The sequence below is a fragment of the Lysinibacillus sp. FN11 genome, from assembly GCF_024628845.1.
In the GTDB taxonomy this organism is placed as follows: domain Bacteria; phylum Bacillota; class Bacilli; order Bacillales_A; family Planococcaceae; genus Lysinibacillus; species Lysinibacillus capsici.
In genome coordinates this window covers 403,700-461,370 of the sequence record NZ_CP102383.1, presented here as the reverse complement: position 1 = coordinate 461,370, position 57,671 = coordinate 403,700, and the positions used below count along the sequence as shown (strand labels likewise).

The 57,671-nt window shown below is 37.7% G+C and carries 51 protein-coding genes, 2 pseudogenes and 1 other annotated feature (2 of these 54 running past the window's edge); of the genes and pseudogenes, 11 read left to right on the top strand and 42 right to left on the bottom strand.

The window, feature by feature from the left end; translation table 11 throughout:
• Positions 1-744, bottom strand: partial view of a dimethylarginine dimethylaminohydrolase family protein gene (locus tag NP781_RS02120; protein WP_257521288.1) — the 5' portion only. Its footprint begins 18 nt before the window's first position; the window shows 744 of its 762 coding nt (coding positions 1-744); its start codon is at positions 742-744; its stop codon lies off the left edge, out of view.
• Positions 745-758: 14 nt separating this feature from the next.
• Positions 759-1,631: a dimethylarginine dimethylaminohydrolase family protein gene (locus NP781_RS02115; RefSeq protein ID WP_257521287.1), complete on the bottom strand. Its 873-nt coding sequence runs from the start codon at positions 1,629-1,631 to the stop codon at positions 759-761.
• A gap of 308 nt (positions 1,632-1,939) precedes the next feature.
• Here NP781_RS02115 and NP781_RS02110 point away from each other — a divergent pair, with 308 nt between their 5' ends.
• Together NP781_RS02110 and rpmB are read left to right on the top strand one after the other, a co-directional pair.
• A complete protein-coding gene (locus NP781_RS02110; RefSeq protein ID WP_221679796.1) occupies positions 1,940-2,683 on the top strand; it encodes an IclR family transcriptional regulator in 744 nt (247 codons plus the stop codon).
• Between the two features lie 186 nt (positions 2,684-2,869).
• Positions 2,870-3,058 carry a 50S ribosomal protein L28 gene (gene rpmB, locus NP781_RS02105; protein ID WP_004227417.1) on the top strand — a complete coding sequence of 63 codons (189 nt, stop codon included), beginning with the start codon at positions 2,870-2,872 and terminating at the stop codon, positions 3,056-3,058.
• A 91-nt stretch (positions 3,059-3,149) separates the two neighbouring features.
• Here the strand turns inward: rpmB and NP781_RS02100 are convergent, their stop codons facing one another.
• From NP781_RS02100 to NP781_RS02030, 15 genes are all read right to left on the bottom strand, one after another.
• Positions 3,150-3,218, bottom strand: coding sequence for a hypothetical protein (locus NP781_RS02100; RefSeq protein ID WP_230874924.1), 69 nt, complete (start codon positions 3,216-3,218; stop codon positions 3,150-3,152).
• 51 nt (positions 3,219-3,269) lie between these two features.
• Entirely contained in the window at positions 3,270-3,923 is a 654-nt protein-coding gene (locus NP781_RS02095) for a thiamine diphosphokinase (protein ID WP_221679794.1), read from the bottom strand.
• Complete coding sequence (gene rpe, locus NP781_RS02090) at positions 3,920-4,588, bottom strand: ribulose-phosphate 3-epimerase (RefSeq protein ID WP_257522489.1); 669 nt, start codon at positions 4,586-4,588, stop codon at positions 3,920-3,922. Before rpe ends, NP781_RS02095 begins: the two co-directional genes overlap by 4 nt.
• Positions 4,589-4,590: 2 nt before the next feature.
• A complete protein-coding gene (gene rsgA / locus NP781_RS02085) occupies positions 4,591-5,475 on the bottom strand; it encodes a ribosome small subunit-dependent GTPase A (RefSeq protein WP_202342356.1) in 885 nt (294 codons plus the stop codon).
• 11 nt (positions 5,476-5,486) lie between these two features.
• Positions 5,487-7,475, bottom strand: a complete 1,989-nt coding sequence (pknB, locus tag NP781_RS02080; RefSeq protein ID WP_257521286.1) for a Stk1 family PASTA domain-containing Ser/Thr kinase — start codon at positions 7,473-7,475, stop codon at positions 5,487-5,489.
• A gap of 2 nt (positions 7,476-7,477) precedes the next feature.
• Positions 7,478-8,227 (bottom strand): Stp1/IreP family PP2C-type Ser/Thr phosphatase, encoded by a 750-nt coding sequence (locus tag NP781_RS02075; protein WP_131521593.1) that lies wholly within the window; start codon positions 8,225-8,227, stop codon positions 7,478-7,480.
• Positions 8,228-8,233: 6 nt separating this feature from the next.
• On the bottom strand, positions 8,234-9,376 hold the full coding sequence (gene rlmN, locus NP781_RS02070) for a dual-specificity RNA methyltransferase RlmN (RefSeq protein WP_202342358.1): 1,143 nt from the start codon (positions 9,374-9,376) through the stop codon (positions 8,234-8,236).
• On the bottom strand, positions 9,376-10,737 hold the full coding sequence (gene rsmB, locus NP781_RS02065) for a 16S rRNA (cytosine(967)-C(5))-methyltransferase RsmB (protein ID WP_257521285.1): 1,362 nt from the start codon (positions 10,735-10,737) through the stop codon (positions 9,376-9,378). Before rsmB ends, rlmN begins: the two co-directional genes overlap by 1 nt.
• Positions 10,734-11,675 carry a methionyl-tRNA formyltransferase gene (gene fmt / locus NP781_RS02060; RefSeq protein ID WP_066037831.1) on the bottom strand — a complete coding sequence of 314 codons (942 nt, stop codon included), beginning with the start codon at positions 11,673-11,675 and terminating at the stop codon, positions 10,734-10,736. The genes rsmB and fmt overlap by 4 nt, the downstream gene beginning before the upstream one ends.
• Before the next feature lies 1 nt (position 11,676).
• Entirely contained in the window at positions 11,677-12,171 is a 495-nt protein-coding gene (gene def, locus NP781_RS02055; RefSeq protein WP_004227388.1) for a peptide deformylase, read from the bottom strand.
• Positions 12,172-12,255: 84 nt separating this feature from the next.
• Complete coding sequence (priA, locus tag NP781_RS02050; RefSeq protein WP_257521284.1) at positions 12,256-14,667, bottom strand: primosomal protein N'; 2,412 nt, start codon at positions 14,665-14,667, stop codon at positions 12,256-12,258.
• A complete protein-coding gene (gene coaBC / locus NP781_RS02045) occupies positions 14,664-15,668 on the bottom strand; it encodes a bifunctional phosphopantothenoylcysteine decarboxylase/phosphopantothenate--cysteine ligase CoaBC (RefSeq protein ID WP_221679788.1) in 1,005 nt (334 codons plus the stop codon). Before coaBC ends, priA begins: the two co-directional genes overlap by 4 nt.
• Before the next feature lie 134 nt (positions 15,669-15,802).
• Positions 15,803-16,030 (bottom strand): DNA-directed RNA polymerase subunit omega, encoded by a 228-nt coding sequence (gene rpoZ, locus NP781_RS02040; protein WP_004227380.1) that lies wholly within the window; start codon positions 16,028-16,030, stop codon positions 15,803-15,805.
• 4 nt (positions 16,031-16,034) lie between these two features.
• On the bottom strand, positions 16,035-16,652 hold the full coding sequence (gene gmk, locus NP781_RS02035; protein WP_004227379.1) for a guanylate kinase: 618 nt from the start codon (positions 16,650-16,652) through the stop codon (positions 16,035-16,037).
• Between the two features lie 43 nt (positions 16,653-16,695).
• Positions 16,696-17,571: a YicC/YloC family endoribonuclease gene (locus tag NP781_RS02030; protein ID WP_004227378.1), complete on the bottom strand. Its 876-nt coding sequence runs from the start codon at positions 17,569-17,571 to the stop codon at positions 16,696-16,698.
• 261 nt (positions 17,572-17,832) lie between these two features.
• Here NP781_RS02030 and NP781_RS02025 point away from each other — a divergent pair, with 261 nt between their 5' ends.
• The 8 genes from NP781_RS02025 to NP781_RS01990 all read left to right on the top strand — a co-directional run bounded on the left by NP781_RS02025 (position 17,833) and on the right by NP781_RS01990 (position 28,013).
• The gene (locus NP781_RS02025; protein ID WP_257521283.1) at positions 17,833-19,530 is read left to right on the top strand and encodes an Rqc2 family fibronectin-binding protein; all 1,698 of its coding nucleotides are present in this window, start codon (positions 17,833-17,835) and stop codon (positions 19,528-19,530) included.
• Positions 19,531-19,783: 253 nt separating this feature from the next.
• Complete coding sequence (locus NP781_RS02020) at positions 19,784-20,500, top strand: MCP four helix bundle domain-containing protein (RefSeq protein WP_257521282.1); 717 nt, start codon at positions 19,784-19,786, stop codon at positions 20,498-20,500.
• A 21-nt stretch (positions 20,501-20,521) separates the two neighbouring features.
• Positions 20,522-21,469 (top strand): methyl-accepting chemotaxis protein, encoded by a 948-nt coding sequence (locus NP781_RS02015; RefSeq protein WP_257521281.1) that lies wholly within the window; start codon positions 20,522-20,524, stop codon positions 21,467-21,469.
• A gap of 909 nt (positions 21,470-22,378) precedes the next feature.
• Positions 22,379-24,043, top strand: a complete 1,665-nt coding sequence (locus NP781_RS02010) for a peptide ABC transporter substrate-binding protein (protein WP_004227373.1) — start codon at positions 22,379-22,381, stop codon at positions 24,041-24,043.
• Between the two features lie 132 nt (positions 24,044-24,175).
• On the top strand, positions 24,176-25,105 hold the full coding sequence (locus NP781_RS02005) for an ABC transporter permease (protein ID WP_004227372.1): 930 nt from the start codon (positions 24,176-24,178) through the stop codon (positions 25,103-25,105).
• Positions 25,105-26,025 carry an ABC transporter permease gene (locus NP781_RS02000; RefSeq protein ID WP_004227369.1) on the top strand — a complete coding sequence of 307 codons (921 nt, stop codon included), beginning with the start codon at positions 25,105-25,107 and terminating at the stop codon, positions 26,023-26,025. The genes NP781_RS02005 and NP781_RS02000 overlap by 1 nt, the downstream gene beginning before the upstream one ends.
• Positions 26,026-26,038: 13 nt before the next feature.
• Positions 26,039-27,094 (top strand): ABC transporter ATP-binding protein, encoded by a 1,056-nt coding sequence (locus NP781_RS01995; protein ID WP_221679782.1) that lies wholly within the window; start codon positions 26,039-26,041, stop codon positions 27,092-27,094.
• Positions 27,087-28,013: an ABC transporter ATP-binding protein gene (locus tag NP781_RS01990; RefSeq protein WP_221679779.1), complete on the top strand. Its 927-nt coding sequence runs from the start codon at positions 27,087-27,089 to the stop codon at positions 28,011-28,013. The genes NP781_RS01995 and NP781_RS01990 overlap by 8 nt, the downstream gene beginning before the upstream one ends.
• Before the next feature lie 550 nt (positions 28,014-28,563).
• Here the strand turns inward: NP781_RS01990 and opp4C are convergent.
• The 19 genes from opp4C to NP781_RS01895 form a co-directional block, all read right to left on the bottom strand.
• On the bottom strand, positions 28,564-29,472 hold the full coding sequence (gene opp4C / locus NP781_RS01985; protein ID WP_048395389.1) for an oligopeptide ABC transporter permease: 909 nt from the start codon (positions 29,470-29,472) through the stop codon (positions 28,564-28,566).
• A gap of 12 nt (positions 29,473-29,484) precedes the next feature.
• Positions 29,485-30,450 carry an oligopeptide ABC transporter permease gene (gene opp4B / locus NP781_RS01980; RefSeq protein WP_016994271.1) on the bottom strand — a complete coding sequence of 322 codons (966 nt, stop codon included), beginning with the start codon at positions 30,448-30,450 and terminating at the stop codon, positions 29,485-29,487.
• Between the two features lie 82 nt (positions 30,451-30,532).
• Positions 30,533-32,266: an oligopeptide ABC transporter substrate-binding protein gene (gene opp4A, locus NP781_RS01975; protein ID WP_221679777.1), complete on the bottom strand. Its 1,734-nt coding sequence runs from the start codon at positions 32,264-32,266 to the stop codon at positions 30,533-30,535.
• A gap of 54 nt (positions 32,267-32,320) precedes the next feature.
• On the bottom strand, positions 32,321-33,310 hold the full coding sequence (locus NP781_RS01970; protein ID WP_048395393.1) for an ABC transporter ATP-binding protein: 990 nt from the start codon (positions 33,308-33,310) through the stop codon (positions 32,321-32,323).
• Positions 33,311-33,314: 4 nt separating this feature from the next.
• Positions 33,315-34,310 (bottom strand): ABC transporter ATP-binding protein, encoded by a 996-nt coding sequence (locus NP781_RS01965; protein WP_048395394.1) that lies wholly within the window; start codon positions 34,308-34,310, stop codon positions 33,315-33,317.
• 879 nt (positions 34,311-35,189) lie between these two features.
• Positions 35,190-35,819, bottom strand: coding sequence for an orotate phosphoribosyltransferase (pyrE, locus tag NP781_RS01960; RefSeq protein ID WP_048394623.1), 630 nt, complete (start codon positions 35,817-35,819; stop codon positions 35,190-35,192).
• A gap of 3 nt (positions 35,820-35,822) precedes the next feature.
• Complete coding sequence (gene pyrF, locus NP781_RS01955; protein ID WP_221679775.1) at positions 35,823-36,527, bottom strand: orotidine-5'-phosphate decarboxylase; 705 nt, start codon at positions 36,525-36,527, stop codon at positions 35,823-35,825.
• Positions 36,527-37,438, bottom strand: coding sequence for a dihydroorotate dehydrogenase (locus NP781_RS01950; RefSeq protein ID WP_048394627.1), 912 nt, complete (start codon positions 37,436-37,438; stop codon positions 36,527-36,529). Before NP781_RS01950 ends, pyrF begins: the two co-directional genes overlap by 1 nt.
• Complete coding sequence (locus NP781_RS01945; protein WP_004227355.1) at positions 37,435-38,208, bottom strand: dihydroorotate dehydrogenase electron transfer subunit; 774 nt, start codon at positions 38,206-38,208, stop codon at positions 37,435-37,437. The genes NP781_RS01950 and NP781_RS01945 overlap by 4 nt, the downstream gene beginning before the upstream one ends.
• Before the next feature lies 1 nt (position 38,209).
• Positions 38,210-41,407 (bottom strand): carbamoyl-phosphate synthase large subunit, encoded by a 3,198-nt coding sequence (gene carB, locus NP781_RS01940; RefSeq protein ID WP_221679773.1) that lies wholly within the window; start codon positions 41,405-41,407, stop codon positions 38,210-38,212.
• Complete coding sequence (carA, locus tag NP781_RS01935) at positions 41,400-42,500, bottom strand: glutamine-hydrolyzing carbamoyl-phosphate synthase small subunit (RefSeq protein WP_221679772.1); 1,101 nt, start codon at positions 42,498-42,500, stop codon at positions 41,400-41,402. Before carA ends, carB begins: the two co-directional genes overlap by 8 nt.
• Positions 42,500-43,777: a dihydroorotase gene (locus NP781_RS01930; protein ID WP_257521280.1), complete on the bottom strand. Its 1,278-nt coding sequence runs from the start codon at positions 43,775-43,777 to the stop codon at positions 42,500-42,502. Before NP781_RS01930 ends, carA begins: the two co-directional genes overlap by 1 nt.
• Before the next feature lies 1 nt (position 43,778).
• The gene (locus NP781_RS01925; protein WP_257521279.1) at positions 43,779-44,657 is read right to left on the bottom strand and encodes an aspartate carbamoyltransferase catalytic subunit; all 879 of its coding nucleotides are present in this window, start codon (positions 44,655-44,657) and stop codon (positions 43,779-43,781) included.
• Between the two features lie 194 nt (positions 44,658-44,851).
• Positions 44,852-46,162: a uracil-xanthine permease family protein gene (locus tag NP781_RS01920; protein ID WP_221679768.1), complete on the bottom strand. Its 1,311-nt coding sequence runs from the start codon at positions 46,160-46,162 to the stop codon at positions 44,852-44,854.
• 14 nt (positions 46,163-46,176) lie between these two features.
• The gene (gene pyrR / locus NP781_RS01915) at positions 46,177-46,725 is read right to left on the bottom strand and encodes a bifunctional pyr operon transcriptional regulator/uracil phosphoribosyltransferase PyrR (protein ID WP_004227349.1); all 549 of its coding nucleotides are present in this window, start codon (positions 46,723-46,725) and stop codon (positions 46,177-46,179) included.
• Positions 46,726-46,965: 240 nt separating this feature from the next.
• Positions 46,966-47,877: an RluA family pseudouridine synthase gene (locus NP781_RS01910; protein WP_004227348.1), complete on the bottom strand. Its 912-nt coding sequence runs from the start codon at positions 47,875-47,877 to the stop codon at positions 46,966-46,968.
• Positions 47,874-48,353: a signal peptidase II gene (gene lspA, locus NP781_RS01905; RefSeq protein WP_004227346.1), complete on the bottom strand. Its 480-nt coding sequence runs from the start codon at positions 48,351-48,353 to the stop codon at positions 47,874-47,876. Before lspA ends, NP781_RS01910 begins: the two co-directional genes overlap by 4 nt.
• A gap of 164 nt (positions 48,354-48,517) precedes the next feature.
• Entirely contained in the window at positions 48,518-50,086 is a 1,569-nt protein-coding gene (locus NP781_RS01900) for a sodium/solute symporter (protein ID WP_004227344.1), read from the bottom strand.
• Positions 50,087-50,110: 24 nt separating this feature from the next.
• The gene (locus NP781_RS01895) at positions 50,111-50,446 is read right to left on the bottom strand and encodes a DUF485 domain-containing protein (protein WP_004227342.1); all 336 of its coding nucleotides are present in this window, start codon (positions 50,444-50,446) and stop codon (positions 50,111-50,113) included.
• 202 nt (positions 50,447-50,648) lie between these two features.
• Here NP781_RS01895 and NP781_RS01890 point away from each other — a divergent pair, with 202 nt between their 5' ends.
• On the top strand, positions 50,649-51,854 hold the full coding sequence (locus tag NP781_RS01890; RefSeq protein WP_221679763.1) for an AraC family transcriptional regulator: 1,206 nt from the start codon (positions 50,649-50,651) through the stop codon (positions 51,852-51,854).
• 99 nt (positions 51,855-51,953) lie between these two features.
• Here NP781_RS01890 and ileS read toward each other — a convergent pair.
• From ileS to NP781_RS01860, 6 genes and pseudogenes are all read right to left on the bottom strand, one after another.
• Positions 51,954-54,721: pseudogene (ileS, locus tag NP781_RS01885) on the bottom strand (isoleucine--tRNA ligase).
• A 112-nt stretch (positions 54,722-54,833) separates the two neighbouring features.
• Positions 54,834-55,057 (bottom strand) — a binding site (T-box leader).
• A 96-nt stretch (positions 55,058-55,153) separates the two neighbouring features.
• Positions 55,154-55,677 (bottom strand): annotated as a pseudogene (locus NP781_RS01880) (DivIVA domain-containing protein).
• Positions 55,678-55,772: 95 nt separating this feature from the next.
• A complete protein-coding gene (locus NP781_RS01875; protein ID WP_257521278.1) occupies positions 55,773-56,561 on the bottom strand; it encodes a YlmH family RNA-binding protein in 789 nt (262 codons plus the stop codon).
• Positions 56,562-56,731: 170 nt separating this feature from the next.
• The gene (locus tag NP781_RS01870) at positions 56,732-57,013 is read right to left on the bottom strand and encodes a YggT family protein (protein ID WP_221679756.1); all 282 of its coding nucleotides are present in this window, start codon (positions 57,011-57,013) and stop codon (positions 56,732-56,734) included.
• Positions 57,014-57,033: 20 nt separating this feature from the next.
• Complete coding sequence (locus NP781_RS01865; protein WP_004227319.1) at positions 57,034-57,531, bottom strand: cell division protein SepF; 498 nt, start codon at positions 57,529-57,531, stop codon at positions 57,034-57,036.
• On the bottom strand, positions 57,515-57,671 hold the final stretch of the coding sequence (locus NP781_RS01860; protein WP_306829647.1) for a YggS family pyridoxal phosphate-dependent enzyme. Its footprint extends 548 nt past the window's final position; 157 of the gene's 705 nt are visible here — the last part of the coding sequence; its start codon lies beyond the right edge, outside the window — the gene reads right to left on this strand; it ends in the stop codon at positions 57,515-57,517. Before NP781_RS01860 ends, NP781_RS01865 begins: the two co-directional genes overlap by 17 nt.

Sequence of the window (57,671 nt, the reverse complement as noted above, 5' to 3'; positions counted from 1 at the left end):
ACAGCTTAAACCACCATCATGTTTTCTAAATTCAGACATATCAAGTTCAATTGTTTGATAGCCAAGGTCCAGTAATTTACGATTTGTTTCTGGATAGCCAGCTGGAATAATAATATAATCATTTACTTGAATACAATTAGCTGAATATTCATCCTCTGTAGGAATCACGATTTTTTCGTAAGATTCAAATGCAGGATGATCGACAAATTCACCAGCTAGCACCATACGATTTTCCCCAACATAGGCAATTCCAGTTTTTAAGTGGAAGAATTCTTTTAATGGAATAATAGTTGTTTCATAACCTTCTTGTTCAACAATCTCTTTAAATTGCTGAGCGCCTTCTTCATTTGTGCGCTCTGAGATCCCTACGTAAAACTTTTTCTCTGCTTGTAATACATCTCCACCATCAAGTGTTCCAGAACCTTTAATATAGTAAATTTTTTCATAGAATTGCTTTACGGCTGGTTCGATTTCTTCAATTTCGCGGTTACGAGCTGCTGCTCCAGGATTCGATATAATAGCAAATTCAGGCGTTAATACAGCTGTATCCTCTACAAATGTTGAATCAGGGAATGCTTCATTTGCTGGTAATTGTGTTACTTCTACACCGCATTTTTTTAAAGCCTCTACATAGTGTTCATGTTGTTCAAATAATTTATCTAAAATGGGCTTTCCTAAATCACTAGTTGTTAAACCGTTTACAAAACTATTTCCTGGATTTTTAACAATAACATTTTTAAACATTTTCATCTTCTCCTTTATCCTCTTACTACTGGGCAAGTTAGGCACGTCGGCCCACCTGTTCCTTTAACAGTAATTTCATCGCCTTTATATTCGTACACAGTTGCTCCAGCATCAAGTAGCTGTTGCTTTGTTTTTTTGTTGCCTTGAGGAATCACACATACCCTTGGTGCAAGCGCTAACACATTACAGCCTAACGAATCATATTCATCTTTAGGTACTTCTACTAGCTGGATGCCACGCTCAATTAGCAGTTGTCTGAAAAATACTGGCATTAAACGCGAATGCACAACAGCTAAATCTCGATCTACCATACTTATGAAAGACATTAAATGTAAACATTCAGCTTCACCAAGATCATGTGGTAGTTGTACAACTATAAATTCATCTACCATATCGGCTGTCATTTCCTTTAACTGACGAATGGCTTCATCGTTTGTTCGATAACCTCTACCCACAACGAGCGTTCGATTATCTAGCCAAACAATATCTCCACCGTCTGAAACTGCCTCTCCAGTAAGTTCACCAATTACTGGAATACCTTTTTGCTGTAAAAAGTCCTTGTATACTGCTGCCTCTGGTTGTCTTAATTTTTTGCCTGATTTCAGTATAATGGCACCATTTGGTGTGAATTTAACTGGATCATGTGCATAGACAGAATCTAATCCTACTTCATCTGCTACAGGCAGATATTCAATAGTCTCCACATATTTTTCAAGAATCCCAATAAATTCAGCGTATTCCCTTAGAGCTTCTTCATAATTAGGCTCAGATAAGTAGTTAAATGTTTTCCATTCCTCACTAAGATGTGCTTGGCTTTGGAAAGCATCTTTCGGATCTTTTACAATAACGTGTTTCAAAGGCGCATACATTGATGAACAATAATGCATTCCTTTCACCTCATTTCCGTGTAGTGGAAAACGTTTCCGTTAAGAGGAAAGTTTATATGAAGAATATATTCGTTTTATGCTATACTGTCAATATATTTAGAAAACTTTTATTTTTCTTTCAATCTGGATTGCCTTCACCCTTGGAAAAAAAGCTGTATTAACATTTATTCAATAAGCCTTAAAGGATCTTTTTGTAGCTTTCGTGTATTAAATAAAGCATTTGTTTAGACTTCTGATTTGTACGGGAATATTGGAACTAGACGTAGGTGGAGAATAAAAATAAAATAGGATGAAGGGAGGTGGGACAAATGCAATTATTAGAGCGGGCAATGACAATTGCCAAGGTTTTAGCTGCTGATGCAAACGACAGTAGCTTGTCCATTTCAGAGCTTTCTACAAAATGCGATTTACCGCTAAGTACTTTACATAGAATTTTAAAAGCCATGATTAAACAAGGGATGATTGAACAAGATGAACAGACAAAATATTATCGGCTTGGAACCATATGGATGGAACTTGGCTTACAAGTGTATGATACGATGGATTATATTAGCAAAATTAGACCTGAGTTAGAACGATTAGCCAGGGAGGTTGAAGAAAGCGTTTATTTAAGTAAACCAGCTGGATTAGATACGATTATTATAGAACGGATAGACAGTGCAGCAAATCCGATTCGTATTTATGATCAATTGGGTATCCGCATACCTATGCATATCGGAGCGGCCAATAAGGCCATACTTGCCTCAATGTCCGCGATACAATCCAAAGAAATTCTAGAGCAACTAGTAACTAAAGATGAAATGGCCGAATTAGAGGAGCAGCTTCACCAAATTCGGCAACAAGGCTATGCAATAAGTCACGGAGAACGAACTGCAGGTACTTCTTCCATTGCTGTCTCTATTTTAGATGGTTTTGGTGAAGTGATAGGAGCAGTTAGTATTGGTTTTGTAAACTTTAATGTCTCTCAAGATCATATTAATACATTAATTGAGCGATTAGTTGATACTGGTAGACGTGTATCGCTAAAACTTGGTTATCGAGGAAAAGGATAGGAGAACTATTCTCCATTAAACTTCTCTACTTTTCATAAACGTTTTATGTCTGTAAAGGTTTTTTTCTTGAAAGGTTATGTGAAAACTGTTGCACTGAACGCCATCGTATGTTAAATTATTATGGTATGTGAAATACCGAACTGAAATAATAATCTTTCAGCATCAACAGTAAGGAGGGAATACAACATGCCAAAACAATGTGTAATCACTGGACGTAAAGCTCGTACTGGTAACAACCGTTCCCACGCTATGAACGCTAACAAACGTACTTGGGGTGCTAACCTTCAAAAAGTTCGTATCTTAGTTGACGGTAAACCAAAACGTGTATGGGTTTCTGCTCGTGCATTAAAATCAGGTAAAATCGAGCGCGTTTAATCGCTGCTTCTAAAAAATCGATTTCGCATTGAGCGCAATCGATTTTTTTCTTGATTAGTATTCTATAAGAAAGTAAAAAATCCGACTAACACTAGTCGGATTTTTTTACTTTCTTATCTTTTTTAAATAGGTTAATACACGTACGCGTGATACTACTCACGAATTTCGGCAATTGGAACGTATATACTTTCAGGACTCTCTCCCCCTTACGCTAATCTATGCTTCTTATCATTAAACATATGCCTTGCGAGAAAGATATAGACCCTGAAGTTCCTATTATTTCATTACTTGTAAATCGAGATGTTCCTAAGGAAATTTCCTCATTCGTTGTTTCATATTTTACTTGTCTTAATGTTACACCTTGAATAGGCTCCTCGTGAGCAAAAAAAGACAAGTAACGGTATCGATCATCTGCATAAATTGTATGTGTGCCTGGTAGTAAAAATTGCAACATATTAGTATGATTGATTATCTTTAACTCAATTTGAGGATGCTCTTTTTGTAACCGATAAATAGAACGGACAGCTGCCTCGTAATGATCTAAACGCCCACCCGTCACACCTGTCAAAATAATTTCTTGTGGTTCAAACGTATAGGCTTTCAGCAATGCTAAATCCGTGTCTGTTTCATTTTTCTCTTCTTGGAAACGTTGTTGATCATTGGTTTGTGCCATCACTTGTCGATATTCTTGATCTGTTAAAGAATCAAAATCACCTACAATGGCATGGGGCGTAATTCCCTGCTCAATTAAATATAAGGCGCCACGATCAGCCCCGATAAACACAACATCCTGTTGTTGCTGAAACGATGAAAATGAACAAAGCTCATTTTTTGGACCACCTGCACAAACAACGACTGTCGTCATCCTTTAATCGCTGCCTCGCCAGCTAATAAAATCTCTTGAAGAGCAGCTGTTCGATCTTCTTTACTATAGATGGCTGACCCAGCTACAAAAATTGTCGCTCCAGCCTGTGCACATGGCACAATTGTTTCAGCAGTAATACCACCATCAATTTCAATGGCAATATCTAAGCCCCGCTCCTTAATTATTGTTGATAATGCTTCAATTTTAGGTACAACAGAATGGATAAATTTTTGTCCACCGAATCCAGGATTAACAGTCATTAATAATACCATATCAATATCTTCTAAAATGTGTTGAATTGATTCTATCGGTGTATGTGGATTTAATACAACACCCGCTTTTACACCAAAAGAACGGATTAATTGAATTGTTCGATGTAAATGACGGCATGCTTCTACATGTACCGTAATATAATCTGCTCCAGCTTTTGCGAACTGTTCGATATACTGATCTGGATTTTCTATCATTAAATGCACATCTAATGGTAACTTCGTTAATGGACGGATAGCATCCAATACAATGGAACCAAATGAGATATTCGGTACAAAGTGACCATCCATTACATCAATATGAATAAGTTGTGCACCTGCTTGCTCTACTTCCTTTACTTCTTCACCTAAATTTGCAAAATTTGCTGCTAAAATTGATGGTGCTATTTGTATCATCATTAATACCTCGGCTTTCGATCCATAATTTCTTGCATAAATTGTTCATAATGCTTGTAGCGGTAGTCTCGAATTTCCCCTGCTTCTACCGCTGCCTTTACTGCACATTTTGGCTCTTTCAAGTGTAAGCAACCTCTAAATTTACAATCATCCGCCACTCTAGCCATCTCAGGAAAACATACACCCAATTCTTCTTTCTCAATTTCGTCAAAATCAAAGGAACTAAACCCAGGCGTATCTGCCAATAAACCATCACAGACCTCTATCAGTTCAACATGACGAGTGGTATGTTTCCCCCGTCCTAAGCTTTGGGAGATAATACCCGTTTTTAAGTTCAACTCAGGAATGAGCGTATTAAGTAAAGTTGATTTCCCAACGCCCGATTGGCCAGCTAAAACAGTGGTTTTCCCCTTTAAAATAGGACGTAATCGTTCAACTAATTCTTCTTCATCTTTATATGTTTGCAAAACTGTATAGCCCATGCTTTCATAATCTGCTATATAATTTTGTAATTCCTCACGTTCATCATTTTCTAGCAAATCCATTTTTGTTAAACAAATAATCGGGTGTACATGGAAGGATTCTAACACAACTAAAAAACGATCCAGTAAAATGGTATTGAAATTCGGTTCTTTTACAGAAAACACCAAAATGCCTTGATCAATATTCGCAATTGGCGGACGTACTAATTCATTTTGACGCTCTAAAATCTTTTGTATAGTCCCATCAGAGCCTTCAGTTTCCATTGTATACTCTACAATATCGCCAACAAGTGGGGATTCGCCACGATTACGAAATACCCCGCGTCCTCGACATTGAATCAGTTGATGTCCATCAAATACATAATAATAACCACTTAATGCTTTTCTTATTTGGCCTTGCGCCATCCAATTCCTCCTTAATCGACATCATTATAATTAACTTTGCCTTCTAAAATTATTTCTGAGTCACGAATTATTCTATAACTTGCATCTTTGCCATCTTCAATTGTAAGCTGAATATTGTATGGCGTATCACTTAGAATTTCAAATACTTCAACAGGTTCAGACAATGTATGATTTTTATCCTGAATTTCGATTCGAATATTTTGAGCTATTCCCTCTTCTGTAGGTTTATACTCAATGACTACAGGTATGAGACGTAGTTTATCAGGCTGTTTTGCTGGCCCTTTACTAATTACAACCGATATCATAGAACCTTCTTCTACCAAAGTACCCGCTTTTGTCAATTGCGAAATTACACTGCCAGCTGGGATGGTTTCATGATGTTCTTCACGAGATATACGCCAATTGAGACCTGCTCTTTTCACATAGTCATCCATATCAGCTTTCGTATAATTTACAACGTTTTCAACCCTTACCATTCTAACTCCTTGGCTAACTTTAAACGTGATTGTTTCTTCTTTCGCTACTACCTCAGAATTTGGTGGTATGCTTTGCTCAATGATTCTTCCTTCTGGCTCATTAGAAGGGACATCCTCTTTTATTACGTCTTTATACTTTCCTTTTATTAAAGCTTCAACTTGACTATAATTTTGTCCTACATAATTATCAACTGTCGTCATCTCTACACCTAAACTAACGATTAAGTCTACCTCTGAGCCTTTTTCACGTAATGAATTTTTTGATGGGTCCGTTTCAATAACCTTCCCCTTCTCTATTTCCTCATGATTTCGCTCCTGATGCTCTTCACCAACAACAAATCCATCTGCTTCTAATTTTTTTGTCGCTTCCTCTATTGTTAAATTTGCTACATCTGGTATAGCCACTTTTTTCGGGCTAAATAAATCTTTTGCAAAAATAAAGAATAAGAAAATGACAATCGCTGCAATGAATAGTCCTGCAACATATTTGGGCCAATTTTTCTTCTTTGCCTTAACAGGAACTGGCTTTTCTACAGGCTTTTTAGGTTGTGGTTGAGATGGAGCTTTAGCTTCCATAATTGGTTCAATAACTCTTGTTTTAGTTAAATCTTCGTCTTTTTTATGCATCTGCTCTTTAATGATAGGAATAGCCTTCGTTACATCATTATCCACAGGTATGACAAATTTGGGATCATTGATTCTAGATGGTGATAGTACGGTTTCCAAATCTTCATACATTTCTTCCACTGTCGTATAACGATGGGATGCATCTTTGGCAGTAGCCTTTAATACTACATTTTCCAAGCTTTGGGGAATCGTTGCATCAAAAGCTCGGACAGAAGGTGTTTCGGCTTGTAAGTGCTTAAGTGCTATTGAAACAGCTGATTCACCAGAAAATGGAAGTTCACCTGTTAATAATTCATATAACACAATACCGAGTGCGTAAATATCTGATTTGTTTGTAGCTGTACCGCCACGAGCTTGCTCTGGTGATAAATAATGCACTGTACCAAGCACAGAATTTGTTTGAGTAAATGATGTAGCACTTAACGTCATGGCAATACCAAAATCCGTAACTTTCACATTACCTTCCGCATCCATTAAAATATTTTGCGGTTTAATATCACGGTGGATAATATGGTTTTCATGGGCATTGGCAATGGCAGACGTTAATTGCTTCATAATATGCACACTTCTAGCAGGAGAAATTGGTGCAATTTCTTGTATGTACTGCTTTAATGTTTTTCCTTGAACATATTCCATCACAATATAGTGTAGATCTCCATCGTCACCTACATCATAAACACTAACAATATTCGGATGTGTAAGACTTGTAGCAGACAGTGCCTCACGTTGAAAACGTCGATGTAATTCATCCTCATTGGAAAAATCATAGCGTAATATTTTAATGGCTACATCACGATTTAAGATCATATCGTGTGCTAAATAAACATTGGACATACCTCCGCCACCAATGAGTTCTAAAATTTTATAACGGTCACTAATTCTTTTACCTACAAGCATTCTTACACCTCCTCATCCCTTTTTGTTAATAGCACGAGGGAGATATTGTCTTCTCCCCCGCTGGCATTTGCTAATTCTACAAGTTTACGTCCCTTTTCCTTAATGGAGTCTGGATACGTAATTATCGATGCCATTTCATAAACAGTTAGTTTATTGCTTAAGCCATCTGAACAAATGAGTAAATACGATTCTGATGCTAAATCTACTTCATAAAAGTCTGGTTCGATTGTGTCCTCTGTCCCAACCGCTTTTAAGATGAAATTTTTCTTTGGATGTGTCAAAGCCTCTTCTTCGCTTATCTCACCATTTTCGACCAAGACGTTCACATATGAATGATCTCTTGTTATTTGTTGTGCACCATCTTCAAAGAAATAATACACACGACTGTCACCCACATGTGCAATGAAGCAATGTTGTTCTTCGATTAACACTGCAATAAATGTCGTGCCCATTCCTTTACAGTCTTCATGTGATAAAGAATAGTCATATATTGTTTTATTCAATTGCTTAACTGTTTGTAATAACCATTCTTTTTTTGATGTTGTGGATACAAAATGATGTGTGTCTGCCTGTAAAAAAAAGGATTCCATTTGTTGAATTGCCATATCACTTGCTACATCACCAGCATTATGACCACCCATGCCATCCGCTACAAGTGCTAGTGCAAGCCCATCTGGACGTTTAAAGAATGCAGCACGGTCCTCATTAATGGATCGTTTTAAACCAATATCACTTTCGACTGTGTATTCCAATACTGGTCACCTCGTTTCTTCAGATCTCTCTTGTGCACGTAATTGACCACACGCAGCAGCGATATCTGAACCTTGCTCTCGGCGGATCGTTACGTTAATACCATTTTTCTTTAATGTTTTTTCAAAAGCAAAAATTTGACTACGAGATGTACGAACATAATCACGTTCCGGTACATAGTTTACAGGAATTAAGTTGACATGACATTTAATTCCTTTAATTAAAGCAGATAGTTCCTCTGCTATTTCTACTGAATCATTTTCACCAGACATCAGCCCATACTCAAAACTCACTCGTCGACCTGTTTTTTTTGTATAGTATCGCACAGCATCCATTAATTCTTCCAATTTATAAGCACGGGCAATTGGCATTAGCTTTTGACGTGCTTCTTGGTTTGGCGCATGCAGAGAAACAGCAAAGTTAATTTGTAATTGTTCATCCGCAAATTGGTAAATTTTAGGCACAATACCCGATGTTGAAACCGTGATATGACGTGCTCCGATATTTAAACCTTTTTCATGATTGATCACTTTTAAGAAATTCATCATTGCATCATAGTTATCGAAAGGTTCACCAATACCCATAATGACAATATGAGATACTCGCTCGCCCAATTCATCTAATGTTTGCTGTACTTTGACAACTTGCTCCACAATTTCTCCTGCTAATAAATGTCGCTTCAAACCACCTAAAGTGGATGCACAAAACGTACAGCCAATTCGGCAGCCTACTTGTGTTGTTACACAGACAGAATTTCCATATTCATGGCGCATTAACACAGTTTCTATTGAATAGCCATCTTGTAATTGGAATAAAAATTTAATGGTACCATCTTTAGATTCTTGTTTAATAATGGTTGATAGTGTGGATAATGCAAAATTTGCAGTTAGTTTTTCGCGTAATCCCTTTGAAAGGTTTGACATTTCTTCAAATGTCTTTACACGTTTATTATACAGCCAGTCAAAAATTTGAGCAGCACGGAAAGGCTTTTCGCCATTTTCCTTTAGCCATTCTTCTAATTGATGAGGTTGTAACGAATAAATGGATTCTTTTAAATTTGGCTTTTCTTTTTTCACACGTCGAACGGGCTTTTCTTCTGCTTCTTCGACTAAATCGTTAATACGTTCATTAAATTTCTCTTGATCCACCATTAGTTGGATTCTCCTTTTTTACGAAAGGCGGCGACAAAGAAACCGTCACTGCCAAAGTCTTGTGGAAAGACTTGAAGCATGCCATTAGCTTGCTTTTCCGCTAATTTTGTTGGTAAAGATTCTAGTTGTATAGCTTCCATTTCTGGATGTGCTGTTAAAAAGGCTTTCACAGTGCCTTCGTTTTCTTGTATGTCTACTGTACACGTACTGTATACAAGCTTACCATCTGTTTTCAAAACTTTCGTTGCTGCATCAAGTAAAGCTAATTGGATTTTTTGAAGACTTTCTAAATCCTCTTCTCGCTTTGTATATTTAATATCTGGCTTACGTCGCATAACGCCTAGTCCACTACATGGTGCATCGACTAAGATAGCATCAAAAGACGCTGATTGTAAAAATTCTGGTGCTTTCCGTCCATCTATTGGGGCTGTTTCAACAATATCAAGCCCTAGACGCTCTGTATTATGGTCGATTAAATCTAATTTATGTGGATGAAGGTCTGTTGCTAAAATAGACCCTTCATTTTTCATTATTTCGGCAATATGTGTTGTTTTTCCACCAGGTGCCGCGCACATATCCAAGACACGCATACCTGGTGATGGATTTAGCACATTAGCAGGTATCATTGAACTTTCATCCTGAATAGTAATCAAACCTTCTTTGAAGGCTTTTGTACGAGCTGGTTGACCGTTTGTAATGTATAAGCACTCTGGTATAACATCGCTTTGAATAGCCGTTAATCCTTCTGCCTCTAACTCGGCAATTGCTTGTTGTACAGTTGCTTTTGTTGTATTTACACGCACAGTCTGCACAGGCGGTCTATTATTTTCATGCAACATTTCAGTCGCTACTTCAAGACCGTAGTTATCAACAAATCTTTGAACTAACCACATTGGATGACTTGTTTCTATAGAAAGACGCTCAATTGGATCTGCTATGTCATCTGTTGAAGGGACTCCACTGCGTAACACGGATCTTAATATGCCATTGACCATAGAAGCGATTCCACGATGCCCTCGACGCTTGGCAATTTCTACTGCTTCGTTTACTGCAGCGTGTGGAGGGATACGTGTTAAATAATGGATTTGATACAACGAGATTCTTAATAACCAGCGAACCCAATGATCAATTGAACCGCGAATAAATGGCTCTAAGTAATAATCAAGTGTCATTTTATACTGTAAAGTTCCATACGTTATTTCAGTCAATAAAGCACGATCTTTTGCTTCAATTTTATGCCGTTTAATCGTTTCATTTAGCAATAAGTTGCTATAAGCCTGATTTTTATCAACTGCTAATAGAATTGACAATGCGGCATCTCGTACATTGCCATCCCAAATCACTACACTTTTTTTACTCATTTGAATTGGTCCCCAATCTGTAATTTAGAACCTGTCCCACGTAAATATTCCTCTGCGGTCATGCGCTTTTTACCAGCTGGTTGCACATCATATAATGCTAAAGTTGTCCCGTTGCCAGCTGCTACCTCAAAATGATCTTTATCAATGGCAACAACTGTACCTGGATTCGCCTCATGCTTACTTTTGCCAATCGTTGCCCACCAAATTTTAAAATTACCATCCTCAAAAGTGGTATAAGCAACAGGCCACGGATGAAGACCGCGCACTTGATTGTATAAAGTAATAGCATCATTTGTCCAATCGATCCGTTCTTGTTCCCTTGAAATATTACTTGCAAAGGTAACTTGTGCTTCATCTTGAACTGTACGATTATTTGTACCATTTATAATAGAAGGAAGTGTCTCCTTAAGTAATTCACAGCCAACCATACTTAGCTTATCAAAAAGTCCACCAGTATGATCATCTTCTTCAATAGGGATTGCTTTTTGAGAGATAATATCTCCCGCATCAAGCTTTTCTGCCATATACATGATCGTTACTCCTGTTTCTTTTTCACCATCCATGACGGCTTGGTGAATTGGAGCACCTCCACGATATTTTGGTAATAGTGATGCATGGACATTAATGCAGCCTAGAGCTGGTGCATCTAATAATTCTTTGGGTAGTATCTGTCCAAATGCTGCTGTTATCACTAGATCAGGCTGTAAAGCAAGAATCTGCTGTAACTCCTCGGAGCCACGCAATTTTTCGGGTTGAATAATTGGCAAGCCAAGTTCCAACGCTGTTGCCTTTACTGGCGGCGGTGTTAGTACTCGTTTACGCCCAACTGGACGATCTGGTTGTGTTACAACTGCTTTAATAGCATATCCTTCATCATGTAGCATACGCAAAATAGGTGCGGAGAAGTCAGGTGTCCCCATAAAAACGATAGATGTCATTTTATTCCTCCTCTTCGGCGTACATTTCTTCTAGTTCTTCTGCTGTGACAATACGCTTGATTTTTGAATCGAAAAGCACACCATCTAAATGATCAATTTCATGTAAGATCGCACGTGCATCAAAGCCACCTGCCTCTAATTCATAAACACGTCCTTCACGATCACATGCTTCAATTTTGACATAACTAGGACGTTCTACTTCTCCATATAAACCTGGAAAGCTCAGGCATCCTTCAATATCTACTTCTGCTCCGTCCGTTTCAACGACAGTTGGATTAATCATTTCTAAAATATCACGTTCTTCACCTAGTTCAACAATTGCTACCCGTAACCCTACGTCTATTTGTGGTGCCGCAATTCCAACGCCATCATATTCCACCATTGTGTCATATAAATCATCAAGTAACGTAATTATTTCATCATTTATTTCTGTCACTTCAGCACACGGTGTTGATAGTACCTTTGCAGGGTTTTCAATTACTTTTTTTATAGCCATTATTATTTCCTCATTTCTGCTTTAAAGCTAGTGCACTAGCTAATTGATACTTTTATTAGAAATCGTGCTACTATTACATGCTAACTATATAGTAGATGGATCTAAATCTACCGTCATTAATATTCCTTGCTTAATCCACTCTGCTCTATACATGGCAAGTAGACGTTGTAACACAGGAATTAGATTTGGTTCAATTTTATATTTTATCAAACATTGATAACGATATCTATTTTGGAGACGAGCAATACTCGCAGTTGTTGGTCCTATTATTGCGACTTGATTCGATAAGTTTCCTCGTAACCAATCAGCCACTCGACCAGCATATTCAGCAGCCATCATGACATCTTCATGGGATAATTGAATAAGAGCTACAAAATAATAAGGTGGATAGTTGGATCTGCGACGTAAAAACATCTCACGTTCATAAAATGGTTCATACTCTTGGGTTTTAGCTAATTCAATTGCGTAATGCTCAGGTGTATACGTTTGAATGATGACTTCCCCTAGCTTGTCATGTCTCCCAGCCCGGCCACTTACCTGTGTTAATAGCTGAAATGTTCGCTCTGCTGCGCGGTAATCAGGTAAATGTAAGGATGTATCGGCACTAAGTACACCGACTAGCGTAATATTTGGAAAATCTAGACCCTTTGCAATCATTTGAGTACCCAGCAAAATATCTGCTTGCCCTGCCCCAAATGTCTCCAATATTTCTTCATGTGCCCCCTTATGCTTCGTAGTATCTACATCCATACGTAATACTCTTGCCTCAGGAAACAACTTATACAGTTCCTCTTCCACCTTTTGTGTACCTGTACCAAAATAACGAATATGATCACTTTGACATTGCGGACATATTTGTGGAACATGTTCCTCGTAACCACAATAATGACATTTCAATTTTTCAGTTGTTCGATGATAGGTTAATGAAATATCACAATTTGGACATTGGACAACTGTTCCACAATCTCGGCAGAGTACAAATGATGAATAGCCACGACGGTTTAAAAACAGCACTATTTGCTCTTTTTTCTCAAGTCTTAAACGGATTGCTTCAATCAGTGATTGGGAAAACATCGAACGATTACCTTGTCTCAACTCTTCACGCATATCTGCAATAAAAACAGTCGGCAAAGCCTGATGTAAAGCACGGTGTTTTAATGAGAGTAGCTTATATATTCCCTTTTTAGCTCTTGCAAATGATTCTAATGCTGGTGTTGCACTCCCTAAAATAATAGGACATTTATAAAATTCGCTACGCCAGATGGCTACATCTCTTGCATGATAACGCGGTGAATCTTCTTGCTTATAAGTTGATTCATGTTCCTCATCCAATATAATAAGCCCTATATTCGTAAAGGGAGCAAAAATAGCTGAACGAGCTCCAACTACGACCTTCACTTTGCCTTGTTGAATTTTACGCCATTCATCATATTTCTCCCCTACAGATAATCCACTATGCATCACAGCAACCATCTCACCAAAGCGACTGCGGAATCGTTCAGTCATTTGTGGCGTTAAAGAGATTTCAGGTACCAACATAATAGCTTCTTTTCCTTCTTCTAATACCTTTTGGATAGCCTGCAAATAAACCTCTGTTTTGCCACTCCCGGTCACACCATGTAATAAAAAGGTTTGCGCCATTTGCTGGTCCATAGCTGTAGTAATAGCTTGGAGAGCAACCTGCTGCTCATCCGTTAATTGTAAGGCTTGTGTACGTGAAACTTCCTTCGTAAATGGATCACGAAATACTTCCTCTTGAATAAATTGAGCAGCTCCTTTGTCAATTACTGCCTCTAATACTGATATAGAGACCCCTGCTTCGTCACAAATTCGTTGGGGAGTAAAAACCTCTCCTAAGTGTTGGCACATCCATTGCAATAATAGCCGTTGTTTAACTGCCCTGGATGACTGCTCTAAGGCACGTTCAATAAGTTGTTGGTCTGCTGTTATTTGAACCATTCGAATTTCTTTCACATTTCCCTGTTGCTTCACAACATATTCGATTGTAACAATGTTATCTGCAACCAATTGTTTCAATAGGGGTAGTAAACCTGCTCGCTCAAATTCTTTAAAATTTGCTCGTTGACGCTTCCCGAATATAGCCTGTACCTCTAGTGGCAATTGTTGACCTTGTTGTAGCTTAATCATTTTTTCATACTTGGCTCGAAGTGCAGATGGTAACATCACTTGCAAGGCATCTATTTCATAGCAAATCGTATCGTTCTTCAACCACTTCGCCATTCGCAACATTTCTTCTGTCAGGACTGGCTCCATATCTAAAATTTGATTGATTGCCTTTAGTTTATTTAACGGTACATCTGTTTCTTTCTTCAATCCAACAACAAAACCCAGGACATTTCTTGGACCAAATGGCACTTTAACACGACTTCCTAATTCGATAACACTAATCCATTCTACAGGTACTTGATAATCAAATGGACGATCTACATGGTAAGTAGAGACATCTACAATGACCTCTGCTATCAAAAAGCTCATTGTTCCTCACCCTTTATAATATAAGACCATAATGTCTGAGCAAAAAGTTGTGGGTTAATTGTAGCCAAAAACTGTCCGTTAAGCTGCGCTTTTTCACTAAAATCAATCCATCTCTCAGAAAGTATATTAAGCATTGGTGTTCCTTGCACTTTTTGTCCGAAAGTGATCGCTTTTATGCCTTCTACTGAAATGATGGGGGTTTCCTTTATAGTCGGCACATTTGCTGCATGGATCAATATTGCTTGAGGATATTGGATTTTATAAGCTTCCAATTGCTGAATAGCATCAAACAAATTTGCATTTTCTATTTCAATCACATGTGCGCCTAGCATTCTTGCTTCATGTGCTAAAGCTCGTCCTATGGCTCCATTTGCCTGTGAACTAATTACATGCTGTTCATCCAATGGTACATGCAGGGCACCTGCTGTCACTATGACTGTTTTACCTGTTAGTGGTTTTGTTTTTCCCGAAAAAAAATCTTGAACAAGTGCAGTGATTTTTTCTGGCTCCTCTAGACGGCCCTTCCCGACATAGCCACATGCTAAAAATCCTTCGGAAGGCTCAATAAATTTGTAGCCATCAGCTGATAGCCTATCCAAATTCCGTTTTACCGCAGGATGGTCGTACATGTGTACATTCATAGCTGGTGCAATCCATACGGGTGCTGTCGTAGCAAGCAGGGTTGTTGTGATCATATCATCTGCTATACCATTGGCCATTTTGCCTATTATATTTGCTGTAGCTGGCGCTACTAAAATTAAATCAGCCCAGTCTGCTAAGTCTATATGAGCAATCACACTTGAATCTTTTTCATCAAATGTGTCAAAATAAACATCATTTTTGGACATCACTTGAAAACTTAATGGATTTACAAACTGTCTAGCAGAGGCTGTCATGATGACTTTTACATTGGCTCCTGCTTGTGATAGCTTGCTTACGAGTGCCACAGCCTTATATACGGCAATCCCGCCTGAAACACAAAGTAAAATATTTTTATTCATGCTAGGTGTCGTCCTTTCAAATGATAAGCTCCCAAAGAAGGATTCCCTGGGAGCTTTCGGCATTCTGTATAATCAAAATCTACTGCTAACTAGACTAGCATGCATGTAAACATAGTAAAGCACTTTACATGATGTTAGATTTCGTCCTCATACACAGTTGACTCATCCTGTGATACTTTCGTAAGTACACCTGCCGCTACTTCTTCAAGTGCTTTCCCTACATATTTATGGGAAACATACTTGTGTAAGCGTTCTGTGTCTTGCTCTTCTTGCATTTGGCGAGCACGTTTAGAAGCAAGGCTCACTAATGAATATTTTGAATCGATTTCTTTTTTTAAAGCATCTACTGATGGGTATAGCATTGTTTTATTCTCCTCTCAACATTGACAAATATCTTTTTTCAACACGTTCTCTACGACAATGCTCGGCTTTAATAATCGCATTTATACGATCACAGGCATTCGTCACTTCATCATTTTCCACAACATAATCATACAAGCTCATCATTTCAAGCTCTTCACTTGCAGTAGCGATTCGTTTGGCAATGATATCCTCCGTTTCTGTCCCACGTCCAACTAAACGATCTTTTAATTCCGTTAAACTTGGAGGGGCTAAGAAAATAAATAAGGCATCTGGTGCTTTTTTACGAATTTGTGCTGCACCCTGCACTTCGATCTCTAAAAATACATCACGACCTGCATCAAGTGTTTCATTTACATAAGCTAATGGTGTTCCATAATAGTTACCGACAAATTCAGCGTGCTCTAATAAGCCACCTTGTTCAATTAACACTTCAAATTCATGACGCGTCTTGAAAAAATAGTCTACACCATCTACTTCACCTTCGCGAGGATTTCGTGTTGTCATCGAGATGGAATACTCATAATTCGTATTCGGCTGAGAAAATAATTCTTTTCGCACTGTCCCTTTACCTACACCAGAGGGGCCAGACAGAACAATTAATAATCCACGTTCTTTTATCATTTATTCTCTATATCTCCCTTAATTTATAACAGACACGTGCAAGTTATTCGATGTTTTGCACTTGCTCACGCATCTTTTCTAAAATTGTTTTCGCCTGAACAACAGCAACCGCTGCTTCTGTAGATTGATTTTTTGAACCAATCGTATTAATCTCGCGATGTATTTCCTGCATTAAAAAGTCCAATTTACGCCCAACCGAAATCTTTTCAAGTAATGTTTCCTTCAGTTGATTGAAGTGACTATCTAATCTGTCTAATTCTTCGGAGATGTCTACTCGTTCTGCAAAAATTGCTACTTCCGCTAGTAAACGATCTTCTAGCAATGTGCCATTTGCAACTTCATTAATTCGCTCTATTAATCGTGTACGATATTTTTCAACAGCAAGCGAAGAACACAAACGAATCTGATTGACTTGCTCCATTAACTGTTCTTTATATTGTACAACAACCTCTTGTAATTCTTGCCCTTCACGCTCACGCATTTGAACGAGCTGTTCAATCGCTTGTGAAATCGCTTGTTCAACAGCACTGAGCAAATCCTCTGGTGTAAGCTGGGGTTTTTGCTGTACAAGTGCCTGCTCTAACGATAAAAGTTCTTGCATCGTCCATTTTTCTTCAAGTGGTACTTTACTTGCTAATTGCTCTTTTGCCTTACGATACGCTTCAATTAATGACCAATTAATCTCAATAGATTGCTCTACGTTCTCTAAGTCCTTCACATATACCATCACATCAATTTTGCCGCGTGACAAAGCTTGAGAAATTAGTTTCTTTGCAAAAATTTCAGCTTCAAGCCATTCTTTCGGAAATTTTGCATTAATTTCTAAAAAACGATGGTTGACCGAGCGCATTTCCACGGTTAATTGAAAGTCTCTAGTTGTTGTGACACCTCTGCCAAAACCAGTCATACTACGCACCAAGGTTCGTCACACCTTTCTTTGCATACTGGGATTATTATAACATAAGCTTTGTCGATTATGACGACTCTCCAAAAAAATTTGGATAAAGTAAAAGCTAATTCTACCACAATTGAAGCTATATTTTAATATTCACCTAAAAAATGCTATGATAAACATACCAAAAGAGTATTTGCAGAAGCTTAAAAATAGTGAATGCAGATACATTAAGAAAAAAATACGAAAGTACCAAGATGCTTGATATCGTTGGAAAGAGGAATTCATATGGCATTTGATGGCTTATTTACTTATTCAATAACTGCCGACCTACAACAGCTAGTCACTGGTCGGATTACCAAAATACACCAACCTAATGCACAAGAGGTTATTTTACATGTGCGAGCGAACGGAAAGAATCATAAATTACTGTTTTCCATCCACTCTTCTTATGCACGTGTACACCTTACAGAACAAGTGATTGAAAATCCAGCAGAGCCGCCAATGTTTTGTATGCTTTTGCGTAAGCATATAGAGGGTGGTTTTATTGCTTCTATAAAACAGCGTGATTTTGATCGCATTATAATAGTAGAAATTGAAAGTAAAAATGAAATTGGAGATCCAATTGTAAGAGAAATACATGCTGAAATTATGGGTAGACATAGTAATCTACTGTTGATTGATCAAGAGCAGGGAAAAATTATTGACAGCCTAAAACATCTACCGCCTTCAGTCAATAGCTTCCGGACTGTACTACCAGGGCAACCGTATATTGCGCCACCCACACAAAACAAATGGAATCCTTTAACAGTGACAGATGAAGAGCTAACAGCATTTTTTGTTGAAGCAAAAACCTCTAAAGAGATAGTGCAACAATTAGCTGGTTTTTCACCTCTCCACGCAGAAGAATTATTGTATCGAATGAAGACGACTTCAAATACGCTAGCATGTTTCAAGGATTTTATGACCTCCTTTGCGAACGGTGGAATGAAGCCTATGTACGTACTCTTCAAACAGAAAGTATACTTTTCCCCTATCGAATTAACGCACTTGCATGACGGGGATATAACAATCTATCCTAATGTCCATGAGCTTCTTGATCGTGTATTCTTTGCACGTGCAGAGCGAGATCGTGTAAAACAACAAGCAGGCGATTTAGAGCGCTGGCTACAAAATGAGATTGACAAACTAGCTTTAAAAACAAAAAAGTTAACGAAGGATTATGAACGTGCCTCTAAGCTCGATCAATTCCAACTATATGGTGAGCTATTAATGGCTAATATCTATGCCTTTGAAAAAGGAGTCAAGGAAGTTACTGTCACAAATTACTATAGTGAAACTGGCGAAGAAATAACGATTCCAGTAAGCGAACGTAAAACACCGATTGAAAATGCCCAAAGCTATTATACAAAGTACACAAAGGCAAAAAATGCCTTGGTCATGGTTCAAGAGCAGCTAGAAAAAACGACTGATGAAATTTCTTACTTCGAAATGCTAGCACAGCAAGTTCAGCAGGCTTCTCCTGGAGATATTGAGGAAATTCGTGAAGAGCTAGCAGAGCAAGGTTACTTAAAACTACGTCATGCGAAGAAAAAGAAAAAACAAGCGAAACCTGAACCAGAACGCTATGTTTCTTCTACAGGTGTAATAATCTCTGTTGGAAAAAACAATAAACAAAATGACATGCTGACATTTAAACTAGCAAAGCGGACTGATATTTGGTTACACACAAAAGATATTCCTGGATCACATGTTGTCATTCATTCAAGTGAACCAGATGAAACGACGTTGCGAGAAGCTGCCACACTAGCCGCCTATTTTTCTAAGGCCAGAGAATCCTCTTCCGTGCCTGTAGATTATACCGAAATAAGACAGGTTAAAAAACCAAATGGTGCCAAACCTGGTTTTGTCATCTATTTTGAACAAAAGACACTGTATATTGACCCTGATGAGACAGTCATTTTACAGTTAAAGAAACAGTCATAAAGGAAGAAACCGATACAAATTGTATCGGTTTCTTCTTTTTTATAACGAGTACACGTAATCCGTACTATAAAACGATGAAAACAACCTTATCTTGATTGATTTTTACAGACAATCTTCCTTATTATAATAACAATTTAAAAACACATGAATAATCTGCACTGTTTCCTTCAACGAATATTGACTTCTACTACTGAGAAACGCTAAATTAAAGTATAAAAATTTTTATAGAGCATTTAGGAAAGGGCGTATCTATATGTCTGTAGGTAAAAAATTAAGCTTTGGTTTCTTTGCAATTATTCTCACATTAATCATTTCTTTGTTCATTATGTTTCTGTTATTTTCAAACATTGAAAAAAAGATTGAAAATGCATTAGAAGGACATGTTGCCCTTGTAGAATTAGCAGATGATATTCAATACGAAATGGCTATGCAAGGTCTTTTCATTCGTGCCATTATCATCGAAGACAAACCTGCTAACAAAGAGAGTTTCTCAAAATATGCAAGTATGCTCGACACACATGTAGAAGAAATCATAGAAAAATCAAATTCAGCTGAAATGGAAACATATGCACAGGAATTAAAAATTTATAATGATACTTTTAACAAGGCAGCAACCGAAGCAATAGCTCTATTTGAAGCTGGTAATCTAGAAGGTGCTTTGCAAAAGGTAAATGGTGAAGTACAACAAGCGAATAAAGGTATACAAGATGTATCCGATAAAATTGGAAACTATCAAAAGGAACAACTAGATATTGTGACAAAAGAATCTAAACAGGCCGTATTCAATTCCCAACTTATTTCCATTATCGCAATCATTATTGGTATCGCTCTAGGTATTTTCCTTATTTTCTATATACAACGGACAATCTCACGCCCTTTAAAATCTGTCGTTCTGGCAGCCAACCATGTAGCTAATGGTGAATTAATTCATCCAGATATTACCTATCAATCAAAAGATGAAATTGGTTAGCTTTCAACAGCTTTTAATGCCATGAAGGGTAATCTGAAAAATTTATTAACGCATATACAGGACAATGCAGAGCATTTAACAGCTTCAGTAGAGGAACTTTCTGCCTCCACTGAAGAAATAACTGCCACTGCTGATGAAATAACAATACGGATTAATGAAACAGCTGATGCTGCAGTGACAGCTACAGTAGCAGCTAACGAAAGCGCACACGCAATGGATGAAACGGCTGTAGGTGTTCAACGGATAGCTGAGGCAACTCAGCAACTACATCAGAATGCTATAACAACTTCTGAATTAGCAACAAATGGAAATGAGACTGTAGAAGAAGCTCAGCAACAAATGAATGTCATCCATGAATCAACACAAATGATTAATAATCTTGTTCAAAAATTGAGTAAGCAATCAGATGAGATTAGTCAGATCACAGCTGTCATTACAGCCATTACAGATCAAACAAATTTATTGGCACTCAATGCAGCAATTGAAGCGGCTAGAGCTGGAGAGCATGGTAAAGGATTTGCGGTTGTAGCAGATGAGGTTCGTAAGTTAGCTGAGGAATCCAAACAATCAGCCAACCAAATCGTTGCCTTAACGCTAGATATTCAACAGGATACACATAATGTAGAAAAAGCAGTCTTTGATGGACTTCATTCTGTCACAGAGGGCGTTAAAATCATCGGACATGCTGGACAAGCCTTTGAAGGAATTGTGAAAGCAATTAATACGATGACAGATCAGATTGAAGATATATCAGCTACCTCTGAAGAAATTTCAGCTAGTGCTGAACAGGTTGCAGCGTCCGTTGCAGAAATCGCCCACGGTGCTTCAACGAGCGCAGATAATACAAAAATTGTAGCTTCAGCAACAAGAGAACAATCTATAACAGTACAACAAGTAAACCAAGTTGCCGCAGATCTAAGCGAAAAGTCCTTAGATTTACAGAATCAAATCAATCAATTTAAACTTTAAATAGAAAACAGTGCATTTTATAGATGGGATGCACTGTTTTTTTATATTTTTTTCATAGTACACCACTTAAAAAGTGGAAGAATATCCTTCTGAATAGCTATTGATAACGTTTTCATTTGATGAATAAACAGATTTTTAGTAATTATTTGCATTATCAATCCTCTTCAGTAAGACAAATGACATCCTCAAAAAAACAATATGATTAAAAGGGTTCTCTTTGGAAGAATATAGGACGAATTGAAGCATTCTCTTTATTTTTTGACTGATGAATAAAACAGTAACCAACTGCATAAATGCATGTATATTCAACTAGCTCTAAAATTATTTCAAAAAAACTTAATCTCATAAACTAGCTTGTCACTAAATCCAATTTTTTCTTAGTATGGGTACCTTTTTTCATACAAATGCTCATTTTTTTCTTTTTCTTCCCCACAAATGGATAATCCTAGAAAAATACAAAACAAGTTTCTTATATATCATTAATAGATAAAAATATTCATGTTTTGCGATAGTAAATTACAAGAAATTACCTGTAAAAGAAACTAATTCACTGAGTTTTACATAGATTTTCTACAAATCTATACAAATTCCTCAAGGTATTACATCTATGACTTTTGATTCATTTTTCAAATATCGATAATATTATCAAAAAAATAGGAATTTTCCGTATAGTAAATCATTTTTTTATTTTTACTTTATTTTTGATATTCAGAATAAGTAAATATCAAATTTTTAATATATATACACTTCTCCTCTTTAGTGTGATAAATCGGAAAAATTTATTATTCTCCTAAATGTCAGATAATACTATATAAATTCGAATCTTTTTTATTTTGTACACAATGATTTTTTTGGTATATTAAATAGGAGCTTCACAAAAGGCTTAAAAATTGTATAAGGGGGATTCACATGAATAAAAACAAAAAGTTTTTATTACTAACAGTCCTTGCAGTATTTTCTTTAGTACTTGCTGCATGTGGCTTCGGTGGAGATTCGTCTGACAAATCAAAAGACGAAGGAAAAGATTCTGGTTCTTCAGAAGAAACAACTTCATCAGGTGGCGAATTAAATGTTGTAGTAGCTTCTGAGCCGCCATCACTTCATCCTGCATTAGCAACAGATACAACTTCTGGTGTTATTCTTACAAATACTTTTGAAGGATTAACAACACTTGATGCAGACGCTCGTCCGGTTGCAGCTGCTGCTGAAAGCTGGGAAGTTAGTGAAGATTTAAAAACATACACGTTCAAATTACGTGATGCTAAATGGTCAAACGGAGATCCAGTAGTAGCTGGTGACTTCGAATACGCTTGGAAATGGGCATTAAACCCAGACAATCTTTCTGAATATGCTTCAATCCTTTATCCAATTAAAGGTGCTGCAGCATACAACAATGGTGAAGGTTCTGCTGATGATGTAGGCGTTAAAGCACAAGACGAAAAAACATTAGTAGTAACTTTAGAAAACCCAACACCTTACTTCTTAGAATTAACAGCATTCAAAACATATGCACCATTAAACCAAAAAGTAGTTGAAGGTAATGATGAGTGGTATGCAGATGCTGGTGAAAACTATGTAACAAACGGTCCTTTCACATTAGCTGAATGGAGACACAATGATACAATCGTATTAAAGAAAAACCCAGAGTACTGGGATGCTGATAAAGTTTCTTTAGAAACTGTTAATATCGGTATGGTTGAGTCTGAAGCAACTGCAGCAACAAGTTTCAAAGCTGGAGAAATTGACTACTTAGGTGCACCATTCCAATCTGTGGCACTTGATTCAATCGATGCATTTAAAGCTGATGGTTCATTAAATATCAATGACCAAGCTTCTGTTTACTGGTACAAGCTAAATACAAAAGATAAAATCACTGGAAACGCTAACATCCGTAAAGCGTTAGCTTTAGCAGTTGATCGTCAAGGTTTAATCGACAACATTACTAAAGGTGAGCAAAAACCTGCATTAGGTATGGTTCCTATCGCCGTTCATGGCTTTGAAGAAGACCGTGGTTACTTCAAAGATAACGATATCGAAGGTGCTAAAGCAGCACTTGAAGCTGGTATGAAAGAACTTGGAATTACAAACCCAGCAGATATCAAAATTAACCTTTCTTACAACACAAGTGAAGCACACGCTGCTATCGCTCAATACGTTCAAGAGGGCTGGACTAAAAACCTAGGTATCACTGTAGGTCTAGATAACTCTGAATGGCAAGTATATTTAGAAAAACTTAACCAATTAGATTACCAAGTTGGCCGTATGGGCTGGGTTGGTGACTACAACGATGCTTATACATTCTTAGAAATGTATGACACTGCTGCAAATGGTAACAACGATACTGGTTGGGAAAGTGCAGAATACAAAAAATTATTAGATCAATCTAACGTTGAAGCAGATCCTGCTAAACGTCTTGAGCTTTTAAAACAAGCTGAAAAAGTTGCTGTGAATGATTTCCCAGTTATTCCAATCTACTACTACACGAACCTATCTGTAGTACAAGATTATGTGAAAAACATGAAGGCAGACATCCTTGGTAACATCTCTCTTAAAGAGGTTAAAGTAGAGAAATAATCAACAATAATTCGCTTATTTAGCTCTACAGCGAAGAGCTGCCTCGTAGCCACTTCGGCGCGAGTCAGCTCTTTTTAAAATACGAAGGCATATATTTGTCTGAAAATTGACAAATAGAAGGAGGAGTTTTATGTGATTAAATATATTTTGAAAAGGCTGATGTATATACTTCTCGCGCTTTTCGTCATCGTAACGGTTACGTTTTTCTTAATGCGTCTCGCTCCTGGTAGTCCTTTCGCGAGTGAACGTAATTTCCCACCTCAAATTGAGGAGAAGTTAAACGAAACGTATGGATTAAATAACCCTTGGTATATTCAATATAAAGATTATTTAATCGATACGGCCACATTCAATTTCGGTGAGTCAATGAAATATAAAGCGCGTTCTACAAATGATATGATTTCTGAAAGTTTCCCTGTTTCATTAACATTAGGGATTGAAGCTATGCTATTAGCAGTTGGATTCGGTGTATTAATTGGCGTAGTTTCCGCGCTATATCATAATAGGTTCCCGGATTATTTGGCAACGTCCTTTGCGGTGCTCGGTATATCAGTACCTTCATTTATCTTAGCAGGTTTAATGCAGTATTTCTTAGCCTTTAAGCTAGGCTGGTTCCCTATTAGTGGGTGGAAGGGCTTTATTTATAGTATTTTACCAGCCCTTGCAATCGCTTTCTCACACATGGGCTTTATCGCAAAATTAACACGTTCAAGTATGCTTGAACAAAACAATAGTGATTATGTAAAAATGGCTCGTGCAAAAGGTATTGGTAAATGGACAATCGTATTCCGTCATACATTACGAAATGCCCTTCTGCCAGTCGTAACATACCTTGGTCCATTAACAGCTGGTGTTGTAACAGGTAGTTTCATTGTTGAGCAAATTTTCGCTATTCCTGGACTTGGTAAGCACTTTGTTCAAAGTATTACAAACCGTGACTATACAGTAATTATGGGTACGACGGTGTTCTATTCCATCATCCTTTTATTTGCGGTATTAATCGTTGATATTCTATATAGTGTGATTGATCCGCGTATTAAACTGAAAGGAGCGAAAAAATAATGACACAGCAACAAATTGAAAAAGATAAGTTTAAAATTGTTGGTGGAAATCATGAAGCAACGGAAAAATTAGCTGATAAATCAGTCTCCTTTTGGAAAGAAGTATTTCTCCGTTTCTCTCATAACAAATTAGCCATCATTGGGATAATCATTTTAATCATTGTTATTTTAATGGCTACATTCGTACCAATGCTTTCTCAATATAAAGCAAGTGATCAGCTAGGTGTTTACAATGCACCACCATCTGCACAATTTTGGTTTGGAACGGACGACCTTGGTCGTGATATTTTCGTTCGTATTTGGGAAGGCGCTCGTATTTCCCTATTTATCGGAATTGCTGCAGCGATTATTGACTTAATCATCGGTGTTTTATGGGGAAGTATTTCAGGCTTAGCAGGCGGTCGCGTTGATAACATCATGATGCGTATTGCTGACGTTTTAACAGCTGTACCTTACCTTCTAGTAGTAATCGTACTTTTAGTTGTTATGCAACCTGGTTTAATTCCTATGATTATTGCCCTGTCCATCACTGGATGGATTAACATGGCACGTATCGTTCGTGGTGAAGTACTATCTATTAAAAATCAAGAGTATGTTCTTGCTGCTCGTACATTAGGTGCTAGTACAGGCCATTTAATTATTAAACACTTAGTTCCGAATGCTCTTGGTGCAATCTTAGTAACGATGACGTTAACAATTCCATCTGCTATTTTCACCGAATCATTCCTAAGCTACCTTGGTCTTGGGGTGCCTGCTCCGACAGCTTCTTGGGGTACAATGGCCTCTGATGGTAATAAAGCTATTGCCAATGCTCCATGGCGCTTGATTTTCCCAGCAGTATTTATCTCACTGACAATCTTTGCGTTTAACGCAGTTGGTGACGGCTTACGTGACGCTCTAGATCCAAAACTACGTAAATAAGGAGGTGGCCGAAATGAGTAAAACAATTCTAGAAGTAAAAGATTTAAGAATTAATTTTAAAACTTACGCAGGGCTTGTCCGTGCTGTACGTGGTGTTAACTTTGATTTAAAGGAGGGTGAAACACTCGCTATAGTAGGTGAATCAGGCTCTGGTAAAAGTGTTACAAGTAATGCATTAATGAAACTAATTCCCCAGCCACCTGGTATTTATGAGTCAGGACAAATTTTATTCAATGGCCGTGATTTAGTTCCATTAACTGATAAAGAAATGTCTAAAGTACGCGGAAATGAAATTGCAATGATTTTCCAAGATCCTATGACAAGTTTGAATCCAACAATGAAGGTCGGACGTCAAATTACTGAAGTCATTTTGCAACACAAAAAAGTTTCTAAAGACGAAGCGAAAAAACGCGCGATTGAGCTTTTAACACAGGTAGGTATCCCCTTCCCTGAAAAACGCTATAACCAATACCCACATGAATTTTCTGGTGGTATGCGTCAACGTGTTGTTATTGCCATTGCACTTGCAGCTGATCCTAAGCTATTAATTGCAGATGAGCCGACAACAGCTCTAGACGTAACAATTCAAGCGCAAATTTTAGAATTAATGAAAGAAATTCAGAAAAACTCGAAAACATCTATCATTTTCATTACACACGATTTAGGTGTAGTGGCGAATATCGCTGACCGTGTAGCGGTAATGTACGCTGGGCAAATCGTTGAATATGGTACTGTGAATGATATTTTCTATAATCCAAAGCATCCTTACACATGGGGTCTACTTGGTTCAATGCCAGATTTAGATAATGATACTGATGAGCTATTACGTACGATTCCAGGCTCACCACCCGATCTTACGAATCCACCTAAGGGTGATGCATTTGCAGCTCGTAACGAGTATGCTATGGCGATTGATTATGAACAAGAGCCACCAATGTTCCAAGTAAGTGAAACACATTTTGCAAAGACTTGGTTGTTGCATCCTGATGCACCAAAGATTCCTCTTCCAGATGCGGTTGCTAAACGTATTGAAGGGTATTTAGCAAAGGAGGCACAAGAAAATGACTAAAACTGGTGCGAAAAAAATTCTTGAAATCAAAAATTTACAGCAGCATTTTGGTTCGCCAAGTAATCCTATCAAAGCTGTAGATGGTATCAGCTTCGATGTCTACGAAGGTGAAACACTTGGTCTTGTGGGTGAATCAGGTTGTGGTAAGTCAACAACTGGTCGTTCAATTATTCGATTATATGATATTACAGGTGGCGAGATTGTTTTCGATGGTGAAAATGTCCATGGAAAAAAATCCAAAACTGAGTTAAAGAAATTTAACCGTCAAATGCAAATGATTTTCCAAGATCCTTATGCTTCTTTAAACCCTCGTATGACAGCTGGTGAGATCATTGGTGAAGCCTTTGATATTCATGGCCTTTACAAGGATAAAAAAGAACGTCGTGCAAAAATCCAAGAGTTACTTGAAGCTGTTGGTTTAAACAAAGAGCACGCGAATCGTTACGCACACGAATTCTCTGGTGGTCAACGTCAACGTATTGGGATTGCCCGTGCACTAAGTTTAGATCCTAAGTTTATCATTGCGGATGAGCCAATCTCTGCGCTAGACGTATCTATTCAAGCGCAAGTTGTTAACTTACTAAAACAACTACAAAAAGAACGTGGCTTAACATATCTTTTCATTGCCCATGACTTATCTATGGTAAAATACATCAGTGACCGTATTGCTGTAATGTACCGCGGTAAAATCATGGAAATCGGTAAAGCAGACGATATCTACAATAACCCTGTTCATCCGTATACAAAATCTTTACTATCAGCTATCCCACTTCCTGATCCAATGTCAGAGAAGCGCCGTCAACGTATTCAGTACAAGCATACAGAGGTTGACGAAAGTGCAACCTACCATGAAGTAGGTGACCAGCATTATGTTTATGGTACTGCTGATCTAGTAAAAACTTGGGTTGCTAATCGCTAAAAGCTATAACTCCTATCGACAGTATAAAAACTGTGATGGGAGTTTTTTTAATTTACTTCTTTTATTACCCAATATCCCCATCAGACTAAACCTAGATAAACTTACTACCTTTTAGTAGACTATAATTCCCTTCATTCTTTTATTTTACACAAAATAATTAGTTAATAAATACCATTTATGTAAAATTAATTTAAATATTTTAAGGAATATATTATGATAGAGTTAACACGAATAAAGGGGTGTATTCAATGAAAAAAAGTATGAAACTTCTTCTTGCTACATGTTGTTTTACAATCGTATTAATTAGTGTTGGTTCTACCACAGCATCTGCCTATCCAGGTCCATGCCACAGTCCAAAGCCTTGTGTGATTAGACCATAATAGTTGGTCTCAAAACATTATTTCAGGTCTCTATCTTCTTTGTAAGGACAATCAATATTACTATGTATTAAACTATTATCCTTTATAAAATTCGGCACCTTTAAATGTAAAAGTAATCACATTTAAAGGTGCCCTATTTTCTTGTCATTTATTTAATACCCATTTTTTAATTACCTTCTAGATTTTGGATTTAATGCATCCTTTAACCCTTCTCCGATAAAATTAATGGACAAAATTACTAGTGTAATAGCTGTTGCAGGAGGCACCCACATCCAAAGCTTCTCCTTTAATACCTCTGAGTTTCTAGCTTCGGACAGCATATTCCCCCAACTTGGTGTATCTGCTGGTACGCCTAACCCTAAAAAGCTTAAACCAGATTCAGCGACGATTGTTACAGCCATCAGCAATGTTGCTTGTACAATAATCGTCGAAGCAACATTAGGTAGTAAATGCTTCATAATAATCTTTGATGATTTACATCCTATTGATTGAGCTGCTAATATATACTCATTTTCCTTTTCAGCAAGCACCCTACTTCGTACAATCCTTGCAACTGATCCCCACATTAACAGTGAGATAACAAAAATCAAAGTCCATAGACCAGATACTTTTCCAATTAGAATTTGATTTAAAACAATTACAAAAATCATAAATGGAAACATTAAGATAAAATCTGTAAATCTCATGAGTATTTGATCTATTTTTCCACCAAAGTACCCTGAAATTGCGCCGACTGTAGTTCCAATTAAAACAATAAAGAACATACAGCTTAATCCCACTGTTAAAGAGGATCTACCAGCATAGAGCATTCTTGTAAACACATCTCGTCCATTTGTATCTGTTCCTAACCAATTTTCACTAGAGGGTGGTTTACTTATTTGGGTAAAATCCACCCGGACAATATCTTTAGTTGTAATATATGGTGCTAGAAACGATAAGATAATAACAATCAGTAAAAATATAAGGCTAATCAAGGCTAGTTTATTTTTAAAGAACTTTCGTCTCGCAATTACCCATGGCGAGGGGCTTTTCTTTGGCGATTTTGGCGTTAAAACTTCTTGATCCGTTACCAATGTCATATTTCCCCCTCCTTAATCCAATCTAATACGTGGATCTACTACACCATATAATAAATCCGCTATTAAATTTCCAAAAAGTGTTAAAAACGAAAGTAACATTGTGATCGACATCATGACTGCATAATCCCTTCTTCCAACTGATTCAAGGAAGAGAGCACCTATTCCAGGATACGTAAAGATTGTTTCTGTTATTACCGCACCGCTAATTAAAGTTGCGATATCAAACCCAAGGAACGTAATAAGAGGAATAATAGAATTTCGTAAAATATGTTTGTTATAAATTTTCGATTCTTTTGTTCCCTTTGCTCTCGCAGTTCTTACAAAATCTTTTCTACTATTTTCAATAATGTCATTCCGCAAAAATTGTGTATAGGATGCTGTTCCCATCAATCCTAATATAAGCGCAGGTAGTAAAACATGGTGGAATCTACTTATATAGTAGTCCAAATTTCCAGGCTCTAGCCCGACACCAACAGATCCGTTAAATGGGAACCAACCTAACTTGAACGAGAAAAAGTAAATGGCTACAATTCCCGCAACAAATGACGGAATGGCTAAAGCTAGATAATTATACGTTGCAATCAAATTATCCCCAAGTGTATAGGGTTTTCTACCAGCATACATGCCCATGATAAATGCAAATATGTAGGTAAAAATTAACGATGTTAGAGCTAAAAATATGGTATTAGGTATACGCTGCGCAATAATTTCTACTGCTGGTTTCTTATAAACAGTTGATTTACCAAAATCCCCTTGCATAAAATTAACAATCCATCTACCGTATTGTTGGATAATAGGATCGTTATAGCCTAATTTTTCTCTCATTTCTTCGATATATTGTGGATTCGTATTAGAAGGATCAATTTCACCAGCAAATGCATCTCCTGGCATCATTTTCGCTAAAAAGAATACCACCAACGAAATAAGGAGTAACAATGGGATCATGCCAAGTAGTCGTCGAAGTGTATATTGAAGCATGTAACGTCTCCTTATCTATAAATTTACTAACTAAGTCCTCTTTTCAAGGACTTAGTTAGCAAGAATTAAAGTACACAATAGCTTATTCTTTAATATGCCATTTATAAACATCCGTTTGGAAGCCAACAGCGTTGACATGAACACCTTGTAAACGGTTATTAATACCATATAAATCTAAGTTTTCCCATAAAGGAAGTGCAGGTAATTCTTCGTTGAAGTATTTTTGCCATTCAACATATGTTGCCATACGTTTTTCTTTGTCAAATGCTTCTTCACTTAAGCCTTTATCCAATAATTCTTGGTTTTTAGGATCTACCCAACGACCATAGTTCCACTCAGCGTCATTACCCCATAATCCTGATGGATCTGGATCAGCACCTGTACTCCACGCACCGAAGAATGCTTCTAAAGCTGCATCATCATTATCTTTCATATCATTATATAAGTTAAACTCAATTAAACTACCTGTCGCTAATTCTGTTTTTACACCAATATCATTCCAAGATTGAACAATTGCTTGTGCACGTCCTTCAAATGCTGCTGAACCTGCATAGTGACCAAATGAAATTTTAAATGGTTGTCCCTTTGGATCTTCTACGAAACCATCACCATCTTTATCTACATAACCTGCAGATGCTAATAGCTCTTTTGCTTTTTCTGGGTTGAATTCATATTGGTTTAGTTCTGACTCTGGTGCAGCAGTCCAGAAAGTAGTTGGAATCACAGTGTTGGCAACTGTTGCTTTTCCTTCTAAGAAAGCATCGATCATTGCTGGACGGTTAATTGCATATAATAATGCTTGACGTAATTCTTTTGCATTAAATTTATCAAAATCTGCCACATTTTTTAATGTAGCTTTATCACGATGACCAAAACGAAGTCCGATATATGAATAGCCCACACCATTAGTTTCTTCAATACGTACATTGCCTAATGCTTCTAATTCTTTTACAGATTGTGGTCTAATATCCATAATGTCAATTTCTCCATTTTGGAATGCACCAGTTGCTAATGATGGGTCAATTACTTTTACAATAACACCATCAAGCTGTGGTTTGCCCTTCCAGTAATCATCAAAACGCTCTAATTCAGAATATTCTCCATCTACAACTTTTTTCACCTTAAATGGCCCTAAGCCAACAGGATTTTCACGAACTTGCTTTGACTCCTCTAAATCCTTAACAGCAATACCTTCATAATGTTTCTTCGGCATTGGATTTGACCATAGATTTTCTAAATTATTAATTTTCACTTGTTCAAAAGTGATTTTTACAGTGTATGGATCTACTACTTCAATACCTTCGATTTTGTCAGCCTTACCTTCTTTTTTAGCTTTGGCACCTTTAATTCCCTCAACATAATTGTAGCGAGGTCCAGCATAATCAGGATGCGCAAGAGTTTCTAAAGCAAAAACCCAGTCATCAGCTGTTAATTCCTCACCATTATGCCATTTTACACCCTTCTGGAATGTAAACGTATACGTTAATTTATCCTCACTAATTTCCCATGAAGCTAAGTTTGGAACATATTCTAAGTCATCATTTACATCATAAATACCTTCCATTGTGAAATTTTGAATATAGCTGTCTACAATACTACCTGAATAAGCAGGATCATATACGCCTTCAGGTGCAACATCTGTACCATATGTTACGATGCCACCCTCTGTAGAAGGTTTATCTGTTGTTGTCGTTGTATCCCCACTTGTATCCTTTTCATTTTCCTTCTCTGTTTTTGATGAGTCATTATTACATGCAGCTAAAAATAATGCCATAACTAGCAATAGCATAAATGACCATAATGCTGATTTTTTCATTTTTTTCCCCCCGTAATTTTATTTTTGTCAATAACTATTTTCCGTTTTTAGTTTTTAATATAAATGACAAGCAACACTATGCCCCGACTTCACCTCCTTTAAAGCTGGCTTAGATAATGAACATTCTGCCATTGCCTTTGGACATCTTGGATGGAATGGACAGCCTGATGGTGGATTAGCAGGACTCGGTATATCTCCCTCTAAAACAATACGACTATTTTTCTTTCTCGGATCAGGCACAGGTATTGCAGAGATCAATGCTTGTGTATAAGGATGTAATGGCTCATCGTAAATATGTTCCTTATCAGCTATTTCTACAATATTTCCTAGATACATCACGCCAATTCGATCGCTCATATGCTTGACCACACTTAAATCATGTGCGATAAACAGGAATGTTAAATCAAACTCATCCTGAAGTTCTTTTAATAGATTAAGAACTTGTGATTGTACTGATACATCTAAGGCTGAAACAGGCTCGTCTGCAATAATAAGCTTTGGTCTAAGTGCAAGTGCCCGAGCAATACCAATACGCTGGCGCTGACCACCTGAGAACTCATGAGCATATTTATAATAGGCATCTTCAGGTAAGCCGACTTTTCTTAATAGCTCCATTACCTCGCCTTTTAATGATTTCAATGATTTGTTACTAAAATTCATAATCGGCTCTGCAACAATGCTTCCTACCATTTGCATAGGATTTAAAGATGCGTATGGATCCTGAAATACCATTTGAATATCTTTTCGTATATCTCTTAAAGATTTCCCTCTCAAGTTTGTAATATCTTTACCGTCAAAGATAATTTTTCCATCCGTCGAGTCTAATAATCTTAAAATTGTCCGTCCAGTTGTCGATTTGCCGCAACCCGATTCTCCAACTAACCCTAATGTCTCGCCATTTTTAATAGAAAAAGAAATGTTATCCACTGCTTTTACATGACCGACAGTATGCCTTAAGAAGCCACCTTTGATTGGGTAATATGTTTTCAAATCAATTATTTCTAATAAGTTATCCTTTTTTTGTTTTACGATTGTTTCATTCATGCTGTCAGCTCACACCCTTTCTAGTATCGCAACTTTCATAAAGTAAACAAGATACCTCATGTCCATCATCTATAAAGGAAAGTTGCGGCGTAACCTTGCTACAATCAGGCATAGCTGAAGGACATCTATCCACAAAACGGCAACCTATTTGGGGCATATTTTTCAACGAAGGTACAATCCCTTGAATGGTCGTTAACTTTTCAACTTCCTCATCGATTCTTGGTATAGAAGCCATTAATAGCTTTGTATAAGGATGCTGAGGATTGTGGAACAAATTATCTACATTTGTTTTTTCTACAATTTTCCCCGCGTACATGATAATTACTTCATCACACATTTCGGCTACGACTCCTAAATCATGTGTAATAAGTACGATGGACATATCATTTTTTGCTTGAATTGTCTTTAATAGCTCTAAGATTTGAGCTTGTACCGTCACATCAAGTGCCGTAGTAGGCTCATCTGCAATTAATAGTTTAGGTTGACATGCAATGGCAATGGCAATCATAACCCTTTGTCTCATACCACCAGATAATTGGTGAGGATACTCATCTACAATTTGATCCGCTCTGGGTATGCCGACTTGCTTTAATAAGTCTATTGCTTTACTTTTAGCCTCAGCCTTTGAGATTTTAGAGTGATTTAAGATAATCTCTTGTATTTGTGAACCAATTGTAAAAACGGGATTTAATGATGTCATGGGTTCTTGGAAAATCATACTGATATCTTTTCCTCTAATCTTATTCATGTCATCGCTAGAATAATTTTCGATGTTTTTTCCTTCAAACTTAATTTCTCCGCCTGTAATTTTGCCAATCCCTTTTGGAAGAAGCTGCATAACTGAAAGTGACATGACACTTTTTCCACATCCAGATTCTCCAACTACCCCAATAATTTGACCTGATTTGACTGAAAAAGAAACATCATCAACAGCATGATAGATATCCCCATCTATATCGAAACCAGTTTTAAGGTTTTTCACTTCTAACATTAAGCTCATTTAATATCACACCTTTAATTTTTTTACTAAAAATCACTACATCCTTTATGTAAGCAACAGAAACATATGTCTAAAATGTATTCTTTAAGTAAAAGATGTAAAAAGAAATTAGCTTTTGGCTTCCCTCATAAGATTCAATATTCCGAAAAATTAGATCATAAGATGTTAAACCTATTTCAAAATTATATTAGCTAAAAAAAACATCAAATTTTAAAGAGAACATCTTCATTACATAAAATTGATCCTATTTTCCAAATGTAATAGTAACTGGATCAGTATATAATATTCTGACAATTAGGCGTAATGCTATTTTATCTGGAAATAATACATTTAATCAAGTGAATTTTTACAATTCTCATAATATTACATACAAAATAATCCATACAACTATACCATTTCAAATTGGATACTTTAGGTTTAAGCATACTGAATATTAGTTCATTTTCAACTTTATTTGCCTAAAGTATCATTTTTTTATTTTATTAAAATAATAATAACCTACTCAATTGATCCACACATACTACGTCGAAATTTACTTTTATTTGGAAAACATGATTATAAAAGGATTTTTATTGTTTATTTAATTCAGAGAATGATACTAAATTTTCCTAATTATTATTAATGAATAATTTTATTTACTAAAGCACTAAACAAATGAAGTGTTTTATATTACATTAAAAAAATAATTATTTTTATAATTTCTTTAATCTATAGGCCATACTTCTCTTAAAAGTTAATAAAGTTTATTTTCCTTTGACTACGTCGAAAAACACAAAAAAACAACTATCAACAAAAGTATCGATAGTTGTTTCTATGCATTTGCCCTCTTTTATATTCCAGTAACTCTATGTTTTACTACTACTTTTACAAGATTTCTAATTATAGCTCTCCAGCTTTTAATTTTCCATGCCATTCTTTTAAGAATGGAATATCTTCTTCTTTAATAGCGCCGGATTCATTTGCTGCTTCAATCAGATAATCAAAATTTGTTAATGATACGTATTGGATGCCAGCCTCATCAAATGCTTGTTCAGCGCGTGGAAGATTATATGTGTATACACAAACAACTCCAAGCACCTCACAGCCTGCTGCACGCAATGCTTCTACTGCTGTAATGGAAGAACCACCTGTAGAAACGATATCCTCCACAACCACTACTTTTTGTCCTGCTACGTATTTTCCTTCAATTTGATTACCACGGCCATGCTCCTTCGCTTTAGAGCGTACATAAACCATTGGTAATTCTAAAATATCACTTACCCATGCCGCATGTGGGATACCTGCTGTAGCTGTTCCTGCTACAATTTCTGTCGCTCCAAAATTTTCTTTGATGACAGAGGCTAAACCATTTGCTAATTGTTTACGAATAACTGGATCGGAAATTGTTAAACGTGTATCACAGTAAATAGGTGATTTAATACCAGATGCCCATGTAAATAGCTCTGTAGGATTTAATTCTACTGCTCCAACTTTTAACATAGCGTGTGCAATTTCATTTTGTAATGTCATAATTTATGCCTCCCATAATTCACTTACGATTTTATATGCTGCTACTGGATCCTGTGCACCTGTTACAGCACGGCCAACAACGATGAGTGATGAACCATCATGCTTTGCCCCATCAGGTGTTGCTATACGTTTTTGATCGTGTGCAGCACCTCCAGCTAAACGAATCCCAGGTGTGACACGTAGAAATTCATCTCCACACACCTCAGCAATTGCCTTAGCCTCATGGACAGAGCAAACAACACCTTGTAAGCCTGCTTCCTTTGTCAGCCCTGCGTAGTGTAGGACAGACTCTTGCAATGAAAGAGCAATCTTTTGTTCTGCTTGCATTTGTTCTTCTGTTGTGGATGTTAATTGAGTAACAGCTATTAGCGCAGGACGTTCTTTGCCTGTTGGTGTTCCTGCTTCAAGTCCTTCTAGAGCTGCTTCCATCATAGCACGTCCGCCTGCAGCATGGACATTGACTAAATCTACCCCTAATTTTGCTAGCCCCTTCATCGCAGAGCCTACTGTATTTGGGATATCATGTAATTTTAAATCAAGGAAAATATCATGACCTAAATCCTTTACTTTACGTACGATATCAGGTCCCTCTTGCATATATAATTCCATTCCAATTTTCACGAAAAGAGGCTCATCGAATTTTTTAAGAAAATCGAATACTTCTTTTTCTCCTGGAAAATCTAGAGCTAGTATAGGTTTCGTATTCATCAACGATGGCTCCTTCCAATAATCTCTGTTATATGTTCTACACCTAATGCATCCAGCTTTGCTGGTAATTCTTCAATAATGTTCGGGCAAACGAAATGGTCAACAAAGTTAGCTGTTCCTACTGCTACAGCTGAAGCACCTGCGGACATAAAATCAATGACATCCTGTGCTTCCGTTACACCGCCCATACCAATTATCGGAATATTGACAGCCTTGTACACCTCATAAACCATTCGTATTGCTACAGGTTTTACAGCAGGACCAGATAGTCCACCTGTGCCATTAGCTATGACTGGCTTACCTGTACGCTCATCTAAACGCATACCAACCAATGTATTAATCATGGTAATACCATCTGCTCCACCTGCTTCAACAGCTAGGGCAATATCAACGATGTTCGTCACGTTTGGTGATAACTTCACATAGACTGGCACTTCTGACACAGCCTTGACAGCCTTGACCAGCTCACGTGCAGTAGCAGGATCTGTTCCAAATTGAATACCACCACATTTCACATTAGGGCACGAAATATTCAGCTCCAACGCTTTAACATTTGAGGCTGTTGAAATACGGCGTGCTACTTCTACATAGTCTGATGTCTCTGTTCCAGCAACATTGGCGATGATGGGCACATTATAATCCTCTAAAAATTTTAATTCCTCATTCATCACTTTTTCAATGCCTGGATTTTGTAGACCAATGGCATTTAACATCCCCGCTGCTGTTTCGGCAACACGTGGCGTAGGGTTACCTGCACGCGTTTCGACCGTTGTTGCCTTAATCATGATAGCCCCCAGTTTAGATAAATCATAAAGCTGTGCATATTCACGACCAAAACCAAAGCAACCTGAGGCTGGCATAATAGGGTTTTTTAAATCTAAGCCTGGTATTTGAATTGTTAAACGACTCATAGTGCCACCGTTCCTTTCGGGAAAACTGGTCCATCAGAGCAAACTTTAACATAGTCTTTTTCAACCTGATCAGTTGTTTTGCATACACATGCAAAGCAAGCTCCAATACCACAGCCCATACGTTCTTCAAATGATAAATAGCCTTCTTTTTCAGGATAAAAGCCTTCTAATGCTCTTAACATTGGTAAGGGTCCACAGGAATAAAAAACATCAAATTCAGGAGCATGCGACTCTAAAACCGTTGTTACAAAGCCTTTTGTACCTTTCGAGCCATCCACCGTAACATAATGCGTTTCACCAAGTGCACTAAATTCATCCTCATAAAAGCAGACATCTTTTGTTTGGAAGCCTAAGACGTGGATTGTTTTCACACCACGAGCATTCAATTGCTTGGCTAGCTCATGTAATGGAGGGACACCAATGCCACCACCAACTAATAGTGCAGTACCTCCCTCTTGCACCGCTTCTACTGGGAAACCATTCCCAATTGGTCCAAGTACGTTGACCAGCTGACCTTCTCGATTTGTTGCCAGAACTTTCGTACCACGCCCCTCAGCACGATAGATCATTGTAAACTCATTGTTGTCTTTATCAATATTTGCAATACTAATTGGTCGACGTAAAAGCGGCTCCAGTGAATCCGACACCTTTACATGGACAAACTGGCCAGGAGTCATCTCCTGAACCAGTTCACCATGAAGTGTCAGTTCGAAAATGTTTGTCGCAATTTGCTTTTGAGAGACGACCGTCATTTTCTCTTGACGTATCATATTAGTGTACTACCTCCGCTTTTGGCATTTGTTCTGCTGTAAATGTCATAGATTCGATAACACGTACCATTGCTTCTGCTGTATCTAAAGATGTTAGACAAGGAACACCATTTTCTACAGACTCACGACGAATTCGGAAGCCGTCACGAGCTGGTTGCTTGCCTTTTGTTAAAGTGTTGACAACAAGCTGAGCTTCCCCATTTTGGATAAGGTCAATCAATGTTTGTCCTTTCGCCCCAATCTTGCCTACTACATCAGTTCGTACGCCTGCTGCTTCAAATGCTTTTGCTGTACCTTCAGTTGCTACAATGCGATAGCCTACTGTTGAGAAGCGTTTTGCTAATGCAATCGCTTCTTCCTTATCTTTATCAGACACAGTGAATAATACTGTACCTTCTGTTCGTATTTCCATACCTGCTGCAACTAAGCCTTTATAAAGAGCTTTTTCTAATGTTGCATCTTTCCCCATTACTTCACCAGTAGATTTCATTTCAGGTCCTAATGTAATGTCTACACGTCGTAATTTAGCGAATGAGAACACTGGTACTTTTACAAATACGCCTTTTTGCTCAGCTGCTAGGCCTGTTGGATAGCCTTGCTCTACAATGGATTTGCCAAGGATTGCTTTTGTTGCAATATTAGCCATTGGGATATTTGTAATCTTACTTAGGAACGGTACTGTACGTGATGAACGTGGGTTCACCTCGATAACAAATACTTCGTCTTGTGAAATGACATATTGGATGTTCATTAAGCCGATGATGCCTAGCCCCTTCGCAAGACGAGTTGTATAGTCAACTAATGTATCTTTTTGTGCCTGTGTTAATTTTTGCGGTGGATAAACAGAGATTGAGTCACCAGAGTGAACTCCTGCACGCTCGATATGCTCCATAATTCCTGGTATTAACACATTCTCACCGTCACAGATAGCATCTACTTCAATTTCCTGTCCTGTTAAGTAACGGTCTACTAATACTGGATGATCTGGAGATGCCTCTACCGCGTTTTCCATATAGTGCTGTAATTCTTCTTGGTTATAAACAATTTCCATTGCACGTCCACCAAGTACATAAGAAGGGCGGACAAGCACTGGGAAGCCTAGACGCTCACCAATGGCAAGAGCCTCCTCTGTAGAAACCGCTGTTTCTCCTTGAGGTTGTGGAATATCTAATTCACGTAGCGCCTGCTCAAATTTATCGCGGTTTTCTGCACGGTCAATATCCTCAAGAGACGTACCTAAGATTTTCACACCATTAGCAGCTAATTTATCAGCAAGGTTAATAGCCGTTTGACCACCGAATTGAACAACAACACCAATTGGTTGTTCTAAGTCGATAATATGCATAACATCCTCAATTGTTAATGGTTCAAAATATAATTTATCGGAAATTGAGAAATCTGTTGACACTGTTTCTGGATTTGAGTTAATGATGATCGCTTCATAACCTGCTTCTTGAATCGCCCATACTGAGTGTACTGTGGCGTAGTCAAATTCTACCCCTTGGCCAATGCGGATTGGACCTGAACCGAGTACCACCACAGAAGGTTTTTCTGACTTAATCGATTCATTTTCGTCTTCATATGTGCCATAGAAATATGGTGTTTCTGATTCAAATTCTGCTGCACATGTATCCACCATTTTATAGACTGGCATAATACCATGCTCTTTACGATAAGCATACAATTCTTCTGGTGTTGTTTCCCAAAGCTCAGCAATTTTCTTATCTGCAAAGCCTAAACGTTTAGCTGTTCGTAGTACGTCTTTATCATTCTTATTGTCAGCAAGCGTTTGTTCCATATCCACAATATTTTTAAATTTATTTAAGAAGAATAGATCGATTGCTGACCATTCATGAATTTGTTCAATTGTTACACCTCGACGTAAAGCTTCACCGATGAAGAATAGACGTTCATCCCCAGCCTTGCGAATACGTTTTTCAATCCAAGAATCTGAATTTTCTTCAGCATGTTTTAACTCTAAGTGTACTTGACCTGTCTCAAGAGAACGAACCGCTTTTAGCATAGCTTCCTCAAAAGTACGACCTAAAGCCATTACTTCACCAGTAGCTTTCATTTGCGTACCAAGATTACGTTTAGCAGATTCGAATTTATCGAATGGCCAACGAGGAATTTTTGCTACGATATAGTCCAGTGCAGGCTCAAAACAAGCATACGTTGAGCCAGTTACAGGGTTCTTAATTTCATCTAACGTTAAGCCTACTGCAATTTTAGCGGCTAGCTTAGCAATTGGATAACCTGTTGCTTTTGATGCTAATGCAGATGAACGAGAGACACGTGGATTTACTTCAATCACATAGTAATTAAAGCTATATGGATCAAGTGCAAGCTGTACGTTACAGCCACCTTCAATTTTTAATGCGCGAATAATATCGAGTGAAATATTACGTAGCATTTGGTTTTCACGATCAGATAATGTTTGCGTTGGTGCAACAACGATTGAGTCACCTGTATGAATCCCTACTGGGTCAACGTTTTCCATGTTACATACAACGATGGCATTGTCAGCTGCATCACGCATTACTTCGTATTCAATTTCTTTATAGCCTGCGATTGATTTCTCTAATAGACATTGCGTTACAGGTGAATATTTTAAACCTGATGTCACAATTTCTTCTAAGTCTTGATCGTTGTAGCAAATACCGCCCCCTGTACCGCCAAGTGTAAAGGCAGGTCGAACAATGACAGGATAGCCAATTTTCGCAACAAATCTTTTCGCTTCATCTAAGTTATGAATAATATCAGATTCAGGAACTGGTGCTCCTAACTCATACATTAAATTACGGAATAAATCACGGTCCTCTGCTTTATGGATGGCATCTAATTTAGTACCAAGGATTTCAATCCCAAGCTCATCTAGAATACCTGATTTGTCTAATTCGATCGCCATATTCAGGCCCGTTTGACCACCAAGTGTTGGTAAAATCGCGTCTGGGCGTTCTTTACGTAATATACGTGATACAAAATCAAGAGTAATTGGCTCAATATAGACTTTGTCTGCAATTTCTGTATCTGTCATGATTGTAGCAGGGTTTGAGTTGATTAAAATAACGCGGTAGCCCTCTTCTTTTAATGAAAGACATGCTTGTGTTCCTGCATAGTCAAATTCTGCTGCTTGTCCGATAACAATTGGGCCTGAGCCGATTACTAAAATAGTTTCAATATCTGTACGTTTAGGCATGTTGTTTCCCCTTCCCTGCTTCTACTTCCATCATTTCGATGAATTCATCAAATAAGTGGTTTGAATCTTCTGGACCTGGTGATGCTTCTGGGTGATATTGCACTGTGAAAATTGGATATTTTTTATGACGCACACCTTCACATGTTCCATCATTTAACGCGATATGTGTTAATTCTAAATCGGTATCTTTTAATGATTCAATATCGATGGCATAGCCATGGTTCTGAGATGTTAAATCTGTACGACCTGTGCGTAAATCTTTTACTGGATGGTTACCACCACGATGTCCAAATGGTAATTTAAAGGCTTTCGCACCACTTGCTAAAGAAAAGATTTGATGGCCTAAACAAATACCGAACATTGGCACTTTTCCAATTAAGCTACGTACTGTTTCAATGCCTTCTTGAACATCTTCAGGATTTCCTGGTCCATTCGACAGCATGATACCGTCTGGATGCCAAGCTAAAATTTCCTCAGCTGACGTATTATATGGTACTACTAGCACATCACAATCACGTTTGTTTAATTCTCGTAAAATCCCATGCTTCATTCCATAATCAATTAGGACAACTCGTTTACCACGTCCTGGAGATGGGTAGGCCGCTTTTGGTGATACTTCACGAACATGGTGTGTAATGGCTGGCGTTGCTTTTAATTGTGCCACTATTTCATCTACATTTACTTCTTCATCAGCAGCTGTCAAAATCGCTTTTACTGAACCTTTACTACGAATAATACGTGTTAATTTTCGTGTATCAATCCCTTCAATTCCTGGGATATCCTTTGATGTCAAATAGTCATCTAAAGTTAAATCACAGCGGAAATTTGAAGGATTTTTAGCTAATTCACGTACAACAAATCCACGAATTGCTGGCGTAATCGATTCAAAGTCATCACGGTTAATGCCGTAATTACCAACTAAAGGATAAGTTAAAGTGACAATTTGTCCATAGAATGAAGGATCTGAAATCGTTTCCTGATAACCCGTCATGCCTGTTGTGAATACAACCTCACCTTGTGAAGCGCGCTCGCTACCAAATGCTGTACCTGTAAATACTGTGCCATCTTCTAAAACTAGTAAACGTTTTTTCATTACTCTGCCTCCTGATATACGATATTGCCTTCAAAAATCGTTAGTACGGGCCAACCCTTTGCCACCCAGCCGTTGAATGGTGTATTACGACCTTTTGATACAAAGCCTTCTGCATCAATCGTTTGTTCTTTTTGAATATCAATTAAAATCATATCAGCTGAAGCACCCACTTCTAATGTGCCATATGGCAGATCAAAAATCTCAGCTGCTTTCACTGTCATCCAATCAATTAATTGTTTTAACGTCCACTTTCCTGTTTCTACAAACTGTGTATAAAGTAGTGGGAAAGCTGTTTCGAAACCTACAATACCAAATGGTGCACCAACCATACCGCAGCATTTTTCTTCTATTGTGTGTGGCGCATGATCTGTTGCAATGCAGTCGATTGTACCATCAAGTAGTGCTGCATGTAGAGAATCTTTATCATCAGCTGCGCGTAATGGTGGGTTCATTTTCCAATTAGCATCATCAGATGGAATATCCATCTCTTCTAGCAATAAATGATGTGGACAAACTTCTGCTGTAACACGGATTCCCGCAGCCTTTGCATCTCTTACCGCACGCACTGATTCCTTCGTCGATACATGACAAACATGGTAACGAGCGCCTGCTGCTTCTGCAAGTAGTACATCTCGTGCAATTTGTACGGATTCACAGATGGAAGGTATTCCTGGGAGGCCTAGCTCTTTATTACGCTTTCCTTCATGCATCACACCATCATAGATTAATGAGTTGTCCTCACAATGCGCTACAACGACCATATCGTGCTGGGCCGCATCTTTCATTTGCTCATACATCGTTGAGGCTAGCTGGATACCAACACCATCATCTGAGAATGCCACTGCTCCATGTGCTTTTAATTCTTCAATATTTGTTCGAACCTCCCCCGATATATCCTTTGTTAGGGAACCGTATGGGAGTACTCGAATAACCGCACTGTCCTGAATGAGCCCATTGATGAGTTGCATGTTTTCAACCGAATCAGGTACTGGCTTTGTATTAGGCATTGCGCAAATTGTCGTAAAGCCACCTTTTGCTGCTGATGCCGAACCTGTTGCAATGGTTTCCTTATGCTCAAATCCTGGCTCTCGTAAATGTGTATGAACATCGATAAAGCCTGGTGCTACGATTAAACCATGTCCTTCAATCAATTCTGCACCTGCTACAGTCACATCTTGACCAATAGCCGTAATCTTTCCGTCTGCCATTGCAATATTGACTGTCTTCAATTCACCTTGTTCATCTAGCATTTGTACATTTTGAAGTACCTTTGTCATGTTATTCTCTCCCCTTTAAAATGGTTTCCATAATAGCCATCCGTGTGTAAACACCGTTCCGCACCTGTTCAAAAATTCGCGAGCGATCACACTCGACTAACTCAGAAGCAATTTCGACATCACGATTGACGGGTGCTGGATGCATAATAATGGCTGATTCTTTCATTTGCTTTTCTCGTTCAATTGTTAAACCAAACTCTTGATGGTAACCTTCCTTCGAGAAGCTTTTATTTACTTTATGACGTTCATGTTGCACACGTAGTAACATAATGACATCACTTATTTCGATCAGATTATCCCATGAATGGTGCGCTTCAAAACCGCCAGACCATTCTTCTGGGCAAAGGAAATGAACATTTGCCCCTAAACTTTGTAATGCTGTTGCATTTGATTTCGCTACTCGACTATGAGAGATATCTCCTGCAATTGTGACATTCAACCCTTCGAAATAGCCAAACTCTTTTTTGATGGTATAAAGATCCAATAAGGATTGTGAAGGGTGTTGCCCAGCACCATCCCCTGCATTAATAATCGCTACATTAATACCATCCAGCAGCTCATTGTAATACTCATCTTCTGACGCTCGAATGATGACAGCATCTAAACCAATCATTTCCAACGTTTTGACAGTATCGTACATCGTTTCCCCTTTCGTAACACTTGAAAACCCTGCATCAAAAGGGATAACATGACAGCCAATTTTGTATTCTGCCATTTCAAAGCTTGTTTTTGTGCGAGTACTTGGTTCAAAAAATAAATTGGCCACTTTGTATGTGCGAGATAACGATGATGTTTCACCATTTTCAAATGCTTGCGCAAGATCTAGGATTTGGTTAATCTCTTCTGTTGTTAAATGTTCCATCGATAATAAGTTCTTCATCATGTGACCTCCATTAGGTTGTGAATCGTGAACGTCTATATATGACGTTCTCTTTATATAAAGTAAAAGCCCCGTTGATGTCATCAACGAGGCATGAGGAGGCGTGACAAACTACAGCAAGACATATATCCTACTTCAGCCTGTCCACAACTTCCCTTTTTTTGCCTCTCTGGACAATTCATTAAAAGGTACTACTATGAATCTTTATTTTGATTGTATTGTACGGGTATATCAGCTTCTTTTTTACCTGGTAGAATCGCGTTCAATAGCACACCAATAATCGCCGCTAGTGCCATTCCTTCAACACTCAATGATTCTGAGATAACAAACTTGGCACCGCCAATACCAATGACTAAAATCACTGAAGCAATTACTAGGTTACGACTGTTACCAAAATCAATATGATTATCTACTAGCATACGTAAGCCACTTGCTGCGATAATTCCGAAGAGTAATATGGAAACTCCACCAAGTACTGCGGTTGGAATCGTTGCAATTACTGCCATTGCTTTCCCGAAGAATGATAGTAAGATAGCAACCACTGCTGCACCTGCAATAACGTAAATACTGTATACTCTAGTAATGGCTAGTACACCAATATTTTCACCATACGTTGTTTTCGGAGGACCTCCGATTAAAGCACTAACAAATGTGCCAAGTCCGTCACCTAGTAGCGAACGGTGTAGTCCTGGCTCTTTAATATAATCCCGATCTACTACTTTTCCTAATACCAATTGATGACCAATATGTTCCGAAATTGTTACAATTACGATTGGTACCATGATAAGTAGAATTTTTGTTGTTATTTCAAACTCATAATGCACACCTGGTATTAAGAAATCAGGCATTGCGAAGAATTTTGCTTTGGCAATCGGTGTATAGTCTACTATGTCGATCAGCATGGAGTAAATGTATCCTACAATTAGGCCCATCAAAATTGGCATAGTGCTTAAAATTCCTTTAAAGAAAATCGTAAAGATGATAGCTGTAAAGACCGTAACTAAAGCAGCTGAGAAGTGTAAAAAGCTATACTCTCCATTGACGTTCATCGCCATATTCACAGCCGTACCAGAAAGTCCAAGCCCAATTACCATAATTACTGGACCTACAACAATCGGTGGCAAGATTTTCATAATCCACTTATAACCACTTTTCCAAATGATTAAGGATACAATTCCGTACGTAATGCCGACAGCCATAGCACCGATCATGGCATTGCCTGGATTTACACTTGAACCGTCTTCATTTAAACCACCTGCAGCAAGTAAGATTGGTGCAATAAAGGCGAAGGATGATCCTAAATAAGCTGGTACCTGAAATTTCGTAATTAATAGGAAGAATAATGTAGCAATTCCGCTTGTTAAAAGGGCAATCGCTGGACTAAGACCAACTAACTGCGGTACTAAAATCGTTGAACCAAACATCGCAAACATATGCTGGAAACTTAATGTCACTAGCTGGAGCGGAGTCGGTTTATCCTTAATATCTAAAACTGCATTTGACATACTGTTTCCTCACTTTATTGTTCGTCTTCTTTGTAAATAATGACGCAATCTTCTCCGTCTACTTCTTGTAAATTGACAACAATGCGCTCAGAGCCAGAAGTTGGAACGTTTTTTCCCACATAGTCTGCTCTAATTGGTAGCTCTCGATGTCCTCTATCTACTAGAACAGCTAGTTGAATTTGTGCAGGTCTTCCTAAATCCATTACAGCATCTAGAGCTGCACGTACTGTTCGACCTGTATAAAGTACATCATCCACTAAGATGATTTTTTGATTTTTCACTTGATACTCGATATCAACTTGTTCTACATGTGCTTGTTCGTTTTCATGTTTCGTTGTTAAATCATCTCGGTAAAGTGTAATATCAAGTTCCCCTGTACGAATCGGTTTACCTTCAATTTTTTCAATTCGCTGCGCCAAACGTCTGGCTAGAAAGGCACCTCGTGTTTTAATGCCAACTAAAATACATTCATCGATTCCTTTATTACGTTCAATAATTTCATGGGCTATACGTGTTAATGCTCGTGTCATTGATGGGCCATCTAATAATTCATTTTGTGCCATATTCGTATCCTCCTCTCTTCAATCTATTATCGGCCATGTGTCCATAAAAAAACCTCTCGAGGCGAATAGCCTGAGAGGGTTGTATACGTGTCGAAAAAGCATGTTGGAAAAATTTGCAGCACAAATTTCCACAACACTATCACATGTCCCTTCTCAGCCTCTCTGGACTGCCATTAAAGGTGAATATTTAGTTATGTTGTTCATTCACTGTCGTTAGTATAGACTTTCTTTTCGTATACGTCAATGCCTATTTCGTAAATCATTTAATAATTGTTCATAATCAGCTGGAAGTGGTGTTTCAAACTCCAAATATTCTCCAGATGAAGGATGATCGAATCCTAAAGTCGCTGCATGTAACACTTGTCCCCCAAAGTCGATTGTCTTTTTCGGGCCATATTTTGGATCTCCAACAAGTGGGAAACCAATATAATTCATATGCACACGTATTTGGTGTGTACGTCCTGTTTCTAAACGACATTCCACGAGCGTATAGTCACCAAAACGTTCAACAACTTGGAAGTGTGTGACAGCATGTTTACCATTATCGACAACTGCCTGTTTTTGGCGATCTTTTTGGTCACGTCCAATTGGTGCATCAATTGTCCCCTTATCATGTGCAATATGCCCGTGGACAAGAGCAATATATTTACGAGTAACTGTTTTATTAACTAATTGATTGACTAATGATTCATGAGCCGTATCATTTTTAGCAACCATCAATAAGCCCGATGTATCTTTGTCGATACGATGGACAATCCCAGGTCGTAGTACACCATTAATCCCAGATAAGTCTTTACAATGATACATTAACCCATTTACTAGTGTACCTCCCATATGGCCCGGTGCTGGATGTACCACCATACCCTTTGGTTTATTCACAACAAGAACATCTGCATCCTCATAAACAATATCTAAATCTAAATTTTCCGGGACAACATCCAATTCTTCCACTTCTGGTACATCAATAGCGATGATGTCACCAGCTTTAACCTTATATTTTGCCTTTACAGCATCACCGTTTACTTTAATGACTCCATCACTAATCCAGTTCCCAATTTGCGTACGTGACCACTCAGATTGTAAGCTGGAAAGTGCTTTATCAATGCGCTCTCCTTGCTGCTGTTCTTCAATTGTATATGTTACTTGCGTCATTGTTTCACCTGTTTCTTCTCTTTTTTATCTTCCATAATTAAGCCAATCATCAGCACGACAACTGCTATTGTTAATGCAGCATCTGCCACATTAAAAATAGGGAAATCATAATTAATAATTGGAATTAAAACATCTACAAAATCGACCACTTCTCCTCTAAATAGACGGTCAATAAAGTTACCTACTGCACCACCAAGCAAGAGCATTAAGCCAACTTGAAAAACAGGCTTTCCCTTTGCTTCTTTATGATAAAAATAGACAATCGCACAGATAACAGCAACTGTGACAATACTAAACAGCCACATTTGCCCCTCTAGCATCCCCCATGCTGCCCCTCTATTTCGATGAGACAAAATACCAAACCATGGGTCCCATACAGCAATGCGTTCAGCATATTCCATATTTTTCACAATCAGCCATTTTGTCCATTGATCCAGTAAAACGACAAAAGCAGCTAATCCATAATATTTATACACAGACATTCCTCCGTTCACTCAACATCTTACCTATTCTACCATAACAGTACCATTCACAATAACTAATATCATATCTAAATATGGCTGATTCTAAATCTCTCCAAGAAATATAAAAAGGCTATCCCTATTACGTTTAAGCAATAGAAATAGCCATAACTTATTGATTAGACAGTTTCAGATTCTTTTGAATGTACTCGCTTCATGAAGTCATTAACATCTGCAGGAACTTTGCGATCTATTAATGACACGATAATAACAGATAAGAAGCCCACAGGCACTGTCACAATACCTGGAATTTTAAACTGCAAGAAGCTTGGTAATGTTCCTGGTAAAAAGATCATCCACATAGACACGCCAAGTCCTATTAATAATCCTGCAATGGCTCCTTTTTCTGTCATGCCTCTCCACCAAATACCTAAAATGAATATTGGTGTAAATGTACTTGCAGCGACAGTAAAAGCGAGCGCCACTAAATGGCCAATGGATGCATCCTTTACAAGTAAACCCAATGCTCCATATAAAATACCTAATAATACAATAGCCACTTTCCCAGCAATCACTCGTTGTTTTTGTGTAATATCCTTTTTCATGATATTGGCATATAAATCATGAGCTAGTGCACCTGAGCTTGTAATAAACAACCCTGAAAGATTGGAGAAGATCGCTGCAAATGCTCCCGCTATAACTAATCCTAGTAGCCATTTGCCCCCTAGTGCAAGGGCTGTAGTAGGAATAACCATATTATTACCACCTAGCACTAAATCACGCATAACTTCCTCACTAGCTGTCCCGGAAATGAAAATAGATCGACCTACAACACCTAAATAAACAGCTAACAAGAAGAACGCACTTGCAATCCCAATGGCCATGAGTGCAGATTTACGGGCTGCTTTAGCACTTGGATTTGTATAAAAGCGCAATAATATATGTGGAAGTCCAATTGTTCCTAGCGCTAACCCAATCGTCATACTAATTGTTTGCCAGAACGTGGGGAAATAGAAGCCCGTGCCTGTCCAAGCAGCACCATCAAAATTGATATCATTGCCATCTAAAGCATATGGTGAAGTGCCTGTGATTGGACCACTAAATGAATGGATGGCTGCTAAAATTTTATCATAATGTAAACCGCCATAAACTGCTGCAATTAACATCACGATAAACGCACCAAGACGAATCCACAACTCTAATGCTTGGTTGATGGTTGTTCCTTTCATACCACCAATACCTACATAAAAAATCATAACAACACAAGTAAATATAATGCCGAATTCATAAGAAGTACCGAAAAACATACTTAAAATTTGTGCAGCACCTAATAATTGGGGAGCTGCATAAAATCCAGAAATTGCTAAAACCACCGCTACCGCTACAAGTCGTGCTCGTCTACTATGAAAACGATAACCTAAAAAATCTGCAACGGTAAATGCACCAAAGCGTCTTAAAGGACCTGCCACAAAAATCGCTAATAATGTTAACCCAATGGAGAAGCAAAAAGCATAATAAGCACCATCATATCCAAGTTGAAATGTTAACCCTGCGATGCCTAGGAATGTTGCTGCACTTAAGTAATCCCCACCAATGGCAGAACCATTTGTAAACCATCCGAAACTTCGGCCACCTACAAAGAAATCCGATGCTGTTGCATTTCTTTTTGTTAAATACGTAATGTATACAATTGTTCCCATTAAAGCAATGGTCATTAACATCTTTGGTTCTAATAGAGCTTCCATCATTCAACATTTCCCCCTTTATTCCAACTACTTATTTGCTATATCGTATTTTTTTAGACGTTTCTCGTACATGGCCGTATGAACATATGCAATAATAAATGCCATAGCCATCATTACAATCGTTGTCACAAACCATGTAACTGTCATACCACCCCACATCTTCTTAAACGCAAATGCTGGCGCAAACCAATTCATAACAGGGATACTAAAAATCAAAATAAAGTAAAATATCGATAAACCTAAACCTGTTGTAAATTCATCTTTCATAATTTTGTTTGTTGTTGCATCTAAAGGTGGTAGATCTTTCACATCAATTGTTCCTGCTTCTACATAGTCATAATCATGACTGCCTACTTCTGCCATAAGCTAACTCCCCCTTTTCTGATAAATGAATAATTGTCTGAAATTTCAAATTATTATTCACTACAATTATTCTATTCTATTTCCACTTCAATATAGATATAAAATATTGCTGTATTAGTACAAAAAATTGCTATTTTAAGTTAAAATATTTTTATCTTTTTATTCGTAGGGGGCTGATAGCATTTTAAAGGTGGTATGGTATATGGAAAGCTCATTTGACAAGCAGCAAATGAGTGAATGGTTAAAAGGGGTTTTACCAAACGCTTTAGAGGAATGCAAAGTGCCAAAGCCAGAAGATGAGGTCATTATTGTCTATGAAGTCAATCGGTTATTTGATTGGGTAAAGATTAATCGATTAAAAAGAAATTATCCTAATAGTATTATTGTCCCGTTTGTTACAGAACACCTTACCTACTCGACTGGTATAGCAATTGAATTAGCTTTACCTGCACTTCTCATAAAACCATTACAAAAATCAAAATTTTTACGAATCGTAAAAAAGCTGTATACGTCCTATCAGGAAAAAAAGGCGAGTACACTTACAATGCTTGAGCTATCACAACAAGTATCCCAACAACATACCTCTCCATTTAGGGAAGCATTTTTAAAACGCCTGATCCGTGGAGAAATTGACAATGAACAAGAAATAATACAATCTGCTTCATTTTTATCTACAAGCTGTATACCTAATATTGTATTTTTAATTCAAGGCTATATTGATGGGGCTAATAAGAAAGCTGTCCCACAGGATGCAAGTAGTAGTATTACAACTGTTTTTCGTCAGCACTTTGCTGAGAAAGCCTCATTATCCTTTTTACATTTTGAACGCTATTTATTACTTCTTATGCGAATTCCTAGTGAGTACAACTCTTTCAAACATTGGACTGAGGGTGAAGCCTGTTTATTAGAGGTTATCGAGACCCTAAAAAGGGATTGTTCTATTCATCTTTTTATGGGGGTTGGGGGTGTATTTCAGGATGCTATGCAAGTGAAGGAATCCTATAGCCAGGCTAGAAAAGCCCGTAGAAAACCACCTATCCATAATATACACATCAGATATTACGAAGATTTAACAAAGCATGAGCAGCTTCAAAAAGCTATTCAGTATATTGAAGAACATTACGACGAACAACTGACCATTCGTGATGTTGCAAAATATATTAACTTTAGCCCAACTCATTTTAGTAGACTATTTAAAAAAGAAACAGGTCGCAATTTTGTTGACTATGTTGCTTATACACGCATTATCAAAACCTTACCTTTTTTACGTAAGTACGACTACACCATAGAAAAAATCTCCTCCATCTGTGGCTTCAATACACCAAATTACTATAGTTTAACATTTAAAAAATATGTAGGTATCTCTCCAACAGACTATCGCAATACGACAGAAATTTTATTTAAATAATAGAAAAGAATCTGCAAAACTTCCATGAAAAAAGCAAGCCTCCATCAAGGAGACTTGCACATCCTCTACATTAAAATGCAGATTCTTGTTATTTATAGATTAAACGTAATACTTTTCTACAACCTCTGCACAGCGAGCACATACTGTAGGTTGTGCTTCATTTGAACCAACTGTTTCAGAAATTGACCAGCAACGCTCACATTTCTCACCTGTAGCTTTCTCAACAACAATGGAAACATGCTCAAGTGTTAAAGCTTCAGCAGGTGCCTCTTCGATGGTAGCTACCTCAAAAGCTGAAACGATGGAAAGTTGTGCAAAATCAATGTTGGCATCTTTCAATAATACGACAACATCTTCTTTCGCATAGACAGTGACTTTTGCTTCAAGTGATTTACCAATTGTTTTCGCATTACGTGATTCCTCTAATGCTTTTAAAATATCATCGCGTACATCAATAATTTTTTCCCATTTTGTACGTAGGCTGTCAAAATTCGCTTGATCATCTACCTCTGGGAAATCTGTTAATTGCACAGAAACTTCTTCTACAATACCTTGAGCATGTAGATAAGACCACATTTCATCCGTTGTATGTGGGATAATTGGTGTCATGATTTTTACCAATGTCATCAATGTATCATAAATAACTGTTTGCATCGCACGACGATCCTTATTGTCATGACCCTCGATATAGACTACATCTTTGGCAATATCAAGATAGAATGAAGATAACTCTACAGCAACAAAATTATTGACTACATGATAGACAGCAGCAAAATCATAGCGATCATAGGCAGCACGCACAGTTTTTAAGACATCCTGTAAGCGCATAAACACATATTGATCCATTTCACGAAGCTCAGCATAACTTACACGATCTTTCTTAGGATCGAAATCAGCAATATTGCCGTGTAAGAAACGGAAAGTATTACGAATTTTACGATACACTTCAGATACTTGCTTTAACATATCCATAGAGATGCGCACATCTGCTGTATAGTCAACAGAAGCAACCCATAAACGAAGTATGTCTGCTCCATACTGATCCATTACTTTTTGTGGAATAATCACATTCCCTAAAGATTTACTCATTTTACGTCCTTCACCATCAAGAACAAAACCATGTGTTAAAAGTCCTTTGTATGGTGCATAGCCGTTAATAGCTACAGATGTAATAAGAGATGAATTAAACCAACCACGATGTTGGTCAGAGCCCTCTAAATAGAGATCAGCTGGATATTTCATACCACGCTCTACTAGTACACCTTGGTGTGATGAACCGGAATCAAACCATACATCCATAATATCATTTTCTTTTGTAAATTCGCCGTTCGGGCTACCTGGATGTGTAAAGCCTTCTGGTAATAACTCTTTTGCTGTTTTTTGGAACCAAATATTTGATCCATTATCACGGAATAATGCTGAGACATGACTAATTGTTTCAGGCGTAATAATAGGTTCACCATTTTCAGCATAGAAAATCGGAATCGGCACACCCCACGCACGTTGACGTGAAATTACCCAGTCTCCACGATCACGAATCATATTATAAAGACGAGTTTCTCCCCAAGCTGGTGTAAATGCTGTTGCTTTTACAGCCTCTAATAACTCCCACGGAATGCTTCAACAGATGCAAACCATTGTGGTGTCGCACGGTAAATAACAGGCTTTTTCGTACGCCAGTCATGTGGATAGGAGTGCGTAAAGAAATCAAGCTTTTCTAAAGCTCCTACTTCTTTTAGTTTTTCTGTAACAAGTTTATTTGCATCATTATAAAACACGCCTTCAAAGCCAGGTGCTTCATCTGTATAACAGCCACTATTATCAAGAGGGCTAAGAATACCTAAACCATACTGTTTACCAATATGATAATCGTCTTCACCGTGCCCTGGTGCTGTATGAACACAACCTGTACCCGCTTCAGCAGTTACGTGTTCACCTACCATGATAAGCGATTCACGATCATAGAATGGATGTTGTGCTACAATACGATCTAATGCCTCACCTTTTACTTCTTGTACAACCTCATAGTCTTCCCATCCAAGCGTAGTTGCTACTGACTCTAATAACTCTTTGGCAATGATGAATTTTTTAGTAGCAACTGCAACTACTACATAGATAAATTCAGGATTCAAAGAAATCCCTAAGTTTGCTGGTAATGTCCATGGTGTTGTTGTCCAAATGATAAATTTAGCATCTACTGGAACAATGCCCTTCGCATCCTTGATAGCAAAGCTTACATAAATGGATGGGGATTTGATGTCCTTATATTCAATTTCAGCTTCCGCCAAAGCAGATTCAGAAGATGGAGACCAATAAACCGGTTTTAACCCTTTATAGATATATCCTTTTTCCGCCATTTTACCGAATACTTCAATTTGACGTGCTTCAAACTCAGGCTTTAACGTAATATATGGATTTTCCCAATCACCTCGAATGCCTAGACGGCGGAATTGGGCACGTTGATTGTCAATTTGCTCATAAGCATACTCTTCACAAAGCTGGCGGAATGCTGCTACTGACATTTCTTTACGTTTTACACCTTTGTTAGTCAATGCTTGCTCAATTGGTAAACCATGTGTATCCCAACCTGGAATATAATTGACATGGTAGCCAGTCATTGAACGATGACGTGTAATCATATCCTTCAATACTTTATTTAGAGCATGGCCGATATGGATATCACCATTTGCATAGGGAGGACCATCATGTAGAACAAATTCTGGTCGACCTTCCGTACGTTCCATCTGTAATTTGTTAATATCCATGCCATTCCATTTTTCTTGCATTTTTGGCTCATTCGCCGGTAAATTTCCACGCATTGGGAAATCTGTTTTTGGCATTAATAAAGTATCTTTGTATTCAACCATTAAAATTCCTCCTTTATTTTACACAAACAGGTAGACATTATTCTCATAAGACAGTTATTGGCAAAATTATCTAAAACGATTCGGAAACAAACAAAAAAAGCCCTCAATCCCACTAAGGGACGAGAAGCTTCTACTCGCGGTACCACCCTAATTGTAGTACAAAAAATTGCACTACCTCTTAAAAGCACGTTTAACGTCGTGCATCACGAAATAACCTACTTTTTTCAGTTATTTAGCTCAGAAGTGATGTTCAATGCTAGTTGTATGTTTGGGCTCTCACTGTCCCCAAATCGCTTAACAACGCCTAACAAATACTGTCTTCGTCTCTGCTTTTATGCATATCTGTTCAAAATAATTACTATTACAAAGTATATGAAATTCAAACAATCGCGTCAAGTTTCATTTGTCAATTGTAACAATTAAAAAGAAAAGTTAAATATCCTCAGAATCCTGTGCTTCATCAACAGATGCTTGAATTTCTGTTAAATCAATATCATATTGCAGCAAATGATCCCAGTCATCTGCATTAAGTAAATCCAACTGTGCTTCTACGAGCATCTTGAAACGATTACGAAATACCTTAGATTGCTTTTTAAGCTCATCAATTTCAATCGTCACCTTACGAGCCTTCGTCAACGCTTCATTGACAATTCGATCAGCATTTTTTTCAGCTTCTTTTACGATGAGCTTTGCTTCTTTTTGAGAATTTCTTCTCACTTCATCAGCCGCTTCTTGTGCAACGACAATAGATTTCTGCAAAGTTTCTTCTAAGGAGTTGAAATGTCTCGCTTGTTCTAAAGCCATCTCTAATTGCTTATCAACCTCTTTTTTTCACGAAGCAGAATTTCATAGTCTTTAATAATCTGATCTAAAAATTCATTTACTTCATCTTCAGCATAGCCTCTGAAGGCTTTTGTAAACTCCTTATTATGTATATCAATAGGTGATAATGGCATACAATCCTTCTCTCCTTTACATGTACATTCGTAATTCCTATTATACAATTGTTCCGACAACTTAGCAGTAAAAATTAATGAAATTTACTTCACTTTCAGCTTTTTTGGGCCAATCGACCGACTTGAAGACGGATTTTATCTTTTTTAGTTCGGCCTTCAGTCATAATAATTTTCACCCGACCACTTCCACGTATCGATAAAATATCTCCTTCTTGTAATTCAAAAGCAACTGTATCTCTTTCTGTCCAATTTACACGAACCTTTTTCCCAGTAATTAAAGCTTGCGCTTTTTGGCGTGATACATTTAATACAGTTGCAATAATTACATCTAAGCGCATGGAAGATACTGTATGGGATTCCTCCAACCATTCTTCCTCATTTACAATAAGGGAATCCGCTTCTTTTAAAGACTCAATATGCACCTTAACTTTACCAATACCTGTTAAATGTAACCGAACATATTCTGCTACCTCTTGAGCTACAACGAATTGCACCTGCTGATCATTTACACGAATATCACCAAATTTGCCACGGTTTAAGCCTAATGAAAGCAACGCACCTAAAACATCAGGATGTCGTAATTGGACAAATTTCACTGGATATTGAATCGTAAATGCCACTAACTGAAAGTCTTCTTCTATCGCTTCATAATAAGAAGGAAAAATAAGCATACGCTGCCTCTCTGCCTCTTCAAATAAACCTGTGCATGCAGTTTGTAGGGTATCATCTTGCCCGATAATCGATGTCACAATAAAACGCTGTCTTGGATCAAGAAAATCTGTCAGCTTAGGCGCATAACGATCTTCAACCTCACGCTGCCAGCTTATTACCTGTTCAATAAAGGGCTGTTCATCTTTTCGAAAATGCTGGATTAAGTGTTCCATCTTGTTGTCTCCTCTTTCACTAGTTCCATTTTGCTTTGTTAGTTGGAAACTTAGTATTCCCAATTAATGACGTTTGGACGTCATTGTTTTATAATTTTTTATTAGTCGCTTTAGTAGCGGAGAAAATTAAAATAAATAAAAAATCCCCACCAAAACGTGAGGATTTATTTCTAAGCGAACATAAAATATAATTTCTGAATGACTATATAAAGCCCTCTTTCTATAAAATTCAGCATAAAGATGGCCACAATTGGGGAAATATCAATCATACCAAGAGGAGGAATGAATTTCCTAAAAATCCCTAAATATGGCTCACAAACTTTTTCAAGCATGCGACCAATGGCTGAATTTTGAGCGGCAGGCACCCAAGACATTAAGATATATGCAATTAGCATGAATGAATAAATCTTAAATGCTAATGATACATAACCAAGTATAATAAAAAAAGTCATATAAACTACAATCCTCGCTATTAATTATCGTCTAAAATAAAGTTTGTAATTTCACCAGTCACTTCTACATTATCTGGCGTACAAAGGAAGATATCTTTACCGATACGTTGAATATCTCCAGCAAGAGCATAGACTGTGCCACTTAAAAAATCAATAATGCGTTTACCTTGTTCTCTTTCGATACGTTGCAAATTGACAATTGTTGCACGTTTATTTTTTAAATGCTCTGCGATATCTTGTGCTTCTGCATAAACTCTCGGCTCTATTAAAACAACTTTTGCTCCCTTAGAACTCATAGCTGCCTGCAAACTGACTATGTTATTAGGAGTTGCTGTGCTTTGTGGCATGATTTCATGAATAGGTGCTTTGCGTTCTTTCATCATTTTTTTTGGCTTAACTGAATGAATCGGTTGCTGTTGTTGTATGGGTTGTTGTTGCTGAATAGGAGCTTGCGTGATTTCTTCTTCTAATTCTTCTTCAAGGTAAAAGAAGTTTTTAATCTTATTTTTCATGCTCATCCTGTTCCCCTCTTTCATTTCCAACAAGAGCCGTTCCGACTCGAACAAAAGTAGCCCCTTCCTCTACCGCAATTTCAAAGTCATTAGACATGCCCATTGATAACTCGGTACAAGGTGCGTGTGCGAATCCTTGCTCGGCT

Coding starts and splice junctions, on each gene's coding strand:
- NP781_RS02115 (WP_257521287.1), bottom strand. CDS start 1,631: ATGCATTATTGTTCATCAATGTATGCGCCTTTGAAACACGTTATTGTA.
- NP781_RS02110 (WP_221679796.1), top strand. CDS start 1,940: ATGCAATTATTAGAGCGGGCAATGACAATTGCCAAGGTTTTAGCTGCT.
- rpmB (WP_004227417.1), top strand. CDS start 2,870: ATGCCAAAACAATGTGTAATCACTGGACGTAAAGCTCGTACTGGTAAC.
- NP781_RS02095 (WP_221679794.1), bottom strand. CDS start 3,923: ATGACGACAGTCGTTGTTTGTGCAGGTGGTCCAAAAAATGAGCTTTGT.
- rpe (WP_257522489.1), bottom strand. CDS start 4,588: ATGATACAAATAGCACCATCAATTTTAGCAGCAAATTTTGCAAATTTA.
- rsgA (WP_202342356.1), bottom strand. CDS start 5,475: ATGGCGCAAGGCCAAATAAGAAAAGCATTAAGTGGTTATTATTATGTA.
- pknB (WP_257521286.1), bottom strand. CDS start 7,475: ATGCTTGTAGGTAAAAGAATTAGTGACCGTTATAAAATTTTAGAACTC.
- rlmN (WP_202342358.1), bottom strand. CDS start 9,376: ATGGTGGATCAAGAGAAATTTAATGAACGTATTAACGATTTAGTCGAA.
- rsmB (WP_257521285.1), bottom strand. CDS start 10,737: ATGAGTAAAAAAAGTGTAGTGATTTGGGATGGCAATGTACGAGATGCC.
- fmt (WP_066037831.1), bottom strand. CDS start 11,675: ATGACATCTATCGTTTTTATGGGGACACCTGACTTCTCCGCACCTATT.
- def (WP_004227388.1), bottom strand. CDS start 12,171: ATGGCTATAAAAAAAGTAATTGAAAACCCTGCAAAGGTACTATCAACA.
- priA (WP_257521284.1), bottom strand. CDS start 14,667: ATGAGCTTTTTGATAGCAGAGGTCATTGTAGATGTCTCTACTTACCAT.
- coaBC (WP_221679788.1), bottom strand. CDS start 15,668: ATGAATAAAAATATTTTACTTTGTGTTTCAGGCGGGATTGCCGTATAT.
- rpoZ (WP_004227380.1), bottom strand. CDS start 16,030: ATGCTATACCCATCAGTAGATGCTTTAAAAAAAGAAATCGATTCAAAA.
- gmk (WP_004227379.1), bottom strand. CDS start 16,652: ATGATAAAAGAACGTGGATTATTAATTGTTCTGTCTGGCCCCTCTGGT.
- NP781_RS02025 (WP_257521283.1), top strand. CDS start 17,833: ATGGCATTTGATGGCTTATTTACTTATTCAATAACTGCCGACCTACAA.
- NP781_RS02020 (WP_257521282.1), top strand. CDS start 19,784: ATGTCTGTAGGTAAAAAATTAAGCTTTGGTTTCTTTGCAATTATTCTC.
- NP781_RS02015 (WP_257521281.1), top strand. CDS start 20,522: ATGAAGGGTAATCTGAAAAATTTATTAACGCATATACAGGACAATGCA.
- NP781_RS02010 (WP_004227373.1), top strand. CDS start 22,379: ATGAATAAAAACAAAAAGTTTTTATTACTAACAGTCCTTGCAGTATTT.
- NP781_RS02000 (WP_004227369.1), top strand. CDS start 25,105: ATGACACAGCAACAAATTGAAAAAGATAAGTTTAAAATTGTTGGTGGA.
- NP781_RS01995 (WP_221679782.1), top strand. CDS start 26,039: ATGAGTAAAACAATTCTAGAAGTAAAAGATTTAAGAATTAATTTTAAA.
- NP781_RS01990 (WP_221679779.1), top strand. CDS start 27,087: ATGACTAAAACTGGTGCGAAAAAAATTCTTGAAATCAAAAATTTACAG.
- opp4C (WP_048395389.1), bottom strand. CDS start 29,472: ATGACATTGGTAACGGATCAAGAAGTTTTAACGCCAAAATCGCCAAAG.
- opp4B (WP_016994271.1), bottom strand. CDS start 30,450: ATGCTTCAATATACACTTCGACGACTACTTGGCATGATCCCATTGTTA.
- opp4A (WP_221679777.1), bottom strand. CDS start 32,266: ATGAAAAAATCAGCATTATGGTCATTTATGCTATTGCTAGTTATGGCA.
- NP781_RS01970 (WP_048395393.1), bottom strand. CDS start 33,310: ATGAATGAAACAATCGTAAAACAAAAAAAGGATAACTTATTAGAAATA.
- NP781_RS01965 (WP_048395394.1), bottom strand. CDS start 34,310: ATGAGCTTAATGTTAGAAGTGAAAAACCTTAAAACTGGTTTCGATATA.
- pyrE (WP_048394623.1), bottom strand. CDS start 35,819: ATGACATTACAAAATGAAATTGCACACGCTATGTTAAAAGTTGGAGCA.
- pyrF (WP_221679775.1), bottom strand. CDS start 36,527: ATGAATACGAAACCTATACTAGCTCTAGATTTTCCAGGAGAAAAAGAA.
- NP781_RS01950 (WP_048394627.1), bottom strand. CDS start 37,438: ATGAGTCGTTTAACAATTCAAATACCAGGCTTAGATTTAAAAAACCCT.
- NP781_RS01945 (WP_004227355.1), bottom strand. CDS start 38,208: ATGATACGTCAAGAGAAAATGACGGTCGTCTCTCAAAAGCAAATTGCG.
- carB (WP_221679773.1), bottom strand. CDS start 41,407: ATGCCTAAACGTACAGATATTGAAACTATTTTAGTAATCGGCTCAGGC.
- carA (WP_221679772.1), bottom strand. CDS start 42,500: ATGAAAAAACGTTTACTAGTTTTAGAAGATGGCACAGTATTTACAGGT.
- NP781_RS01930 (WP_257521280.1), bottom strand. CDS start 43,777: ATGACAAAGGTACTTCAAAATGTACAAATGCTAGATGAACAAGGTGAA.
- NP781_RS01925 (WP_257521279.1), bottom strand. CDS start 44,657: ATGAAGAACTTATTATCGATGGAACATTTAACAACAGAAGAGATTAAC.
- NP781_RS01920 (WP_221679768.1), bottom strand. CDS start 46,162: ATGTCAAATGCAGTTTTAGATATTAAGGATAAACCGACTCCGCTCCAG.
- pyrR (WP_004227349.1), bottom strand. CDS start 46,725: ATGGCACAAAATGAATTATTAGATGGCCCATCAATGACACGAGCATTA.
- NP781_RS01910 (WP_004227348.1), bottom strand. CDS start 47,877: ATGACGCAAGTAACATATACAATTGAAGAACAGCAGCAAGGAGAGCGC.
- NP781_RS01900 (WP_004227344.1), bottom strand. CDS start 50,086: ATGATGGAAGCTCTATTAGAACCAAAGATGTTAATGACCATTGCTTTA.
- NP781_RS01895 (WP_004227342.1), bottom strand. CDS start 50,446: ATGGCAGAAGTAGGCAGTCATGATTATGACTATGTAGAAGCAGGAACA.
- NP781_RS01890 (WP_221679763.1), top strand. CDS start 50,649: ATGGAAAGCTCATTTGACAAGCAGCAAATGAGTGAATGGTTAAAAGGG.
- NP781_RS01875 (WP_257521278.1), bottom strand. CDS start 56,561: ATGGAACACTTAATCCAGCATTTTCGAAAAGATGAACAGCCCTTTATT.
- NP781_RS01870 (WP_221679756.1), bottom strand. CDS start 57,013: ATGACTTTTTTTATTATACTTGGTTATGTATCATTAGCATTTAAGATT.
- NP781_RS01865 (WP_004227319.1), bottom strand. CDS start 57,531: ATGAGCATGAAAAATAAGATTAAAAACTTCTTTTACCTTGAAGAAGAA.